Source organism: Pseudophaeobacter sp., from assembly GCF_048267565.1.
Classification (GTDB): Bacteria; Pseudomonadota; Alphaproteobacteria; order Rhodobacterales; family Rhodobacteraceae; genus Pseudophaeobacter; species Pseudophaeobacter profundi.
In genome coordinates this window covers 115,344-171,665 of sequence record NZ_JBLWXG010000008.1, presented here as the reverse complement: position 1 = coordinate 171,665, position 56,322 = coordinate 115,344, and the positions used below count along the sequence as shown (strand labels likewise).

The 56,322-nt window shown below is 59.0% G+C and carries 52 protein-coding genes and 4 pseudogenes (1 of these 56 cut by a window edge); 26 read left to right on the top strand and 30 right to left on the bottom strand.

The annotated features are described in order from the left end of the window. Positions 1–146 carry the final stretch of an autoinducer binding domain-containing protein gene (locus ACN0VH_RS16485; protein ID WP_417701331.1) on the top strand. It extends 655 nt beyond the left edge of the window, so the window shows 146 of its 801 coding nt (coding positions 656–801); the start codon falls outside the window, past its left edge; it ends in the stop codon at positions 144–146. 255 nt (positions 147–401) lie between these two features. Here the strand turns inward: ACN0VH_RS16485 and ACN0VH_RS16480 are convergent, their stop codons facing one another. Both ACN0VH_RS16480 and tnpC read right to left on the bottom strand, forming a co-directional pair. Beyond that, positions 402–920 (bottom strand): SGNH/GDSL hydrolase family protein, encoded by a 519-nt coding sequence (locus ACN0VH_RS16480; RefSeq protein ID WP_490362989.1) that lies wholly within the window; start codon positions 918–920, stop codon positions 402–404. A 581-nt stretch (positions 921–1,501) separates the two neighbouring features. After that, positions 1,502–3,172, bottom strand: a complete 1,671-nt coding sequence (gene tnpC, locus ACN0VH_RS16475) for an IS66 family transposase (protein ID WP_417701329.1) — start codon at positions 3,170–3,172, stop codon at positions 1,502–1,504. Positions 3,173–4,547: 1,375 nt separating this feature from the next. On the opposite strand from tnpC, the gene hsdR reads away from it, so the two are divergent. From hsdR to ACN0VH_RS16445, 6 genes are read left to right on the top strand one after another with little or no spacing between them, the layout of a single operon-like run. Then, positions 4,548–7,001 carry an EcoAI/FtnUII family type I restriction enzme subunit R gene (hsdR, locus tag ACN0VH_RS16470; RefSeq protein ID WP_417701327.1) on the top strand — a complete coding sequence of 818 codons (2,454 nt, stop codon included), beginning with the start codon at positions 4,548–4,550 and terminating at the stop codon, positions 6,999–7,001. A 3-nt stretch (positions 7,002–7,004) separates the two neighbouring features. After that, entirely contained in the window at positions 7,005–8,453 is a 1,449-nt protein-coding gene (locus ACN0VH_RS16465; protein ID WP_417701325.1) for a type I restriction-modification system subunit M, read from the top strand. Next, positions 8,450–10,243, top strand: a complete 1,794-nt coding sequence (locus tag ACN0VH_RS16460; protein ID WP_417701323.1) for a restriction endonuclease subunit S — start codon at positions 8,450–8,452, stop codon at positions 10,241–10,243. The genes ACN0VH_RS16465 and ACN0VH_RS16460 overlap by 4 nt, the downstream gene beginning before the upstream one ends. After that, positions 10,240–10,794, top strand: coding sequence for a DUF6998 domain-containing protein (locus ACN0VH_RS16455; protein WP_417701321.1), 555 nt, complete (start codon positions 10,240–10,242; stop codon positions 10,792–10,794). Before ACN0VH_RS16460 ends, ACN0VH_RS16455 begins: the two co-directional genes overlap by 4 nt. 53 nt (positions 10,795–10,847) lie before the next feature. Beyond that, positions 10,848–11,183 (top strand): EndoU domain-containing protein, encoded by a 336-nt coding sequence (locus tag ACN0VH_RS16450; protein WP_417701319.1) that lies wholly within the window; start codon positions 10,848–10,850, stop codon positions 11,181–11,183. After that, positions 11,180–11,602 carry a hypothetical protein gene (locus tag ACN0VH_RS16445; protein ID WP_417701317.1) on the top strand — a complete coding sequence of 141 codons (423 nt, stop codon included), beginning with the start codon at positions 11,180–11,182 and terminating at the stop codon, positions 11,600–11,602. The genes ACN0VH_RS16450 and ACN0VH_RS16445 overlap by 4 nt, the downstream gene beginning before the upstream one ends. 37 nt (positions 11,603–11,639) lie before the next feature. On the opposite strand, the pseudogene ACN0VH_RS16440 reads toward ACN0VH_RS16445, so the two are convergent. The 11 genes and pseudogenes from ACN0VH_RS16440 to ACN0VH_RS16390 all read right to left on the bottom strand — a co-directional run. Continuing rightward, positions 11,640–12,010, bottom strand: a pseudogene (locus ACN0VH_RS16440) (IS5 family transposase); the annotation flags it as partial. 359 nt (positions 12,011–12,369) lie between these two features. After that, positions 12,370–12,576: a hypothetical protein gene (locus tag ACN0VH_RS16435; RefSeq protein WP_417701315.1), complete on the bottom strand. Its 207-nt coding sequence runs from the start codon at positions 12,574–12,576 to the stop codon at positions 12,370–12,372. 928 nt (positions 12,577–13,504) lie between these two features. Beyond that, positions 13,505–14,167: an HNH endonuclease gene (locus ACN0VH_RS16430; RefSeq protein ID WP_122072284.1), complete on the bottom strand. Its 663-nt coding sequence runs from the start codon at positions 14,165–14,167 to the stop codon at positions 13,505–13,507. After that, positions 14,157–15,380, bottom strand: a complete 1,224-nt coding sequence (locus ACN0VH_RS16425) for an AAA family ATPase (RefSeq protein ID WP_122072283.1) — start codon at positions 15,378–15,380, stop codon at positions 14,157–14,159. Before ACN0VH_RS16425 ends, ACN0VH_RS16430 begins: the two co-directional genes overlap by 11 nt. 430 nt (positions 15,381–15,810) lie before the next feature. Beyond that, positions 15,811–16,020, bottom strand: a complete 210-nt coding sequence (locus ACN0VH_RS16420; protein ID WP_417701313.1) for a hypothetical protein — start codon at positions 16,018–16,020, stop codon at positions 15,811–15,813. A gap of 270 nt (positions 16,021–16,290) precedes the next feature. After that, complete coding sequence (locus ACN0VH_RS16415) at positions 16,291–17,388, bottom strand: AAA family ATPase (RefSeq protein ID WP_417701311.1); 1,098 nt, start codon at positions 17,386–17,388, stop codon at positions 16,291–16,293. Between the two features lie 121 nt (positions 17,389–17,509). Further along, complete coding sequence (gene tnpB, locus ACN0VH_RS16410) at positions 17,510–17,860, bottom strand: IS66 family insertion sequence element accessory protein TnpB (RefSeq protein ID WP_065323015.1); 351 nt, start codon at positions 17,858–17,860, stop codon at positions 17,510–17,512. Further along, on the bottom strand, positions 17,857–18,261 hold the full coding sequence (locus ACN0VH_RS16405) for a hypothetical protein (protein ID WP_417701308.1): 405 nt from the start codon (positions 18,259–18,261) through the stop codon (positions 17,857–17,859). The genes tnpB and ACN0VH_RS16405 overlap by 4 nt, the downstream gene beginning before the upstream one ends. 75 nt (positions 18,262–18,336) lie before the next feature. Next, entirely contained in the window at positions 18,337–18,531 is a 195-nt protein-coding gene (locus ACN0VH_RS16400; RefSeq protein ID WP_417701307.1) for a hypothetical protein, read from the bottom strand. Between the two features lie 441 nt (positions 18,532–18,972). Then, on the bottom strand, positions 18,973–19,650 hold the full coding sequence (locus ACN0VH_RS16395) for an MFS transporter (RefSeq protein ID WP_417701305.1): 678 nt from the start codon (positions 19,648–19,650) through the stop codon (positions 18,973–18,975). Between the two features lie 358 nt (positions 19,651–20,008). Further along, a complete protein-coding gene (locus ACN0VH_RS16390) occupies positions 20,009–20,956 on the bottom strand; it encodes an AraC-like ligand-binding domain-containing protein (RefSeq protein WP_278923873.1) in 948 nt (315 codons plus the stop codon). Between the two features lie 156 nt (positions 20,957–21,112). Between ACN0VH_RS16390 and ACN0VH_RS16385 the strand changes: the two genes are divergently transcribed. Beyond that, positions 21,113–22,138 (top strand): carbon-nitrogen hydrolase family protein, encoded by a 1,026-nt coding sequence (locus ACN0VH_RS16385; RefSeq protein ID WP_417701302.1) that lies wholly within the window; start codon positions 21,113–21,115, stop codon positions 22,136–22,138. A gap of 43 nt (positions 22,139–22,181) precedes the next feature. Here ACN0VH_RS16385 and ACN0VH_RS16380 read toward each other — a convergent pair whose 3' ends face one another. After that, the gene (locus ACN0VH_RS16380; RefSeq protein WP_278923875.1) at positions 22,182–23,096 is read right to left on the bottom strand and encodes a GlxA family transcriptional regulator; all 915 of its coding nucleotides are present in this window, start codon (positions 23,094–23,096) and stop codon (positions 22,182–22,184) included. 135 nt (positions 23,097–23,231) lie between these two features. On the opposite strand from ACN0VH_RS16380, the gene ACN0VH_RS16375 reads away from it, so the two are divergent. The 3 genes from ACN0VH_RS16375 (at position 23,232) to ACN0VH_RS16365 (ending at position 24,839) form a co-directional block, all read left to right on the top strand. Continuing rightward, positions 23,232–24,002 carry an MBL fold metallo-hydrolase gene (locus tag ACN0VH_RS16375; RefSeq protein WP_417701300.1) on the top strand — a complete coding sequence of 257 codons (771 nt, stop codon included), beginning with the start codon at positions 23,232–23,234 and terminating at the stop codon, positions 24,000–24,002. Between the two features lie 2 nt (positions 24,003–24,004). After that, positions 24,005–24,406, top strand: a complete 402-nt coding sequence (locus ACN0VH_RS16370) for an ester cyclase (RefSeq protein WP_417701298.1) — start codon at positions 24,005–24,007, stop codon at positions 24,404–24,406. A 106-nt stretch (positions 24,407–24,512) separates the two neighbouring features. Further along, entirely contained in the window at positions 24,513–24,839 is a 327-nt protein-coding gene (locus tag ACN0VH_RS16365; RefSeq protein ID WP_369011409.1) for an aspartate/glutamate racemase family protein, read from the top strand. Positions 24,840–25,167: 328 nt separating this feature from the next. Here ACN0VH_RS16365 and ACN0VH_RS16360 read toward each other — a convergent pair whose 3' ends face one another. Beyond that, positions 25,168–26,184 (bottom strand): LacI family DNA-binding transcriptional regulator, encoded by a 1,017-nt coding sequence (locus ACN0VH_RS16360; RefSeq protein WP_278923878.1) that lies wholly within the window; start codon positions 26,182–26,184, stop codon positions 25,168–25,170. Between the two features lie 150 nt (positions 26,185–26,334). On the opposite strand from ACN0VH_RS16360, the gene ACN0VH_RS16355 reads away from it, so the two are divergent. From ACN0VH_RS16355 to ACN0VH_RS16330, 6 genes are read left to right on the top strand one after another with little or no spacing between them, the layout of a single operon-like run. Next, a complete protein-coding gene (locus ACN0VH_RS16355) occupies positions 26,335–27,348 on the top strand; it encodes a TRAP transporter substrate-binding protein (protein ID WP_417701296.1) in 1,014 nt (337 codons plus the stop codon). Between the two features lie 11 nt (positions 27,349–27,359). After that, positions 27,360–27,887, top strand: a complete 528-nt coding sequence (locus tag ACN0VH_RS16350; RefSeq protein WP_278923880.1) for a TRAP transporter small permease — start codon at positions 27,360–27,362, stop codon at positions 27,885–27,887. Beyond that, on the top strand, positions 27,884–29,161 hold the full coding sequence (locus tag ACN0VH_RS16345) for a TRAP transporter large permease (RefSeq protein ID WP_278923881.1): 1,278 nt from the start codon (positions 27,884–27,886) through the stop codon (positions 29,159–29,161). The genes ACN0VH_RS16350 and ACN0VH_RS16345 overlap by 4 nt, the downstream gene beginning before the upstream one ends. Positions 29,162–29,168: 7 nt before the next feature. After that, positions 29,169–29,708 carry a VOC family protein gene (locus ACN0VH_RS16340; RefSeq protein WP_278923882.1) on the top strand — a complete coding sequence of 180 codons (540 nt, stop codon included), beginning with the start codon at positions 29,169–29,171 and terminating at the stop codon, positions 29,706–29,708. Position 29,709: 1 nt separating this feature from the next. Then, on the top strand, positions 29,710–30,972 hold the full coding sequence (locus ACN0VH_RS16335; protein ID WP_417701293.1) for a RuBisCO large subunit C-terminal-like domain-containing protein: 1,263 nt from the start codon (positions 29,710–29,712) through the stop codon (positions 30,970–30,972). Beyond that, positions 30,972–32,228 carry a four-carbon acid sugar kinase family protein gene (locus tag ACN0VH_RS16330; RefSeq protein ID WP_417701291.1) on the top strand — a complete coding sequence of 419 codons (1,257 nt, stop codon included), beginning with the start codon at positions 30,972–30,974 and terminating at the stop codon, positions 32,226–32,228. The genes ACN0VH_RS16335 and ACN0VH_RS16330 overlap by 1 nt, the downstream gene beginning before the upstream one ends. Positions 32,229–32,445: 217 nt before the next feature. On the opposite strand, the gene ACN0VH_RS16325 is transcribed toward ACN0VH_RS16330, so the two are convergent. After that, positions 32,446–32,802, bottom strand: coding sequence for a hypothetical protein (locus ACN0VH_RS16325; protein WP_417701355.1), 357 nt, complete (start codon positions 32,800–32,802; stop codon positions 32,446–32,448). On the opposite strand from ACN0VH_RS16325, the pseudogene ACN0VH_RS16320 reads away from it, so the two are divergent. Together ACN0VH_RS16320 and ACN0VH_RS16315 are read left to right on the top strand one after the other, a co-directional pair. After that, positions 32,782–32,952 (top strand): annotated as a pseudogene (locus tag ACN0VH_RS16320) (IS481 family transposase); the annotation flags it as partial. The gene ACN0VH_RS16325 and the pseudogene ACN0VH_RS16320 sit on opposite strands and share 21 nt — an antisense overlap. A 343-nt stretch (positions 32,953–33,295) precedes the next feature. Further along, entirely contained in the window at positions 33,296–33,964 is a 669-nt protein-coding gene (locus ACN0VH_RS16315) for a TetR family transcriptional regulator (protein WP_278923885.1), read from the top strand. 29 nt (positions 33,965–33,993) lie between these two features. Here ACN0VH_RS16315 and ACN0VH_RS16310 read toward each other — a convergent pair whose 3' ends face one another. The 4 genes from ACN0VH_RS16310 to ACN0VH_RS16295 form a co-directional block, all read right to left on the bottom strand. Next, on the bottom strand, positions 33,994–34,773 hold the full coding sequence (locus tag ACN0VH_RS16310; RefSeq protein ID WP_278923886.1) for an ABC transporter ATP-binding protein: 780 nt from the start codon (positions 34,771–34,773) through the stop codon (positions 33,994–33,996). Further along, positions 34,770–35,828 carry a dihydrodipicolinate synthase family protein gene (locus ACN0VH_RS16305; RefSeq protein WP_417701288.1) on the bottom strand — a complete coding sequence of 353 codons (1,059 nt, stop codon included), beginning with the start codon at positions 35,826–35,828 and terminating at the stop codon, positions 34,770–34,772. Before ACN0VH_RS16305 ends, ACN0VH_RS16310 begins: the two co-directional genes overlap by 4 nt. Before the next feature lie 62 nt (positions 35,829–35,890). Next, entirely contained in the window at positions 35,891–36,928 is a 1,038-nt protein-coding gene (locus ACN0VH_RS16300) for an NAD-dependent epimerase/dehydratase family protein (RefSeq protein ID WP_278923888.1), read from the bottom strand. Between the two features lie 104 nt (positions 36,929–37,032). Beyond that, positions 37,033–37,848, bottom strand: a complete 816-nt coding sequence (locus ACN0VH_RS16295; protein WP_417701286.1) for an ABC transporter permease — start codon at positions 37,846–37,848, stop codon at positions 37,033–37,035. Positions 37,849–38,096: 248 nt separating this feature from the next. Between ACN0VH_RS16295 and ACN0VH_RS16290 the strand changes: the two genes are divergently transcribed. From ACN0VH_RS16290 to ACN0VH_RS16275, 4 genes and pseudogenes are all read left to right on the top strand, one after another. After that, positions 38,097–39,092 carry an ABC transporter substrate-binding protein gene (locus ACN0VH_RS16290; protein WP_278923890.1) on the top strand — a complete coding sequence of 332 codons (996 nt, stop codon included), beginning with the start codon at positions 38,097–38,099 and terminating at the stop codon, positions 39,090–39,092. 509 nt (positions 39,093–39,601) lie between these two features. Beyond that, positions 39,602–39,966, top strand: a pseudogene (locus ACN0VH_RS16285) (FAD:protein FMN transferase); the annotation flags it as partial. A gap of 5 nt (positions 39,967–39,971) precedes the next feature. After that, positions 39,972–41,879 (top strand): heavy metal translocating P-type ATPase, encoded by a 1,908-nt coding sequence (locus ACN0VH_RS16280; protein ID WP_417701352.1) that lies wholly within the window; start codon positions 39,972–39,974, stop codon positions 41,877–41,879. Further along, a pseudogene (locus ACN0VH_RS16275) lies at positions 41,876–42,334 on the top strand (VIT1/CCC1 transporter family protein). Before ACN0VH_RS16280 ends, ACN0VH_RS16275 begins: the two are co-directional and overlap by 4 nt. Before the next feature lie 296 nt (positions 42,335–42,630). Here the strand turns inward: ACN0VH_RS16275 and ACN0VH_RS16270 are convergent. From ACN0VH_RS16270 to ACN0VH_RS16240, 7 genes are all read right to left on the bottom strand, one after another. Then, complete coding sequence (locus ACN0VH_RS16270; protein ID WP_417701283.1) at positions 42,631–44,103, bottom strand: aldehyde dehydrogenase family protein; 1,473 nt, start codon at positions 44,101–44,103, stop codon at positions 42,631–42,633. Continuing rightward, a complete protein-coding gene (locus ACN0VH_RS16265; RefSeq protein WP_417701281.1) occupies positions 44,096–44,566 on the bottom strand; it encodes a GNAT family N-acetyltransferase in 471 nt (156 codons plus the stop codon). The genes ACN0VH_RS16270 and ACN0VH_RS16265 overlap by 8 nt, the downstream gene beginning before the upstream one ends. Then, positions 44,566–46,158: an ABC transporter ATP-binding protein gene (locus tag ACN0VH_RS16260; RefSeq protein ID WP_417701279.1), complete on the bottom strand. Its 1,593-nt coding sequence runs from the start codon at positions 46,156–46,158 to the stop codon at positions 44,566–44,568. Before ACN0VH_RS16260 ends, ACN0VH_RS16265 begins: the two co-directional genes overlap by 1 nt. Next, positions 46,158–46,970: an ABC transporter permease gene (locus ACN0VH_RS16255; RefSeq protein WP_278923894.1), complete on the bottom strand. Its 813-nt coding sequence runs from the start codon at positions 46,968–46,970 to the stop codon at positions 46,158–46,160. Before ACN0VH_RS16255 ends, ACN0VH_RS16260 begins: the two co-directional genes overlap by 1 nt. 12 nt (positions 46,971–46,982) lie before the next feature. Next, entirely contained in the window at positions 46,983–47,930 is a 948-nt protein-coding gene (locus tag ACN0VH_RS16250) for an ABC transporter permease (protein WP_278923895.1), read from the bottom strand. Between the two features lie 5 nt (positions 47,931–47,935). After that, complete coding sequence (locus ACN0VH_RS16245) at positions 47,936–48,349, bottom strand: (R)-mandelonitrile lyase (protein WP_278923968.1); 414 nt, start codon at positions 48,347–48,349, stop codon at positions 47,936–47,938. A 110-nt stretch (positions 48,350–48,459) separates the two neighbouring features. Then, positions 48,460–49,938 (bottom strand): ABC transporter substrate-binding protein, encoded by a 1,479-nt coding sequence (locus ACN0VH_RS16240; protein WP_417701276.1) that lies wholly within the window; start codon positions 49,936–49,938, stop codon positions 48,460–48,462. 162 nt (positions 49,939–50,100) lie between these two features. On the opposite strand from ACN0VH_RS16240, the gene panB reads away from it, so the two are divergent. The 3 genes from panB (at position 50,101) to glpK (ending at position 53,370) form a co-directional block, all read left to right on the top strand. After that, a complete protein-coding gene (gene panB / locus ACN0VH_RS16235) occupies positions 50,101–50,931 on the top strand; it encodes a 3-methyl-2-oxobutanoate hydroxymethyltransferase (RefSeq protein ID WP_278923897.1) in 831 nt (276 codons plus the stop codon). 8 nt (positions 50,932–50,939) lie between these two features. After that, positions 50,940–51,791: a pantoate--beta-alanine ligase gene (panC, locus tag ACN0VH_RS16230; RefSeq protein ID WP_417701274.1), complete on the top strand. Its 852-nt coding sequence runs from the start codon at positions 50,940–50,942 to the stop codon at positions 51,789–51,791. A gap of 94 nt (positions 51,792–51,885) precedes the next feature. Further along, positions 51,886–53,370, top strand: a complete 1,485-nt coding sequence (gene glpK / locus ACN0VH_RS16225; RefSeq protein ID WP_278923899.1) for a glycerol kinase GlpK — start codon at positions 51,886–51,888, stop codon at positions 53,368–53,370. 365 nt (positions 53,371–53,735) lie between these two features. On the opposite strand, the gene ACN0VH_RS16220 is transcribed toward glpK, so the two are convergent. The 3 genes from ACN0VH_RS16220 to ACN0VH_RS16210 form a co-directional block, all read right to left on the bottom strand. Beyond that, positions 53,736–54,995, bottom strand: coding sequence for a flavin-dependent oxidoreductase (locus ACN0VH_RS16220; RefSeq protein ID WP_417701272.1), 1,260 nt, complete (start codon positions 54,993–54,995; stop codon positions 53,736–53,738). 124 nt (positions 54,996–55,119) lie between these two features. Continuing rightward, positions 55,120–55,662 carry an isopentenyl-diphosphate Delta-isomerase gene (locus ACN0VH_RS16215; protein ID WP_278923901.1) on the bottom strand — a complete coding sequence of 181 codons (543 nt, stop codon included), beginning with the start codon at positions 55,660–55,662 and terminating at the stop codon, positions 55,120–55,122. 162 nt (positions 55,663–55,824) lie between these two features. Next, positions 55,825–56,286, bottom strand: coding sequence for a c-type cytochrome (locus tag ACN0VH_RS16210; RefSeq protein ID WP_417701270.1), 462 nt, complete (start codon positions 56,284–56,286; stop codon positions 55,825–55,827). Positions 56,287–56,322: the final 36 nt, after the last annotated feature.

The window sequence follows — 56,322 nt, the reverse complement described above, 5'->3', positions numbered from 1 at the left end:
ACATGCTGCGGGTTCGCAAGGCTCTGGGCACGCGCAACGACATGGAAACTGTTCAGCGCGCGGCAAAGCTTGGGCTGCTAAAAGAGGATGGTCTACATGCGCAGGAGGTAAACCCCCAGCTGTATGACGCGCTAAGGCTTCCGTAAAATCAGACTGGAACGCTGTCGATGGAAGGGATTTCGGATCACCTGAACTGATATGGGTTTGACCGAGTGTGCCGCGCCTTTATTGCACAGCCATCATATCGTGAAAGACGCGTCAGAAACTTGGCGAACAACGGGTGTTTCGGTCTCGCGTCAGCCCATGAACAGGTTTCGTTGCTAAACAAACCAATGTCAGCTTTCGTAGCGCCGCGTTTGCAGCTACGGGCCTGAGGATGAGTGCCCGGTATGGGTCGGCTGTTACGTTTTGCCGAGCTGCTTGATATCGCGGCGGATTGCACGATAGACCTTGCGACCCCACTCTGAATAGATTTTGGGACCAGGATGAAAGCCGTCAGGGCTCATTTGTGAGACGTTAGGTTCAAAATCCATTTCAATAAACCGACATCCAGTACGATTGGTGACAAGTTTGCGAAGCGCGCGATCAAATCGTGCTGCCTGTGCACCCAATACCCACCGGAGCGGTTGTGGGAGCAGCGGGAAATGGTGGATTGGCGGAATACCCGATATGCAAATGACATCGGCCTGAAATTTCAGTTCTACCAGCTGAAGCAATATTGCAAAACGCTGCAACCATTCCGATAGAGGCACGCGTGCAGTGATATCGTTTACGCCAAGCGAAACGGACACGATATCAAATTTCTGTGGTGTGCGCTCCTGCAGACGGGCGATCGTATCGGCAGTGGTGGCGCCGGTCTTCGCATCTACAGACCAGTAGACTGTATTCGTCTGCGAAAGCCTTTTGCGCATATGCCCCAAGAGCGCTTCTTCTTGATGGTAAGCGGTGTATCTAACCCGGAAATTGCCTGATCAGCGGAATTCTTTCGAGCAGGCACACAAGTGGCCATGGTCTACATCAATATCGGGCAGAGATGATTCTCCTCACTGCATTCCCTTGAAGAGGACGTGGCGCCCGAATGGGCTTGAGATGTCTTATTGTCCGGCGCAGCGGGGTGTCTCTAGAGCACCTGCTCGACACGAAAGGCTGCCTGGGCTGGACGAGGCCAATCTGGTCCTGCATCCGTACCGGAAAATCGCTCTTTGCTGCTGGAGAAGGAAGAGGACGTGTGCGCATTCCCGATGACTTGCAAGCAAAGCGGGAAGAGAGGGCAGTATTATCCTAGGGAGAGGCCCGCGCCCTTCGACTAAAGCCTGCCGTTGAACACGTTCTAGTTTCTGTCGAAACCTAAAGAGTCGGGCGAAGCGCAACACGGACTAAGGCCTTGAGGACTTACAAGTTTCCCTTAAAGACCGTTCCGACACGCCTGTAGGCTGGAACCCCGAATGGGGCTCCAGCTGATTGAGATCATGTCACCGCTCCAGGTTAGGAGAGGTGGTCGTCAGTTATCGATCCGACCCACTGGACAGTGCCAGGGCATCAGTTGGCTGTAGTCGACCATGCCGCGGCTCCGCTCGATTTCCTGCACCAACCAGTTCAGGTAGCTACGGGGGTTAACCTTGTTCAGGCGCGCGCTTTCGATAAGCGAATAGTAGATCGCCCAGACGTCCGCCGCATCGTGGGACCCGGCGAAGAGGGAGTTTTTCTTCGTCAGTGCCACACCTCGGATGCAGCGCTCGACCCCGTTGTTGTCGATCTCCAACCGGCCATCGAACACGAACCGCTGCAGCCCGTCAAAGCCATTGAGGGTGTAGGAAATGGCCGTCTTCAGCTTTCCTGAGGCGTCGGCCTCATGTTTGGTCAGGATGGCTTTGAGTTCGGTCATGATGGGGAGAGTTTTCTGGAGGCGCAACTTCTCGCGCTCCGCAGGAGGTAGGCCCTTGGCCGCTTTTTCCACGGCATACATCTTGCGGTACATCTGCACAACCTTGGCTGCCAGCTTGCTCTCGGTGGCCAGGTGAGCCTCGAAAAACTTGCGCCGCGCATGAGCATTACAACGAGACGGCATAAGACCTTCATTTTGGCCATTGTCTTTGAAGAGGCGGTTGTAACCCGCGTAGCCGTCAGTCTGGAGGAAGCGGAGCGACGCCCAGGAAAGCAATTCCTCTGCGACCGCGCCGGCGCGGGAATGGGCATAGCGGTAAACCACAGCGGGTTGGGCCTCGGAATTCCAGTTGGCTTCATCCCGATTGATCACCCAAAAGTACCCGGTGTCACACTTTCCCTTCCCTGGTGCCTGAACTTTCACTGGGGTTTCATCCATTTGCGCGGTGTGACCGGAGAGAACATGCGCATGAAGCTCATCTTGGATAGGTCGCAGGTGTTTTGCCAAGTGAGCGACCGCCTTGTCGATCGTTTGGCGGGCGAGATTGATATTGGCGTTCCGGAGCCGCCGCTCTAGGCGGTAGGGCGGGGTATGCTCAAAGAACTTCTGACAGGCAGCTTCCGCTGCGAACTCCGGCTCCATGCCACGTCCCTTCATGATGTAGTTTCCTGACTTCGCAGCCACGGGTTTGTTCTCCTTGCAGATCTCACGGTTGCAGGCGCAGGTGTGATATGCGTCCTGCACCAAAACCAAATGCTCCGGCACGATGCGGAACTTTCCAACACGCACCTCACGCTTGATCGACTTGAGATTGTCCCCGCACGATCCGCAGCTCATATCGTCGGGGAAATGGTCCACCGTGATCACCCTGATATCCTTAGGGACTTTTCTTGCGCGCTTCCCTTTGGGTTTTTCCTTCGGTTCCTCGTCAAACTCGTCTTCCAACGCGAGGCCAAGGTCCTCTTCGAGGAGATCACCGCGGTCCTTTTCCGAGCTCTGCCCGAATTGCTCCTGACGCAGAACCGCGAGTTGCTCGGTCACGCGGCGCAGATCGCTCTTGAGCGCTGAGATCCGCCGTTTAGCAGACGAGACTTCGAACTCAGTCTCGGAAAATAGGGAGAGAATGTTGTTGATCCGTGTGCCGATCTCGACCGTGGCTTCCTCAGGATTGTTGGAAATCTGGCCGATAGCGCTGAGAATGCCGTCGCAAAGCAGGCCGATGGGGCTCAGCCCACCGGCATCCGCCTCCTGCTGGTCCGGCAGCCAACCGGGCTCTTGGATAGTCATAGTGAATTTTCCTCATGGGGTATCGACCTCCGCCCGCCTACCGGGCGCAGGGGTCATACATCGGTGCGCGCGCTAAGGCTGGCCCGGTTGAGGCGTCACTCCGTTACAACAGGCAAAGATGGTCCGTTCCACCCGGCCGTTTACGGTCAGGGCCGGTTCGTTCAGCTTTTCATTTCCGGGAATGCGCCTATGGGGTGAGGAAGCTCGTTGCCCATGCAGAATCCTTGCGACAGGTCGCAGGATGTGCTAAGTGACCAGTGATTACGCTGGTGGGTTTCGATCTGCCTCGAACGAACACGCCGGAATGCGCCAACATTCCGGTGTTTTCGTTTTTGGGGACTTCAAGTACTCATTCTTCTGCTTTCTGTATGTTGAGGAACATCGAGGTGTTTCACCCCATTCCGTGAAGATTGAATTATCAGCGCAAAATCAACTATTTGCGAGAAAATCAAACCGGTGCTTTGCTTAGTTCGGTCGAAGCCGCTGATGTCGTTCAACAGGATGTGCCACTCTGTATCTCCTCCACAATTTGCAGGCTCTTCTGTCCGCTCCTTTGCGCGCCACCAAATTTGCGAGAATGACCTCGCAAGCGTGGTCGCGTACGAAAATTTTCAAGGATCAAGGATCAAGGATCAAGGATCAAGGATCAAGGAGCTGGGATGATGGGTCGTCACGACCCGTCGCAAGATCCGCGGCAGTTACTGCAACATGTGCAAACTGTGAGAGGTCCTGCGTGGCCGAACAGCCTTCATGCAGATCCATGGCGGATCAGCGTATGAGCCCGAGGGGTATGGGCGGGATATGAGAGATTGTGTTCAGCATCATGGGCTAAGAATACCAAGTGGTTGATAGGAGGCGCAATCTTGGAAGATTGCTTCCTTTGCATGGGCAGCGAAATGCGAGGCATTTCTACACCACTTGAAGTTTATCTTTCCTCACATTCGAGTTAAGGGGTTGCAGAATCCCCTTCCTATAAAGCCCATAGGGCTATTAGGTTAGGAAGGGGCCGACGATGAATTGCCCACCTCCGGTCCGGTGAGATCGCCGACCTAGGATTTGTTTTGCCAAAAAAATTCTTCGCGCAATCGAAAATGATTGACATGACCATCTTGGTCACTGCGTGCGGACGACTCTAAGTCGGCGCTTGGCGTCAAGCACGATTTCTATGTGGTGCGCTGCACGAGCCATCTCAGCCTCCTCAGTCCTTGTCGTAGAAGAGCCCAGGGGCTTGCGACATCCCCCACTCAGCCGGGCAGAGCGAAGAAATGCTCCAGCGCCAGAACATGGCCAAACCAGCGCTCGTACTTGTCTTTCTGCATGGTAACAAAGTAGCGTCAGGCATTGATCTTTTGATTGGGCAATTCGGTGGGGCGAAATGGATAAGCGAATTTTTAGCGAGCGCGATATCTGCACAAAATTCATTACGCCCGCGCTGGTCGCCGCAGGGTGGAACATCACCACGCAGATCCGGGAAGAAGTCAGCTTCACCAAGGGACGGATCATCGTGCGCGGCAAGATGGTCAGTCGCGGCGAGGGTAAGCGCGCTGACTACATCCTCTCTGCCAAACCTAACATCCCAATCGCGATCATCGAAGCGAAGGACAACAAGCAGCCTGTTGGCGGCGGCATGCAGCAGGCCTTGGGCTATGCCGAAACGCTGGATATCCCCTTCGTGTTTTCCTCGAACGGTGATGGCTTCGTTTTCCATGACCGGACGGGCACATCATCCGAAGTCGAACGTACCTTGGGCATGGACGAGTTTCCGAGCCCCGAGGAACTTTGGCATCGCTACAGGGTCTGGAAGGGCCTGACCGATGCGGAAGAAAAGATCGCCCTGCAGGACTACCACGACGACGGATCGGGCAAGGAGCCGCGTTACTACCAGGTCAACGCGATCAACAAGACGATGGAGGCGGTTGCCAAAGGGCAGGATCGCGTATTGCTTGTCATGGCGACCGGGACAGGCAAGACCTATACGGCGTTTCAGATCATCTGGCGCTTTCGCAACGCGTTTCCGGGAAAACGGGTGCTTTTCTTGGCCGACCGGAACGTGCTGATCGACCAGACCATGGTCAACGATTTCCGGCCCTTCAGCGGTAGGATGGCGAAGCTGTCCACACAGTCGAAGACCATCGAGCGCCCGGACGGAACCAAGGAAAGCGTGACCCTCGCGATGGACAAGAAGCGGCGGATCGACTCGTCCTACGAGATTTACCTTGGACTGTATCAGGCGATCACCGGGCCGAACGAGAGCCAGAAAATCTACCGCGAATTCTCCAAGGACTTCTTCGACCTGATCATCATCGACGAATGCCATCGGGGCAGCGCGTCGGCGGATTCGGCTTGGCGCGAAATCCTCGATCATTTCTCGTCCGCAGTGCAGATCGGCCTGACCGCGACCCCGAAGGAAACGGAGTATGCCTCGAACATCGATTACTTCGGGGCTCCGGTCTACAGCTACACCTTGAAGCAAGGCATCCGAGACGGCTTCCTCGCGCCCTACAAGGTCATCAAGGTCCATATCGACCGCGACGTGCAGGGGTATCGCCCCGAGAAGGGACAGTTGGATCGTGACGGCGAAGAGATCGAGGATCGTATCTATAACGCCAAGGATTTCGACCGCACCGTGGTGTTGGACGACCGGACCAAGCTCGTTGCTAAGAAAGTGACCGAGTTCCTCCGCGAAAGCGGAGACCCCATGGCGAAGACCATCGTCTTCTGCGTCGATCAGGAGCACGCCGCGCGAATGCGGCACGCCTTGATCAACGAGAACGCCGACCTAGTCGCGAAAAACGCCCGCTATGTCATGCGTATCACTGGGAACGACAAGGAAGGGATTGACCAGCTCGGAAACTTCATCGACCCCGAGGCGTCCTATCCGGTGATCGTTACGACCTCCAAGCTGCTGTCCACCGGTGTCGATGCCCAGACCTGTCGCTTGATCGTCCTCGATCGCGAAGTCGGGTCGATGACCGAGTTCAAGCAGATCGTTGGGCGCGGCACGCGCGTACATGAGGACACTCGGAAGCTCTTCTTTACGCTGATGGATTTCCGTGGTGCGTCGAGCCATTTCGCTGATCCTGACTTCGACGGCGAACCGGTCCAGATCTATCAGCCCGGGTCGGACGATCCCGTGACCCCACCGGACGAGACGCCAACCAACAACAATGACACGTCGACCGCAGATGATATTGGCGACAACGAGACCGTCCTGATCGATCCGCGCAACGAAAACCTCACGGGCGGCACCAGCACCGGGCCGCGCCCCAAGGTCTACATCGACGGCGTCGGCGCTGACATCGTGGCCGAGCGCGTCGAATACCTCGATGAGAACGGCAAGCTCGTAACCGAGTCCCTGCGTGACTATACACGCAAGGCCATGCGCCAGCGCTTCACCAGCCTCGGCGATTTCCTGCGCCGCTGGAAGCAGACAGAGCGCAAGAACGCCCTGATCGAGGAACTCGCCGAAGAAGGACTGCCCCTCGACGTGATCGCCGACGAACTGGGGCTCGATCTCGACCCCTTCGACCTGATCTGCCATATCGCCTTTGACGCCAAGCCGCTGACCCGCAAGGAGCGGGCCGAGAACGTCAAGAAACGCGATGTCTTCACCAAATACGGCACCCAGGCCCGCGCGGTCCTCGAAGCCCTGCTTGAGAAATACTCCGACGACGGCGTCATCAGCATTGACGACCCCAAGATCCTGAAAATCAATCCCTTCTCCGGCATGGGCACCGAGGTTGAACTAATCCGGGCTTTCGGTAAAAAGCCAGACTACATCCGCGCCGTGCATGAAATGCAGGCCGCGCTCTACGAAGAAAGTGCCTGATCCATGTCCGTCCGCAACCTCGTCAAATCCATCCAGGACATCATGCGCAAGGACACCGGCGTCGACGGTGACGCGCAGCGCATGTCGCAGCTGGTCTGGATGTTCTTCCTCAAGATCATGGATGATCAGGACGAGGCGCTGGAAATCACCCAAGACGACTACACCTCGCCCATCCCTGAGGATCTGCAATGGCGGTCTTGGGCGGCCAACCCCGAGGGCATCACCGGCGACACGCTTCTGGACTTTCTGAACGACGAGCTGTTCCCCCGCCTCAAACAACTCTCCCCGCAAAAAGGCCCTCGGGCCAAGGTCGTCCGCGATGTTTTTGAGGACGCCTACAACTACATGAAATCCGGCCAGCTTCTGCGGCAAGTGATCAACAAAATCAACGAGGTCGATTTCAACAATCTCACCGAACGCCAGCACTTTGGCGACATCTACGAACAGCTGCTGAACGACCTTCAAAACGCGGGCAACGCCGGCGAATATTACACGCCCCGCGCGGTCACCGCCTTCATGGTCCAGCAGATCGACCCCACCCCGGGCGAGGTGCTTTTTGACCCCGCCTGCGGCACTGGCGGTTTCCTGACCTGCGCCATGCGCCACATGCGCGACAAGCACATCAAGCGCCCCGAGGACGAGACGCTGATGCAGGCTTCCCTGCGCGCCGTCGAAAAGAAACCGCTTCCCCACATGCTCTGCGTCACCAACATGCTGCTGCATGGGGTCGAGGAGCCGTCCTGGGTCCGCCATGACAACACGCTCGCCCGCCCGCTGGTCAGCTGGGGACAGGCGGACAAGGTCGACATCGTCCTGTCCAACCCACCCTTCGGCGGCAAGGAAGAGGACGGGATCGAGAACAACTTCCCCACCTTCCGCACCCGCGAAACCGCAGACCTCTTTCTCGCCCTCATCATCCGCCTGCTCAAGGACACGGGCCGCGCCGCGGTGGTCCTGCCCGATGGCTCGCTCTTTGGCGAGGGCATCAAGACCCGGCTCAAGGAACACCTGCTTGAGGAATGCAACCTGCACACCATCGTGCGGCTGCCGAACTCGGTCTTCAAACCCTATGCCTCCATCGGCACCAACCTGCTGTTCTTCGAAAAAGGCACGCCCACGCAGGACATCTGGTATTGGGAACACCGCGTGCCCGAGACGCAGAAGGCCTATTCCATGACCAAGCCGATCCGGCTGGAGCATCTGGACGACTGCGCCGCATGGTGGGGCGGGCCGACCCGCGAAGGGCGGCAGGAAAGTGACCGCGCCTGGAAGGTGTCCATCGACGAGATCCGCACCCGCGGCTTCAACCTTGACATCAAGAACCCGCATGTCGTCGAAGAGGACTGGGGCGACCCCGAGACCTTGTTGAACGACCTGACCAAAGCCGAGGCCTCGGTCGACAGCCTGCGGGCCGAGCTGAAGACTATCCTGACCGAGGCGCTGGCGCGATGAACGCGGAACGGTTGCTGGAAGTTTACGAGCAGATCAGCGAAGCGCCAGATGCCATCGCACGGCTGCGGCGGTTCGTGCTGGATTGGGCGGTGCGTGGGAAGCTGGTGGAGCAGGATGCCGCGGATGAGCCTGCGTCCGAGCTATTGAAAGAAATTTCGGCTGAGAGGGCCGCCCTTGCAAAAGCAGGGAAGATCCGAAAGCCGAAGCCGTTCACCCCCATCGAACACGCTCCATTCCAAATCCCCGAGGCTTGGGCATGGGGCAGAATTGGCGAATTGGGAACAACGCAAACTGGATCAACGCCACCCAAAAGTCGGCAGGACTTCTATGGAACCGACGTTCCATTCATACGGCCAGGCGATCTTTATCCAGGTCATGTCGATTACTCGGAGCAAGGTTTGTCGCATGCTGGGGCTGAAGCTTCGGGTCGGTTGGTGTCGGCTGGATCTCTATTGATGGTCTGCATTGGGACAGTCGGAAAGTGCCAAGTTGTAGACCGAGTGGTCTCCTTCAATCAGCAGATCAACACATTGTCTCCCTATTCAACCGTTGTGCCCGGCTATCTACTTTTGGCCTTCCGATCAGACTACTTTCAGGACGCAGCGTGGGCCGCATCAGCTCGAACGACCATTGCGATATTGAACAAGGGAAATTGGGAAAAACTGTCGATCCCGCTTCCCCCTCTCGCCGAGCAGCACCGGATCGTCGCCAAGGTCGATGAGCTCATGGCGCTCTGTGATCGGCTGGAGGAGGCCCGCAAGACGCGGGAGGAGCTGCGCGACAAGCTCACCGCCGCCGGCCTCGCCCGCCTGACCGCTCCGGATACCACGGCACAAGCGGAGCCAGCAAAAGTGGGAACCGGTTTTGCGTCCGGCTCCGCGACCAGCGAAGACGACTTCCCCACCCACGCCGCCTTCGCCCTCGAGGCGCTCCCCGCCCTCACCACGCGCCCTGACCAGATCAAGACCCTCCGCCAAACCATCCTCAACCTCGCCGTCCGCGGCAAACTTGTGGAGCAGGATGCAGCGGATGAACCGGCGTCCACCGCTCTAAGCCGACTCAAGGATGCGGCATCCCAGGCATTCCGTGACGAAGGATTGCGCGCCCGCAAACCTGTTTCGCCCGCCTCCCGTCAGAACCTGAAGTTTGACTTCCCAGAGCATTGGGAACTGCCGATCTTTGATGATGTATTCGTTATGGTCAGCGGCGTTACGAAGGGCGGCAAGGTCTCGCCTCAGGATGCACAAGTGCGCCCGTATCTCCGTGTGGCCAACGTGCAGCGCGGGCATCTGGACCTTGGCGTTATCAAAACGATTGAGGTAAAAGCCGCCGACGCCGATCGCTACAGGCTTAGGGACGGTGACATCCTAATGACCGAGGGCGGTGATTGGGACAAACTCGGACGTGCCGCGATCTGGCGGTGCCAAATCGACGATTGCATTCATCAGAACCACGTATTCCGAGTTCGCCCGCCTTCGGATGAGATCCTGCCAGAATGGGTGATCACGTATGTAAACAGTGAATTGGGGCGGTCGTTCTTTGAGGATGCCTCGAAGCAGACAACGAACCTGGCTTCCATCAACATGACGCAACTACGGGGATGCCCGCTTCCTCTCCCACCCATCGCCGAACAACACCGCATCGTGGCCAAGGTCGACGCCCTCATGGCCCTCTGCGACCGGCTGGAGGCCGCCCTGACCACCACCGACACCACCCGCACCCGTCTCCTCGAAGCCCTCCTCCACGAGGCGCTGGCCCCCGCCACCGACACCCTGGAAGCCGCCGAATGAGCGAAGACGTCGACTGGGCGCGCGTCGCCGCCTTGCTCGACGATCTTTACACCGCTGCCGATGGCCTCGAACGGATCTTCCCCGGTCGAAAATTCACCCTCGACGGCCATCTCGTCGGAAGCATCGGCGAGGTCGTCGCTGCCTACATGTTCGACCTCGACCTGAACCCGGCCTCCACCCAAGGTCACGACGCACGCGCCCGCGATGGCCGCCAGGTCGAGATCAAGCTGACCCGGGGCCGTGGCGTCGCCATCCGCCACGAACCCGAACACCTGACCGTCCTGCAGCGCCCCGTCGGCACCCCGGTTGGCGGAGCAAGAGCGCCTACCGGTCCTGCGCGCACCGCCCGTCTTATACCAGCGGGTGCCCGCTCATCCTCTGCACTCGTTCGAAAGGTCGGCTCTGGGCCGGTCGTTTCGGTCGAGCAGGCCGTCGGTGAGCCATGCTTTGCTGCGATCAGTGCAAACGTCAGCGAAGCGCAGATAGCGGAGTTTGCAAAGCCCGTCTTTCGGCCTGGGAACACAGCCTGCGACCGCTGCGATGCCGCGTAAAAGCGGTCATTGATGAGAGGTGCGAACGAATTTTGGGGCACCCAGATTACGCAGTGGAAGTAATTGGTCGACATGCCGATGGAAAGATTGATTTGAAACTTATGCAGCAACTGGTAAATCAAAATGGAGGTCGTCCACTACCTCGTATCAAGAGAAGCACCCTATTTCCGGAAGGTTGGAGCAATAATGATATTGTGTCATCAGTTTTACGGGTATCGAATACACCACCAATTGCAAGGCGAGCAGATGGCATGACGCTGCATGGATCTAGTGTGAATGGTGTACAAATTGATGCGATTGTTTCTTACGGGCAAGTTACATCAGATTTCCCGTCTGGTGCATTACCCACACCAATTGGCCCAACAACTGGCTTTGTGGTGATCCCATGAAGACAGGGAACTATGACAAATATGTAGAATTGCTAAATCAATCAACATTCAATGAGTGGTGGTATGAGGAAACATCAATCACGCTAACTAATTTGTCTCTCAAGTTTGAAAGAGAGGAATGGGATCTGTTGCTAAAGGAAATTCTAGACTTCCCACATGAAAAGCAAGAGATGTGCCTATATACGGTAGATGAAGCAAGTCCTGTATACGCCATAAAATTGGCTGCTTTGATGATACGATCTCATAGCCAGGATGTAGTAACCCAAGCATTAAGTACGATAAATGAGTGTTTAGATCACGCAGTAATGCAAGAAGATGATATTGATTTTTTACGTCGGATGGAAAAAAATCTGCCCAATACAATTATTGCAAATGCGATATACTCTAAGGTTCGAGAAAAAATCGATGCTTCGCGGTGACAGTGTAAGTTGTGCCAAACCTTAGGCTCAGGACACACAACCAGAATATGACGGTTTCTGCGAGTGCGATTGCAGACAGGATTACCTTTGGACACCTGTCGCACCGGTTTGCTACGCGCTGCCAGTCTTTCAACCGACCAAACATGATCTCAGTCCGGTTACGCCTTTTATAGCGGCGCTTGTCATATTTTATTGCTTTGTCTCGTGATTTTCGGCCTGGGATGCAGGCGTGATACCCATACCCACAAGGGCTTCACGGAACCAATCCGCATCATAGCCACGATCCCCAAGCAACCAATCGGCTGCTGGCAAGCTACTCACAAGTGCTCTGGCTCCGGTATAATCGCTCACCTGACCAGCGGTCATGAAGAACCGGATTGGTCGCCCCGTCGTGTCAGTCACAGGGTGCTTCAATGACTGCTTTTGGGAGACTGGCCCGCAGATTTCGCACCTGCAGTATTGATGGCGTGGCAATCATCTATCGATGACCGCTTCGGGCTGCTGGCGTCATCCGGCGGCGCGGGGCAAGGCGCAAAATCGTTGCTTCCTTGACGCGACGCTGCCGCACGGCAGCTTGGACCCACTGTGACCAATGCTGCGCGGTGTAGGAACGTCCGCTCTTGAGAGGTGGTTAAGCCTATGGCCGTTTTGCCTAGGGTTTGTGGCACAAGACGGCTCAACGTTTCATGTGGTTATCACACGACTGACAAGAACGGCCGTTTCGGGCAGGGAGCTATTGGCCAACTCGAGCGATCTGGTCTTGGTTGCTAGTAAACAATGACCGTATCGCCGCCGAAAAGAATTTCGTTCTGTTGCCGCTGCCGTTCAGCTCTTATCTGTTCAACTTGAAAGCAGGCTTGCGTGTCGCCATTTTGGCAGGCCTGTTGCAGTGCGATGAACTCTGGTGTCTGTGGGTCTTGGACGTCACAACCCGCCACTAGCATCAAAACCGAAACCATCAAAATGCGTTTCATAGTGTGTAAGTACCTCATTTTTAGAGAAGCCATCTGAGACCCGATCACGACTGTCTTTGCAGTTTATGACGTTAAAAGTTGTATCGCGTCAACTTTGCAACTGAAAACGATGAATTGTAAGTGACATCTTTGATTGAAGCCTGAGCTAGTCTGCGAATGGCCACAAACGATGTTTTCTGCCCGGCCAAATTCCTCGAGAGCCGACTTTGGCGCAGCCGAAACGAAACGGCACTTCTCCCGCATTGCAGCCCTCTGGCCAAGAAAAATGCTGCATAATGTGTCGAACGGCTGCTTCGGAGAAGCTGCGCCGCAGCGCTTGGACATCTGACCAACAGCAGGTGTGGGCCGTTCTCGTCGATGAGGCCGACCTGGACAAAGGGCGGGGATCTAGCTTTGGTCGAACCAGCGGCGGATGTCGGCACAGCGCAGATTGCGACCTTTGCAAAGTCGAGCTCACCCGGCCTTCCGGGTGAACCTGAACGCCCCAGAGCTGCCGTTCGCCAAAAGCCGCCAAGTCGCAGCGGAGAATCCCCTAAGCGGACTATTGCGGCCGCCCGCAGCGTTCTGGGTATCCGAAGAGCGTCCACACAAAGCTACGCCGCGTGCTGGCACCTAATCGTGGGCCGAGTAGCGCCAAGTTGATAGTCCACGGAAACTAATCCTCCGCCTCTCTCGTCGGCTTTCGCTTCTCCCGCCACCGATAAAATTGCCTTTCGGCATCCGGACCTGCGCTGAATCCCCATACGGCACCGCCAATCGCGAACACGGTCATTCCTGCTACAGCACCAAATGGCCCTCCCACAATTCCAGTGCCAGCTCCGATCATTGCACCTGCTGATCCTCCTGCAAGAACACCAGCGACTCTAGCTTTCATGATATTTCTCCCCAGATTTTATGGGCGTATAGCCCCTTTGGTCAAAGTCGAAATCTACTGTCCAAAGCGCTCCGCCAAGGCACGAGCTTCAATGGCACCCTCGCCTAATATCTCTTCTTTCTCAATCGCGCCTTGCGCCTCGTCAAAGCCGTCGACCTCAAGCCCTCGAAGATTGAAGAACTCGTAAGTGTACTCTGCTTTCTCGCTGCCTGCATGCCTAGTAAATTTTTGCACAATCGTACCATCAGCTTGCGTCATGCTGTGGCTGATATGCTCTACGTAGTTGTCGAAATTGGGATGGATCAGGCGATAATTGTCACTTTTCTGGAACGCTTCTTCGTCAGCTCCGTCGATCACGAAGTCGACGCGTTCCTTTTTATATTCCATGTTGCACCGCTTACAAGAGATGCCCAGATTCCAAATTGTAAAAGTGAGAGGCCGGTAAGCAGGGACGCTTTTAGGTAAGACGTGCTCGCGGTCGATCATGAAGTGACCAGCTCCACCCAAGAACCGCCGACAGTAGCAGCATTGGTTATTGTGTCTGTTTAGATGAAACCCCTCAATTTTTTTCTTTATTGCCTGTACATCTGTGTAGTGCGGATGATTTGTTTTCACATCCCACGGTTTCGCAGTCGCGAGCACCAATGTGATCACGGTAATTTCGTCAGCAGTTAATTCAAATTCGACTAACGCAGGGGTGTAAGCATCATCCATCATCGACTGGCCCCTCTGCCAGTTTGGCTTCAATCTTGCTCACCAAATCGCGAACCGCCCTGAAGAAGCTCTTCTGGCGTTCGTCGAAGCTTTCCCTTTCCATTCTCTCGACAAGCGACAGAACTTGGTATTTTGAAATTTCACCTTTTTCAAATAATGATATTTCATCGACAATACGCTCACTGACAAAATGGTTGGCAGGTGTAATCACATCGAAAGCCTGCCAAAGTACAGCTTCAATGCTGTTGGGAAGGATACGCGTTGCATCCAAGTTGAGAGGCTTTGGGTATCCGTGTCGCACTTCAATTATGGAAACAAGACCAGGATAGCTGGCCAACCCGCCGGTAACAACGAGCGGCGCGTGCGTTGCTATAACCACGGCAGCATTACGAAAATTCATAGCAACCAAAATTTTCTCGATATAGTCCCGCTGCCAACTGGGATGGAGGCTGTTTTCAGGTTCGTCGATTATGATCAGCGGCTGGTCCCCAACATTAGTGATCAAGAACAACATAGTTGATATTAGCGCAAGTTGGCCAGAACTGGCGTGCTCCATCTCAATTTCAACGCCACCTTCTTTGCGTTTGAGAAGCACATGAATTCTACGGATCACACCCAAGCGGCGTAGAACTGTTTCCAACTCGAGGACATAGGCAAACTCACGGGTGCGGCTGAATTCATAGGCAGAGCCTCCTGCATCCATCCATATTTTTTCTCCGCGCTCATATCGGTGTAGAAAGGAGACTGCCATCTCAACGACATGGCCTTCGTCAGGCTGGTTGAGGCTTTGTGTAGAGCGATTACGATGAATATAGTCGAGGATCGCTGCGTGCCATTCGTCAGGCATTATCTTGGACTTTTTGGCGAATTCGATCTCGAAGCCAAACCTAGCCTCGTAACCGCAATGGTCTAAAATTGCGCTAATCTGATAATAGGTAGAGCCAGTTTCCCTCAGCGAATCTGCAACTGCACGCTTTACAATCTGCGGCGGCGATTGATTGCTCCTGCCTGCTGATACCCGTTTCACGTTGCGCAAGCCTGCGAACCGGTCATGGGGTGTGTTGCAAACAATTGTAACGTCACGAACTTTGCGACTGTGCTTAGCAAGGTCAAGAAGCAAAGAGCTTTTTCCAGAACCGTTAGGTCCGACTAGAATGGAAACCGACTCTTTTGAAGTAACAAGGTCTCTGATGCCGCGCTTATGAATGACTACCATGTAGAAGAGTAACCTTTCACCTGATCAGAAAGCATTTTTTTGGCCGCCCTCATGTAGCGCATGCCGGTGTCGATTCTGTGTTCATTTTCAGTCTCGCAAGAGTTTCGCTTGCGATCATAAGTTGAAGTGGTTTCAATTGAAACACTCAAGCGGCGCAAGCCGAGGAAAGGGCGCTTGAGTTGCCTATTTCTGCCCTTTCTGTGTCGCCATGTGTGGGGCTCATGCGCGTTTATGCGAACAATCACAAACTGCCACTTGCTCTGCTTTGACTTGTGTCGATTGATCAAACACTTAATATTCTTGATACTGAAGGTCCGCTTTGGCAGTCTGTACGATTTCCAGCCGCGCCGCCGTCAATGGCTCCTCTCCGTCCGACCTGCTTGAGCAACCTTCATGCCAGGATGACAGATAGCAGGTCTGCTTAGGGCTGTTAGCAGGCTTTGATCGAAAGTTTTTCACCTCCACAAAATGAGCAGCGCTGCTTGGCTCTAGAGAAACCAGAAAACTCGGCTAGTTCCCTGGTTTTGTGGTTCGCATGTTGGCGCACTGAGAGCTCAAGCTTTTGAGCGATGCAATCATCACAAATACAACTTGGTGAGACGGCTTCCACGAGATCTCTTACGGTGTCGAGCACGGTCATAGGCTTCCCCTTCTTAGAGGCTAGACTGTACCTATCCAAACGGCCTCCGCAAGGTCCGCATTGGGCTGGGGGTAGCCATCTGCGGTCCTGGCACGAAGAGCCAAGTCTGCCAAAAATGGCATCTCTTTGGCTCAACTACAAAAGGTATGCTTGCCACGCTTCGTCGATCTTCGAAGAAGACGTAGGATTAACCTGGGAGCCGGACGAAAGGTTGCTCCCCGGCAATTTCGCGTTCTCCTGACTTCAAAAAAGCCGATGCAGCCAGCCCACTCAGTGAAGCGTCCCCGCCGCCTCCAGTACCTGTCCCCTTTCCAGCATCCTGGTCACGTGTCGCAAGTTCAGCTGGTCGGTGCGGCTGGCGGTTTCCAGCGCCTCGGCCAAGGCGTCAACAGAGGGCTGGCTCAGTCCGCGTTTGTAGCCCTCCCGACGGGCAAACTCGCTCAATTGGGCAGATGAGACCTGCGAGAGGCGAAGAACATCAAGGCGGCTGAGAAACGGCGCTGACAAAGTGGCCAAGGAGTTGGAGGTCAGGATCCAACTGATCCAGGACATGTCGAAGTTGATCTGAAAGTATGGGCACTTCCAGGTGGCCGCCGAAGATCGTTCCAAAAGAGGCAGTAACCCGTCCTGCAATCCGTAGGTCTGCCCGTTCGTGGAAGTCGGTTTGCCCGCCTTCTCTATTTCGTCGATGACGATGATTGGGTTCGCGCAGAGGCTTTGGAGGATGGTTTGAATGGGACGTCCCGGGAAGGTGGTACCCCAACCTTTTTGCGATCCATTGATCACGAAGGATGCCTGCTCCGCCGTTCCCTCGATCGTGCCACGCGGCACGCCCAGATGCCGACCAAGCTGGCGGGACCACATGCTTTTGCCGATCCCCGGCGGCCCGTCGAGGAGAACAGGTGGCAGGCGGAACCCGGGCTCACCGACCTGAACGGACCGACGCATCGCCTTCCAGAGGAAGTCGGTCGCGGGCGCCATCCAGGGCATATCCGCGTGTATCGCGGCGGCGATCTCATCGGCGCGGTGTTCGCTTTTGATCTCGACAAGATCCACCCCATTGCGGAGCACCGCCAACTTGCGCTTGTCATCACTGGAAAGATGGCTGGTGCCGGACAAAGCGTTTCGGCGCTGCACAAGGTACTGCGCCCTGCGAAGGATCTTATTTCGGTCATTGCTAGAAATCTGCACCTCGCTCAAATCACCTTCCCAACGGAGGGCGTCCGCGAAGTCTCCCGGTGCCTGTGGCGTCACCCCGTCACGCACAGCTCTGAGCTTTCGAAGATGTGCCTCGAAGCGGCGCTTGATACCCATCTCGTCAAGGTCTCCATCGGGGAAGCTGGCATCGATAAACTTGATTTTGGTCATTTTTGATTTTCCAGATGTAGCACGCGGAGTACTTCGAAGATCGAACTCTCGCGCGTCTGGATCTCACGGAGCCGACGACTGGTCGCACTCCGGTCATCCCGTCGTTGGAATGTCTGTTGAATTACAGAAACACGGGTTTATGGCTGGGGGAGGCCGCCACCTTGGTCCAATCGATGCCGTCGAAAAGGGCGTCGAACTGAACTTTGGTCAATGTAACGGGGCCGGTTTGCGGCTTTGGCCAGGTGAACCGCTTGCCCTGCAGCCGTTTCATGATCAGGACTAGACCGGAGCCATCCCAGACAAGGATCTTTAGACGATCAGCGCGCCGAGACCGAAACACGTAAATTGCGCCGGAATAGGGATCGAGCTGGAAATTGTTCGCGACACAAGCGGCGAGCCCATCCAATCCTTTTCTAAAATCTACAGGCTGCGAGGCTAGGTAAATTTTGAAATTGCTGGCTGGAGAAATCATTGCGCTGCCCTCACAGCCCGCAAAATCTCCACAAGGTGACCGGCGGGATAGCCTTGGGGTATCTCGATCGTTGCGGAGCCGACGCTGATCTTGCAGGAGGCGCCATTCTCCCGCGAGGCAGCGACAGGCATCGATGGCTGGTTTGTCGGTAAGGTCCTAGGAGTGACGACTTCGACAAAGGCGGGACCGTCCGACAGACGTTCCGCGTTCTTGACCCAGAGCGCCACCAGGGATTTGTTGGCGCCGATCTCCTCGGCCGTCTCCCGGATCCCGGCCCCCGCCAGGATTTTCTGCACGGCCATCGAGCGCAGTTCATCAGGCCATTTACGCCGCCCGGACGAGGACACGGGGACCCTGATCCCCCAAACTTTCGCCTCTTCCGGAGCCATTCCATCCAGCATTGCCACCTCCTTGCATTAGGTGGCGCCAGTATCGCAAACCCCTTATTTTATTGAAACATGGGGTGTTTACACCGCTTACTCTTGATGCGAGGTGCCGACCCCGACAGCAGAACTGTCGCCGATGATCAATAGACGGAGGTCAGGGCCCTGCCCGCTGACACCATCGCGGCGACCGGAAGGATCAGCCAGGTGCAACGCTGAACGGCGCACAAATGCGCCTTGAGCGACCAGAACTGGAAACAACAGAATTCGTACTGCATGGTCTAACATGTCAGGCTCCAAAACGAGACGCGTTACGGCGAGAGTGACACGGAGAGAGATCATACCGAGCTTCCGTATCGTCCAGAAACTCGTCCGCAAAGCTCGAGAAAATATTTGTTGGTTCTATTGTATATGCTATCGCGTCATGCGGAATTGACGGTAATCAATCGCATGCGCTCGTACCCAGAATTGGCAGTCGTCTGTGCAGGTTGCAGCACCGATAAGTTCAGGCTCCTGACCAGCCATTCGCTGCGGTCTGATCGAATGCGCGCAAAGGGCCGACCAGGCTCGTACATAGTGTTTTTTGGCCAAGAGGACTGGCGTGCTATACTGTTACAAGTGGGCCAATCGGCTATTTTTCTGGGAGGATATCGTCAGACAAAGGCAGTTGCGTTCTGCCTCTGGGCTGACTAGCCTGGCAAGATAATCGCTCGTCGGGTTTGGGTCAGGCTACATTCGGAGGGCTGAGAAAACTTGACAATGCCCATCGGCTCTTTGTCTCTGCGCATCAACATAATGAAAACCCGGTATAATAGAAGTTGCGACGCGACCAGCACTGCTGCAAAGACTAGTGGCGCGGGTTGCCACCCGGTCAGTTATTGCATCCAGCCAGCAATCGGCGGCATGAAGGTCGTCCCGAAATAAAGCCAAGTCTGAAAAATTCCCATTCCGATGGCTCGGCTTTCGGGCCGCAGTGCCACGGCTGGCAAAACTAGGATGACCGCTACCGGCAATCCCATCAACAGCCCAGACCCCAACAGCGCTGCAACCGCCAGACCCGGATGGTCCAGCAAGGGCAGACAACTCGCCCACCCACGACAACAACCGGCCGACCATGAGCCCCGTGACGTCCGGGGAAAGAGCGGCGACGGTAGCGCCCAGTGTCATCGCGAGCAGGCTTAGAACGATCACACGTTTGTCGCTGAACCGCTCTCCCAGCATGCCTGACGGGAAAGCCAAGAAAATTCCCGGCGCGTAGTAAAGCCCAATCAGCATGCCGATTTCGCCAAGGGACAGACCGACTTCCATTTCTAGGCTCGGCCCGATAGCAGCAATTGATTGCACCTGAAATCCAAGGCTCAATCGTGCGACGGTCAGAATCAGAAGCGCCCGCCATCTTTTCGGCATTCAAATAACCACTCGGTGAGAGGGATTTAACGGCGTATGTTGAAGCCAATGCGGTTTCAAGGGGCAGGCTATGTGCGCTTTCAAGACGCCTTCGACCGGCGCCAATCCGCAGCGGTTCACGGGAATTGAATACGAAAGGCAGAAATCGCGCAAAGGAAGACTTTTGTTTTGCGTGGTGTGACTTAGGCCTTCGCTGCAAAAGCGCACCTTGCGAGTTGTTCGAAATCCGATGCCGCTGAGTGAAGTGCGGCCTAGCAAGTCAATCGCGGAAAACAAGTCACGAAATTTGGCAGTCTCTGCCGCCAAATTTTGGCGCAATCGGTTTGCTATCAGGACAGGCTAAACCGCGTAAAGTTCGTCAAGTGTGCCGTGCAGCGCGTGGCGATTGCCCGAACCGAGCTTTGAAGGCACGACTGAAATGTGCCATGTCGTTAAAACCCCAAGAAAACGCAATGCTCGTCAAGGTGCGGCTCGATTGCCCGGGGTCAATCAGATCGCGCCGCGCATTCTCCAGCCGCTGCCCCCAAATCCAACGACTGACCGTTTCGCCCTCTGTGTCAAAGGCACGGTGGACCGTGCTGACATCGACCCCTTGCGCAGCCGCTATCATACCGACACAAAGCTCCGGGTCGCACAGGTTTTGCAGGACATAGGCCTTGATCGCGGCGCGGCGCGCCCCTGACGCGGTTTCCTCCGGTCGGGCCTCGGCGCCGGGCAGCGACAGCAACCCGGCGGTCAGCAGCCCGCGCAGCGCCTCTTCCATCGGGCGTGCGGTCGCGCCGTCCGAAACACTCTGTGCATTGGCCACGGTTTCAACGGCGTGTAGCACGGCGCGGCCGATGCTGGACCCACCCGGAATGCGCCGGGCGGTCAACCGATCCGGCGACGTCAGTTGCGGGCGCAGGACATGGCCTGGTAGAGCAACGACATACTGAGAGAAATCCTCGTCGAAAGTCAGGTCGTAGGGCCTCTTGGTGTCATACAGCACGAAATCCCCAGGCGCGAGCGTCGCCACACGCCCGTCCTGCACAACGGTGCAACGCCCGCGTTTCTGGATGCTGAACAGCAGCTTGTCCTCTTCGTGGCGGGCGATGCTGCCCAGCGTGCGGCGGACCTTTTGCGCGGCGGCGCGCACCTGCGTCACACCGATTTCACCGACTATGCCCGACTCGATCTGGCCATAGAACGGTGCCTCTTGGTTGCGGTGTTCGCAGTCGAGCGAGGTGTATGTTCGGCAGACCGCCTCGATCCAATAAGACAGGCTTTCCCTTGGTGCGACCGAGGATGTGGTCCAAAGCGTTTCCATGACAAAAGTCTATCCGAGCCGCGTTTCCTGTCCAGCAATTTGCAGTGGGCTGCAACTCTCAGTCAAGTTTTGCGCGGCGGGTAGACAAGCTGGGGCGACGGCTCTCCGATTAAGATGGTCGCGGAACATAAAGATATGTCCGACAAGGAGACCCAAATGACCAAGCAAAACCCCAAGTTTCGCGCCGCCGCGGTTCAAGCCGCGCCGGTCTTTCTCGACCTCGAAGCGACGGTGGACAAAGCCATCGGCCTGATTGAACAGGCCGCGCAGAACGGCGCCGAGCTGATCGCCTTTCCCGAAACCTTCATCCCCGGCTACCCGTGGTATATCTGGCTCGACAGCGTCGCGTGGCAGATGCAGTTCGCGCAGCGCTACTTCGACAACTCTCTAGAATACGGCTCACCACAGGCCGAACGCCTTGCCCGCGCTGCGCGCGACAACAAGATCATGGTGGCCCTTGGGCACTCCGAACGCGACGGCGGCAGCCTGTATATGGGCCAGTGGATCATAGGTCCCGATGGCCGCACCGTCTCCAAACGCCGCAAGCTGAAACCCACCCATGTGGAACGCACGGTGTTCGGCGAGGGCGACGGGCGTGACCTGTCGGTGCATGACAGCGAACTGGGCAAAGTCGGCGCGCTGTGCTGCTGGGAGCATCTCCAGCCGTTGACGAAATACGCCATGTTCGCTCAGAATGAGCAGGTCCATATTGCCGCGTGGCCGAGTTTTTCGATTTTCCCGGGCGGGGCGTACCAGCTTGGACCCGAGGTCAACACCGGAGCCAGCCGCGCCTATGCGGTCGAGGGTGGCTGCTTTGTCATCGCGCCGACCGCCATCGTCTCTCCCGAGATGTCCGAGATCATGTGCGACACCGACACAAAGAAGGCACTTTTGGCCGTTGGGGGCGGCTATGCGCAGATCTATGCGCCGGACGGTCAGATGATCAGCAATACCCTGGCGCCCGAGGAAGAAGGGCTTGTCTACGCCGATATCGACCTTGGCATGATCTCTTTGGCCAAAGGCCCAGCGGACCCGGCAGGGCATTATTCGCGCCCCGATGTCACGCGCCTTGTGCTTGATCGCAGGCCGCGCGACGCGATGTCGGTCCTGAGTTCGGACAGTCCGGCGCGTGACGCCACTAACGAGTTGCCCGAGGAAGAACCTGACCTGAAGGCAGTCTGACAAATGCGTGCATAACCGGCGCATGGGATTTCTCATGCGCCGGTTATGCATGAAATCGGCGGCGATAGTCGCCCGGCGTCAGTCCAACGATTCGGTGAAACACCTTTCGGAAAGAGCCGGTGTCGGAATAGCCGACCTCCCACGCGATGCGCTCGATAGGCTGGCGGCCGAATTGCAGCAGTTCCTGCGCCTTGGCGATCCGAAGGCGTTGGGCGTATTCGGTGGTCGTCAGGCCGGTGGCCTTCTGGAAACGCCGCAGGAAGGTGCGCTCTCCGAGACTGGCCAGATCGGCCAGCTTTGCCAGGCGCGCGTCGCGCCCTTCGTTCGCCTGAAGGAAATGCTGCGCCTTCAGGACCTCGGCATCGCCATGGGTCATGCGGGGCACGAAGCCGCTGTAATAGCTTTGCTCGCGCCCCGGCGGGTCCACCAACATCATCCGTGCGGTCTGCGCCATGACCACCGGGCCGAGGAAGCGGTCCACTAGTTTGAGGCCCAGATCGGTCCAGGACATCAGCCCGCCCGCCGAGATGATATCGCCCCCGTCAATGATCAGGCGGTCTGGGTCCAGCGGCACATCCGGAAAGCGGTCGCGAAAGGCATCGGCATAGGCCCAGTGGGTCGTCACGGCCCGCCCATGCAGCAGCCCGGTTTCCGCCAGCAAAAAGGCCCCGCCACAGACCGAAGCCAGCACTGTACCCTCGGCATGGCACGCGCGCAGCCAGTCGGCCAACGGCGCGGCGGTTTCGGGTGCGATTGGTGCTTCGAGTGATGGGGGCAGGATCAGCACGTGACAGGGTTCGTCACCCGGCCTGTCGGGCGGCGCGTCCAGCGTTCGGACCAAAAGCCGGTCCTTCTGGCTGACCATTCGGCCAGCCACGTGGAACAAGTCCGCCAGCCCCATCGCCGCCGACGTCTGCACCCCCGGATACAGAAGGATGCCGATTCTGAGCTGCTCCATTTGTCGATATCACCCCGCTTTATGTCGATTGCGCCAATAGCGAAAACCGTGACCTTTGGCCAGATTGGCGTCAAGAGACGCGCGAACGGCCCGAAACGGTCACGCGCGCTCATTCGGCACAAAAGGAGACAGCCCATGAAAATCCACCAGATCCGCAATGCCACCCTGATCGTGACCTATGCCAAAAAACGCTTCCTCGTCGATCCCTACCTGGCCGACAAGGACGCCTATCCCGGCTTCGAAGGCACGTTGAATAGCGAGATCCGCAACCCGCGCGTGGCGCTCAGCACGCCGATGGAGAAGATCCTCGACTTCGACGCGCTTATCCTGACACACCTGCACCCCGACCATTTCGACGAAGCCGCGATCAAGCTGCTGCCACGTGACAAGCCGGCCTTCGTACAGGACTATTCGGACGCAGAACTGATCAAGGCCCTTGGCTTCACCGATGTGCGCCCGCTGGGCATCGAGACCACCTTTGAGGGTGTCACCCTGTCGCGCACCCGTGGTCAGCACGGCTCGGAACAGGCCTATGTCTACGCCGCCGAACTGCTGGGCAACGTGATGGGCGTGGTGTTCCGTGCCGAGGGCGAAAACACGCTGTATCTTGCCGGTGACACCGTCTGGAACCAGATGGTCGCGACCAACCTCGAAATGTTCAAGCCGGATGTGATCGTGCTGGCCGCCGGTGACGCGCAGGTGCCGGGCCTTGGCTCGATCATCATGGGCACGGACGACGTCAAGACGGTGCATGATGCGGCGCCGACCGCGCAGATCGTCGCCAGCCACATGGAAACCGTGAACCATTGCGCACTGAGCCGGGCCGACCTGCAGGCCTTTGCCGAGGTCAATGGCATGACCGACCACCTGTGGATCCCCGCGGACAATGACGTTCTGGAGTTCTGAGCATGACCGAAGCGAACAAAGCGACCGTCCGTGCCTTCTACGAGGCCATCAACGAGCAGCGTTTCGACGATCTGGCGCAGTATTGTCATCCCGACTTCGTGTTCTACCACCAGGTGGACACGCCGCACCCCGGCGTCGCAGGCTTCCGGGCGTCCGAAGAAAAGAACTTCGCGGCCTTCGATGACTGGCAGATGCCGATTGTCGAGCTGATCGCCGAAGGGGATCAGGTTGCCTCCTACATGATTTTTGAGGGGATCCACGCACGCGACTGGGCGGGAATTCCCGCGTCGGGGCGAAAGCTGAGGTTTTCGCTCTTCATGAAGTTGACCCTCAGGGATGGCATGATTGTGGAAAAGCGCTCCCATTTCGACCGAGCCGATATCCGGCAACAACTCGCCGGATGACAGCGGCATCCGACACGAAGCGGTCTCGATTCCGCCGCCCGAGCCCCGTATCCGCGCAGTGACGGCTCCGTTTGGTCCTACCGGGATCTAGACGCCCAAGGACGCGGTGATCGCCGCCAAGGCCACTTGCGCGGCGATCACCGAGGCGCTGGTCCCTGATGCGGCCACCATCGCATGTCTCAGCGATCCAGGCCTTCTCCGTATCCGGCAAGGGGGGATCTTCCCCGTTGTTGGCATCGCAGCGGTCGCAATGAGCAGGGCTGTAGAACTTGGTCCCCGATACTCGATCCTGACAGTCGCCCCGACGACAGTCCCCGGCATACGGGCACTTGCCGAAGCCTGCGGAATGGCGAAACATCTAACAGGCGTACACGCCTTGCCGACCGGGGTCTCCAGAGCCAACACACCGGTGACCAAACCCCTCGTGACATGACCGAGTTGGCCCGGAAGGTCCTTGTCTCGAACCAGCCCGACGTGATTGTCCTGGGCGGCGCGATTACGGCAGGTATATCACACCATCTTGCGCCGGAGCTTTCGATTCCCGTGCTGGATGGCCTGTCCTGCATCATTCGACTGGCTGGAAGCCTGGCGACGCACGAGCAGCGGCTTCGGATATGACCCAAGGGTCAAGACGTACCCCCCCTGAAAAGCTCACAGTTTGAAGGCGCACCAGGCCGGGATGGGATGGAAGCCAAGGGACTGTGCCGCTCAGCATGAAGGTACCAAACCCCTGCCTCGAAAAGAGAGCACTTATGGGAACCTCAGGGCAGGTTTTCCTTGAAATAGATATCGAACTTCAGAGGATCGGGCGGCACTTCAGGTGCAGCCAAGGTTCTGATCGCTCGGTCTATCAATGCATCCGGGTCCTGATCGAAAACCGCATCCATCGTCCCGTCTAAGAGCGCTCGCCGTGTGTCGGTAGTCAGCCCATGGCCCACGAAAACCACGTCGTCTCGCCCAAGTTCACGCAGCGCCCGAGTGATCCCGCTGGACGACCCACCGACATTGTAGATCCCAACTAGTTCCGGCTCCTGCTCAATCAAAGACTGCGTATGACGGTAGTTTTCGCCCGCATCGTCATGACCTTCACGCAGACCGACCAGCCTGAGCCCCGGAAACATCTCTTCGATCACACTCAGAAAGCCTGCCTCGCGATCACTGTGCGCACGGTAATTTCGACTACCCGCCACCAGCGCAACGGCACCGTTGCCGCGTCCGGAAAGCCGCCCGACGAGCAATCCCCCAGTGCGGCCAACGGCATAGTTATCCAGCCCAACATGAGCGACACCGGTTCGTTCACCTAGGTTTGATACGATGGTGACAAGATTTACACCCTGGCCTGCGATTTCGGCCGCCGCCGCCCGGACCTCAGGATGTTCGATGGCGAAAAACGCGATGCCATCGGCCCATCCTGCGCTCTTGCGCAGTGCAGTTGCAAGCGCACCGGCATCGAAACTGTCGATGAAGTAGCAGCGCAAGAACGGATCGGTCGTACCGGAGCGCCCGATACGGTCGCGCACCCGGTCGCCCAGAAGCCGCAGATAGGGATTGGTCCCAGCGGGCAGCAGAACAGTCACGTTCATCGGCCTCGCCGCTCCGATGTGCGCGACCTCGTCCTCACCAAGATAGCCGACCGCGCGCGCCGCATCCAACACCCGGCGACGAGTGCGCTCCGCCACGCCCTTCCGCCGGTTTATAACCCGGTCCACCGTTGCCATGGAGACACCTGCGCGTGCAGCAATGTCTACAAGAAGCGGCTTTTCCCCAGTGTCAGGCATACCAACCCCTCAAAATCCATCATTTCAATTTTCTGGACCAATCATGCCCCAGATCACTAAACTCGTCAAAGCCGTCGTATTTTGGGAGGAGGCGCGTCAGTTTCCGAATGACACCCCTCAAAATACATCACATACTCTGGGAGGAGAGAGATGACACATTCATTCAATCTGAACCGCCGGTCCATGCTCGCCTTGGGCGGTGCGGCCCTTGCCGCCCCCCTGGTCGCTTGCCCCGCACTAGCCGCCACAACCCTGCGCTACGGTCACAACAATGAAGTCGCCTCGGTCGCTGGCGCTCAGGCCGACTGGTTCGCAGATGCTTTAGGCCAGACTTCGGGCGGCGATATTGAAGTGCAGGTATTCCCGAACTCGCAGCTGGGTAAACTGCAGGAACTGGCAGAGGCGGTGTCGCTTGGCACCATCGCATTTTCCCACAATACCGCAGGCGCGCTCGGCTCGCTTTACCAGCCCTTTGCCGCGCTCGACACGCCGTATCTTTATCGTGACATCGACCACCTGATGGCAGTGACGGACGTGGAAAGCCCAGTGATGCAGGAGCTGAACAAGGGACTGATCGAAGCTGCAAATGTACGTGTGATCTACGCCCACTATTTCGGACGCCGGAACCTGACGTGCAACAAAGCGATCATGAGCCCTGCAGACCTTCAAGGCACAAAGATCCGCGCTGTGCCCTTCCCAATCTACACCACCGCCGTCGAAGGCATGGGCGCCGTGGCCGTGCCTGTCGACTGGTCCGAAGTTCCCACCGCGCTGGCCACCGGGGTCGTGCAGGGGCAGGAAAATCCTGTCAACGTGGTCCTGAACGTGAAACTCTATGAGGTGCAGAGCCATCTCATGCTGACTGGCCACATGTCCAACGCCGAAGTCGTCGTGATGAACGAAGATGTCTGGCAGGGTTTGTCTGCCGCCGAACAGGACGCCGTCCGGGAAGCAGCAAGCCAGACCCGCGAGAAGGCGACCAAGGCCATTCTCGACAACGAAGCCGGCGAAACCCAACAGCTGCGCGATCTCGGCATGACCGTAATCGGCGAAGAGGACGGTCTCGACATCGCGGGCTTCCGCGACGGCGTGTCCAAGCTGGTCGACGCGCGTTTTGGAGCGGAATACGGTGACCTTTACGCCAAGATCGCAGCGGTCGGCTGATGACACGGAAGATGCCCACTCTTCGCATCGCGCTCGGGCGGGTTGCGGGGATCGGGGTGGGGCTTGGCCTCACCCTGCTTGCCCTCATGGCCAGTCTCGTGGTCCTGCAGGTCGCGGCGCGCAATTTCTTCGATCTCGGACTTCCATGGGCCGACGAACTGGCGCGATTTTGCGGAATTGGACTGGTATTTCTGTCCGTTCCTGCACTCGCTGGCCGCCAGGCGTTGGTGTCGGTGACACTGCTGCCCGACCTGCTGAGCAAGCGTCCGGCCCGCTGGCTGGCGCTCCTGTCCGACATCGCCACCCTCGCTTTCGGTGTGCTGCTCCTGTGGAGCTTTGCCGAATTCTTGCCTCGCGCCGGTAAGTTTCTGACCCCTGCAATGCGTGTGCCGAACTGGTTCTATTATTCGCTTGCTCTGACCGGATCGCTCTTCATGACACTTGTCGCCCTGGAACGCACAGTCGCCACCCTGCGCGGCAGGTGCCCGTCGGCACCCTATGGCGAACCCTCTGCCGAAGAGGCGCTGGAGACCACATGACCGCCCTGCTACTGACCCTCTTCGTTGTCTTGCTCGTTGCAGGCGCGCCAATCGCGGTTTGCCTAGGCCTCTCTTCGGCGATTGTGATCGTCACACAAGGTCTACCGGTTTCGGTGCTGGCACAACGCAGTCTGAACGCACTCGACAGTTCGCCATTGCTGGCCGTACCACTCTTTATCTTCGCCGCTTCGCTTCTGAACGCGACCGGCGTAACCACTCATCTTTTTGACCTCGTGCGCATGGTTCTGGGCCGTATCCGCGGCGCTGTGGCCCAGGTATCGATCCTCGTATCACTGATTTTCTCAGGCGTCTCCGGTGCCGCGCTTGCCGATATCGGCGCATTGGGCAAGATCCAGATCGACCAGATGACGCGCCAGGGCTACAAACCCGAATTCGCCTCTGGCCTTACCGTTGCCGCCGCCACCATCGGTCCGATTTTTCCGCCTTCAATCCCGATCATCATCTACGCCAGCGTCGCCAATGTCTCGGCCGTGCAGTTGCTGCTCGCCGGAATCGTACCGGCGCTGCTGCTGACCGTGTTCCTGATGATCCAGGTCGCCATTGTTGCCCGTACCAAATCCCTGCCGCGCGACGACATCGCCGCGCGCCCTGCAGATATAGCAAAAAAAGCCGTCATCTCGTTCCCGGCGCTTCTCGCCCCCATACTGCTTATTACGGGCCTGATGTCGGGCTATTTCGGTCCAACCGAGGTGGCAGGCGTCACTGTCGCCTATGCCACTCTGATCGGAATCTTCATCTATCGCAGCCTGACACTGCGCGGTTTCATAACCGCCCTACGGGAAACCACCACAGCCACCGCGAACATCCTCTTCGTCGTGGCAACTGCAGCCCTCTTCGCCTGGGTTCTCACGCTTGATCAGGTCCCGATGAAGGTCTCTGGCCTTCTCCTTGGCCTGTCCGATAACCCACTCGTGCTGCTGCTTTTGGTGAACGTGCTCCTGCTGGTCGTCGGTATGATCCTCGAATCGATTGCAGCGATCCTCATCATCGCCCCCATCGTGGCTCCGGCCCTGACCATGGTCGGCGTCGACCCATTACAGCTCGGGATCGTGTTCGTCCTGAACCTGATGATCGGGCTGCTGACCCCGCCGGTGGGAATGTCGCTCTATATGATCACCATCATTACGAAAATGCCGATCACCCGCGTCATCGCCGGCGTGATCCCCTTCTTCCTCCCACTACTCCTGAGCCTCCTGGTTGTCACTGCCATTCCGGCACTGTCCACATGGCTCCCTAACACACTGATGAAATGAGGCGCGCATGAGCAATCTACTCGGCCCGATCCGCCAACTTGGTATCGTCGTGGACGATATCGAACAGGGAATGAAGCACTGGTCTGACGTCATGGGCGTTGGCCCGTGGTTCTATAACCCGCAGGTTCCGATCGTGGATTATACATATGATGGGCAAAGCTACGAACCGCACAACTCGGTCGCGCTGGCCAACTCCGGCGACATGCAGGTTGAGCTGATCCAGACACGCAACGACGTACCTTCGATGTATCGCGACTACATGCAAAAGGGGCTGCGCGGACTGCAACACGTCGCTTTTTGGACCAAGGATTTTGATGCCGACCTGGCCATGATGAAGGAGCGAGGCTTCACCGTGAAGATGTCAGGCTGCGTCGGCGAAAACGGGCGCTTCGTTTATTTCGCCGAGGAACATCACCCCGGCACCTGTATCGAACTATCTGAGGTGATGGGCCCCAAAGGGCGTCTGTTTGACTTGATCCGAGCAGCGTCTGTCGATTGGGATGGTACCGATCCAATCCGCCCGTTCCCGGACTTCTCGGCTATCTGACATGAATTGCATCGTCGCAGAGTATCTTTTGGAAACCCCGTTCCCCCTGGCCGATGTCGCCGCAATGATGGCTGGCGAACAATCTTCCGGCACCTTCGTGCGCGTGGCGGGCGAAACCGACGAATTGCGTGCGCGATCAGCCGCCGAGGTTCTTAGCATCGAAGAATTGGGCGAGCTGCCCGCCCCGACGCTTGCCTCCGCCTATATCGACCGCAAGGGCGCGCCAGGTCCGGCGAAGCGGGCCCGCGTACGTATCGCCTTCCCTACAAGAAATATTGGGCGCAACTTGCCCACGCTAGCGGCGACCGTCTCGGGAAATCTTTATGACATCGGCGAGATCACCGGGTTGAAACTCCTGGATATTTCAGTTCCGGCGGAGTATCGCGCGCGCTTCCCCATACCCGTGCAAGGGATCTCGGGTACCCGGGCGAGTCTCGGTGTGACCGGGCGGCCCGTTTTTGGCACCATCATCAAACCCAACGTCGGCATGCACCCGGATGCCATTGCGGCGCTGGTCGGCGACCTCTGCGCTGCAGGCGTGGATTTCATCAAAGATGACGAGGTCTGTGCCAACCCTGACATCGCACCGCTGTCCAAACGCGTCCCCCTGGTCATGGAGGCAATCAAACGGGCAGAGGACGCCTCGGGCCGCCGTGTAATGATGGCCTTCAACATTACCGACGAAGTGGACGCAATGCGCCGTCACGCGGACCTCGTGGCCGCACATGGCGGCACCTGCGTCATGGCTTCGCTCAACTGGTGCGGTCTTTCGGGAATCGAGAGTCTGCGCAACCATACTGACCTCGCCATTCACGCTCACCGGAATGGCTTTGGTGCCATGAGCCGTCACCCAGCGCTCGGAATCGCGTTTCCGGCATATCAGGCTCTGTTCCGGCTCGCCGGTGTCGATCATATGCACGTGCATGGGATCGGTGGCAAATTCGTGGATAGCAGGGACGAGGTGACCGAGGCCGCACGCGCCTGTCTCGCCCCGCTGACCCCAGGTGCCGACGACCGGGTCATGCCCGCGTTTTCCTCTGGCCAATGGGCCGGCACGCTGCCTTCTGCAATGGAAGCCTCGCAGAACGAGGATTTCATGTTCATGTGTGGCGGAGGCATCCTCGCCCATCCCGGCGGCCCGTCCGCCGGCATCGCCTCGCTTCGTGAAGCCTATGCGGCGCTTGCAGCCGGCGAGGACCTCGCGACTGCGGCAAAGGACCATGCAGCTCTTGCCAGCGCTCTAGATTTCTTTGGGGCAAGCTGATGGGCGCGCGCATCGTTTTCATCGGTGACGATTTCACCGGGGCCTCGGACAGTCTCGCATCCTACGCACGACGTGGGCTGCGGACACGGCTTGTCACGGGTCATACCACACCGCAGGGAAACCTCGATGTATTGGGCGTTGCGACGGACCTCAGATCGCTCTCTCCGGTACGCGCGCTGGACACCTTGCGCACGCTCTGGCCGATGATCGAAGCTGAAAAGCCCGAGGTTATCCATCTCAAGGTCTGTTCGACCTTTGACAGCGCGCCTGGGGTTGGCTCCATCGGGGCCATCGCGCGTGAGATCCAGCATCTTTTCGAGCCTGAAACGTTTGCCGTCATCGGCGGACAGCCGAGCTTGGCGCGATACTGCGCTTTTGGCAATCTCTTCGCCCACGGCCCGGGTGGCGCGGTGCATCGCATTGATCGCCATCCCGTCATGGCCCGCCATCCCGTAACACCAATGAACGAAGCCGACCTGGGGCTCCACCTCGCGGCACAGGGACTGGATCTGCCGGTGCGGATCCTTGTATCCGACCTTGATGAGTCTGCAACAGTGGCTGAACGCTTGGGCGATGGTCCTGCGCTGGTCGACAACACTTGCGCACTTGATCAGCTTCACATTCGGGCTGCACTGGACCGAATACCAGGTCGTAAGCTGCTCGTTGGCGCCAGTTCAGTAGCGGAGATCCTCGGCGATCAGATCACTGAACTGTCTCCCGTCACGCTGCCCCCGCGCGACGGGAGCACCCTAATCTTCGCCGGGTCTCGCTCTTCGGTGACAGCGGCACAGGTTGCAGCGGCCACCGAGTTCGAGTGCGTGGCTCTGTCCCCAGATCTTCTGTCCGAAGATGGCGCAGCGCAAAGGATTGCCAGGAGCTACCCCAAGAACAAGGATTTGCTCCTCCACCTTGTTCCGGACGCCGATTATTGCTGTGAACCGGCAGTGCTTGCTGACGCCTGCGCAGCTTTTGTGCAGGATTTCGTGGCAGCCCGTCCTGTGCGTGCGCTCGGGCTTGCTGGGGGCGACACTTCGAGCCGTATCGTGACTCGGCTCGGGTTCGACGCACTCGATTTCCACCGGGATCTTGGTCAGGGCGCTTGCGTTTGCATTGGACGCCACGGGGATCCCTCACAAGATGGCTTGCCCGTGATGCTTAAAGGCGGACAAATGGGGGCAGTTGGCTTGTTCAATGATTTTACGGCCCAAAGCAAGGCAGACCTAAAGGATGTGTCTGCGAAGGCCGACAAGGGTTGATCCCTGCTGCCGCACCTGCAGTTAGGCATCGCTGCACCTTGCGCGAATGTCGCGAAGAGCTGTCAGCGGACATATGCCGCCCCCAGGGAACTCGACGACAATACTGGGTGCTCAGAGCAATAAGAGCTGCGCCCAAAGCCCATGCGTGGAAACCCCAGGCAGTGTTCCGCCTGGGGGGGCGGTCTACCCGTACATCTGCAGAGCGCAGTTGGTGAAATCAAACGAACTCGAAGTATTCCCAGATCTGCCCATGCAACACAGTTTGGTCGAAACTGATGGTGATGGCATCACCGGTTGTGCCAAAGCCGATTTCGAAATTGCCGCTACTGGAATCCCGGGTGACATGAATACCTTGGGTGGCCATTGCTGCTTCTACTTCCTCGGCGCTTGCCGTCGCGGTATCAACATCGACACCAAATCCCTGCAGGCGTAGGATATCGCCGCCGAAACGCTGCATGGTGATCCGATAGGCGTGCGGCACAATGACCGTCACTTCTTCGATCTCGATATTCGCGGTGCTCTCGACCCAAGTGACGTTCTCGCCAAGTTGAGACATGATCAGCTGCGCACGCATCTTGCCGACTTCATGGACGCATACAACTTCGCACGCAGTTTAAAGACCCTGAACGGCCTCACACGCTGCGAATACATCTGCAAAATCTGGACTTCAGAGCCAGATCGTTTCATCCTAAATCCGATCCACCAGATGCCGGGACTGAACACCTATGAAGCAACAAGGGCGCTTTGGCGCGGAACCGGACTTGCGGCGGTGCGGCACGCAAATCTTGACCTTGCAGGCTTCGGCGCGACTACCCGGATGACCGGTTCCAGCCCCAAAGCGGACGCGGCAGCTACCACCGCTCGCTCTCGACAGCTCCAGCAGGGAGGGCGGTTGGACTAAGCCGCTCTGCGGCAGGGGCGCTTCTGGCTGATGGCGTGCAAGCCCGTAGCGGGGGGTATGCGACCTTTCTGACCTGCCTGATGATTGGGGCCTTCTCATGACCCTAGAAATAGACAGTACGATCAGGTAGATATCTAGAAGCTCTATTCATCAGTTGGCGCATCCTATGTCAAAGCCGAGACCACCGCGAAAGCCACGTTCTGATGCGTCAGAAACCACGCGTTACAATTTGCTGTTAGCTGCGCGGGAAGCCTTTGCCGAGGCGGGGCTGGAAGGGGCGCGGGTGGATGATATCGGGCGGCGCGCCGGATCCAACAAGCAGCTTGTGTATCATTATTTCGGCAACAAGGATGGGCTTTATACTGCCGTTCTTGAACAGGTTTATTCCGAGATTCGCGAACGGGAGGCCGCACTTGACCTAAGTGCCTTTCCTCCCGAAGAAGCGATGCGGCGGCTGATTGATTTTTCGTTCGAACATCTGCGCGACAATCGTGATTTCGTGCGGTTGCTGGCTGACGAAAACACCCATGGCGGGCGGCATTTGATCGGGCTGGACACGGTGCGGGACGCCAACTCAACGATCATCGAACTGATTGGTGAAACCCTTGAACGCGGCGTGCGCGATGGCGTCTTTCGGCGGGGTCTTGATCCGCTGCATGTGTATCTGTCAATTGCCGGGATGTCGTTTTTCAACTTTGCGAACGTTCACACACTGAGCCGGATTTTCGACCGGGTTCACGACACGCCGGCTGCCCACGCCGAACGGTGCGCCCATATTGTGGATTTTACCCTGAACGCGATCAGGGTGCGTACCGATCCCGGCCTTACCGGCTGAGGGGTCGTTTTGCCGGTAAGGCCACGGGTTCAATCGGCCACGCTTTCCAGATCAAGAAGTTTGTAAATCCGTTGGGTATAGACGCCAAAGGAATCCTGCGTTTTCATCGCAAGTTTGCGCGGGTAAGGCAGGTCTATGGGAAAATTATCGGCCATGCGCGCAGGGCCAGCCGTCAACACCGCGCAGCGAGAGCCCAATAACACCGCTTCCTGAATGGAATGGGTTACAAACAGGATCGTCTTGTTCGATGCTTCCCAAATGCGGAGGATTTCGAGGTTCATCTTTTCTCTGGTCAGCGCATCCAATGCGCCAAATGGTTCGTCCATCAGCACCATTTTTGGGTCGTGAACCAAGGACCGTGCAATTGCGGCGCGTTGTTGCATGCCGCCCGACAATTCGTAGGGGTAGCGGTCTTCGAATCCGCCAAGGCCGACCATCTGCAGCAGATCGCGGGCGCGTTCGCGGCTTTCTTTTACGGGCAGGCCTATGATTTCGGCCGGAAGCATCACGTTGTCGATGATCCGCCGCCATTTCAGCAAAAGCGCTTGTTGAAAGACCATGCCGATGTCACGACTGGGGTCGAAGGGAGCACCGGGAGTTCCGATTTGAACGGTCCCGACATCAGGCTTTATCAGGTCGGCAAGGATTTTCAGCACGGTCGATTTACCACAGCCGGAGGGGCCAACCAGCGATACAAACTCGCCCTCGTTCACATCGAGCGTGACATCGGACACTGCCAGAACGTCGCGATCGCGTGTGTGGTAGACTTTGCGGACGTTTTCCATCCGGATGATCGGAGTGCCGGTCATGTCAGCCACCTTTCGAGGTTTTCCGCGACAAAGGCATCGTCGGTTAAATGCGGGTGATCCCGGGCGACTCGGGCGATTTCATCAGCCTGGCCAGAGCTTAGCACCTCATTGGGGCTGAGGCATCGGGTGTGGGTCAACAGACCTTGTTTGCGCAACACTTCGTGGCATCCGGCGATGGCGCCGCGAAACCCGTTGGCCACGTCAAAGAGCGCGGCGTTGCAATCGGTGACTTCGCTGTCGAGCGCGAGCAAATCTGCGGGTATCATGCCGGTTTGGGTGGCGTCGCGGCAACGGGCGTAAAGGTCGACAGCCGCTTTGGTCCATACCGACCAATGGCCAAGAAGCCCGCCGCGTATGTGCAAGGTCAGCGGCGCGCCATCGCGGGCAAGGGTAAATGGGGTGAGCAGGTCGCCAACGATGTGATCGTCGTTGCCCGTATAGAGCGTTACGCGGTCTTCGGCGCGCGCCGCTGCGACACCGCGTATCACGTCCAAGGTTGCGTAGCGATCAAAGGGTGCCATCTTGATGCCGATTACATTTTCGATTTCGGCAAACCGGCGCCAGAATTCATAAGGTAACTTCATGCCGCCCACCGCGGGTTGCAGGTAGAACCCAAACAGCGGAATTTCCTCTGCGACGGCCTGACAATGGGCGATGATGTCATCAATGCTTGCGCCTTTGAAGGCGGCAAGGCTGATGAGCCCAGTATGATAACCAAGCCCGCGCGCGATTTGTGCTTCGCGCTTGGCCTGGTCTGTGCGCCCGACAATGCCGGCAACGCGCACAAGGGGTTTGTCAGTCCATTCATCTGCGGCTTTGGCACAGGCGTCCAGCACCGCCTCATAAAGTCCGTGTTCGCGGATTTCAAACTGGGTTGTATGTACGCCAACAGCAAGCCCGCCTGCGCCTGCGTCGAGATAGTAGCGGGTCAATGCCCGCTGTCGAAGGTGATCAAGTTTGTTGCCCTCATCCAGCGCCAGAGGGTGGGCGGGAATAACCGTGCCCTTGCGCAGCAAATCTAGTACGGGAGGGGGGATGTCTGTCCAATGTGTCATGTGGAACTGCCTTGTCGGGAATGGGGTTTAAGCATCAATTCTTGTGATGCCGTTTTGATCGGTTAGTAGCGCCCATCGCGGGCCTCGAATTTGGTGGGTTTTCCAAGGCTTGGCATGTCACGCGCTGTCCAGTCCGCCACCCAATCCAGCAGCCGTGCCAGCGGGACAGTCGGATAGCCGAAAAGATCAAATGCAGCGGCGGAATTGTTCAGCCACGCGGTGGGCGATGGGGTGCCTGCAATAATGGCCTCGCGCCCCATGCGCCGGGCCAATTCATTTGCCAACCAAGCCACAGGCAGGGTTTCCGGCCCGCTGACGTTCAGCGGAGTTGTCGGCGTGGTGGCATGTGCCAGTGCGCGCAAAGCATAGCGGTTTGCATCGCCTTGCCAGATCAGGTTGACGTGGCCAGTGCCGACATTGACAGGTTGGCCCGCGCGAATGGCATCAGCGATATCGCACAGCACACCGTAGCGCAGGTCGATTGCGTAATTGAGACGAATGATCCGCCCGGGGGAGCCGTGCACCTTTGAGAAATGTTCAAACATCCGCTCGCGTGCCACGCAGGATTGCGCATATTCGCCCGGTGGGTTGGGGGCCAGACTTTCGTCGGCACCGATGTCTTGGATCGGGACAAAGGGATAAACGCACCCTGTGGAAAAGGCAGAAATGCAAGCGTCAGGGAATGTTTCGGCGACCATGCCGGGCAGATAGCTGTTCATCGCCCATGTCAGGCCCTGGTTGCCGGAGGAACCGAATTTGTGACCCGCCATGAACACAATATTCCTAACGCGCGGCAGGCGGGTCAATGCGTCCCGGTCCAGCAGATCAGATTTGATCGTTTCGACCCCCCAGGCATCCAATTTCTGGCGTGTCTGCGCGTCAGAAAATCGGGCGACACCAATCACGCGCCGGTCGGGCAGGGCGCGTGCGGCCATACGTGCCAGGCTGGGGCCAATTTTTCCGCCGACACCCAGCACCATGACGTCACCGTCGAGCGTTTCCAGATCGCGGATTGTCGCAGCGTCCGGCCGGGAGAGGAGTTCCTCCAATGTTTCCAGGTCAGGTATCGTTGCGGGGAGGTGTTCAGTGATGGTTTCCATAAGGAATTTCCTTCTTGGTCAGGCGGCGTGATCGGGGCGGCGTGGCACCCAACAGTGGAGGATTTCAGATATTTGGAGTGATTTCGGGGTGGATCGTCGCGCGGTTATGTCGGAGCACCGTCAAGGCGCGCGTCCTTGACCACGAAAATCCGTTCCAACAGCATGACAAAGCCAAAGAGCGCGACGCCAAGTAGGCTTAGCAGGATCACGGCCATGAACATTGCTGCGGTATCCAGCGTCGATTGGACCTGTATCATCAGATAGCCAAGCCCCTGACTGGAGGCCACGAATTCACCCACGATGGCACCGGCAACAGCAAGGATTGCGCCGACTTTCATGGATGAAAAGATATAGGGCAGCGCGCTTGGAAACTGAATTTTGCGAAAGATCTGCCAGCGCGTGCCGTTAAGGGCGCGCACCAGATCCAGAAGATCGGGTTCAACTTCGCGCAGGCCGCGGGCGGTGGTGATCAAGATGGGGAAAATCGAAATCAGGAAGGCAAAAAAGATATTGGTGGTGATGCCATAGCCAAACCAGACAATGAGCAGGGGCCCCAAAGCAACCTTGGGTATCATGGAAATTGTGATGAACAAAGGGAACAGCGCCGCCCGTAACAGCCGAAACCATGAAAAGAGCATGGCCATCAACACACCCGTCGCGATGGCCAGTCCGTAACCGACAAAAATTTCCGTCGCGGTGACCAGCGTGTTGCTGCCCCATTGATAGACAGGGTTGGTCAAGGTGGACAGGGTTGCGCCGGGCGAAGGCAGGATGAATGCCGGCACAGCGCCTGATGCCGTCACTGCCCACCAAAGCGCAAAGACCGCAATATGTGCCGCTGCCCCCAGCGCCCAATTTGACCACCCTTCCGGCAGAAACGGCTGACGACGTTTTGGCGTCAATTTACTAGCGTCGGTCATCGGCTGATCCTTTTATCAAACGTTTGGTTGACAATGTAGAGAATAATTTTGCCTGTCAATATTGTATTATATCGAATATCCGCTCTGTTAAGTGGGGTCGCAAAGGGATCTGTGGGAATCATATCAACCATTTGGTTGAAGTTTGTTGACAGGTTCATATTTGCGCGTCTAGCGTCGGTAGAGACAGCGCGGGCTAAGTTCTGAAGCGGCCCGCGCAGTCGATGAAATCGCAACCGGGAGATTGCAAAATGAAGCGCATGTATTTGAAATTGGTAGGGGCCTGTGCATTTGTGCTCGCGCCGATGACCGCTGAGGCCAAGCCTGTAAGCCTGATCCTCAATTGGCAGGCAGGTGCGGACCACGGGCCGATTTATTATGCGCTTGCGCAGGGCTGGTATGAAGAGGCCGGGATTGAGTTGGAAGTCGAGCCAGGAAAAGGATCGGGCATGTCTGCGCAGAATGTTGGGGTCGGTGCCAACGATCTGGGCATTGCAGAGCTTGGCACCGCCTTTCTGGCGAAATCCAAAGGCGCGGAAATCACCGCGATTATGGCCCTTTATGCGAATTCGCCGTTTGCTTTTTACTGGAAAAATTCCAGCGGTATCGCAGGCCCCGAGGATTTTGCGGGGCGGACCTTGGGCAACCCATCAGGTGATGCGGCACGGGTGATGTGGCCCGCATTCGCCAAGGCGGCAGGGGTTCCCGAAGACGGGCCAGAGTTTGTGAATATCGCGCCTGCGGCTAAAATCCCGACCTTGGCGGCGGATCGCGTGGACATCATAAGCGATTTTTACAATGCGCATGACCTAAAGCTGAAAGAGTTCGGCGACGATCTGGGTTTCTTGCGCTGGAGTGAGATCGGCCTGAACCCATACGGCAACTCTTTTATCGCCAACAACGAATTTCTTGCGGAAAACGAAGACCTTGTGCGCGCCTTTACCGAGATTACGCAAAAGGCCTATCGCGCCTGCGTCGAAGACCCATCGCCGTGCATGGATGCCTTGCTGGAAAATGCCAGCGGCTTGCAGCGTATAGATTTGGAAAATACCTGGGGCCGCGTTACGGAATTGATGACCACAGAGGCCACGGTGAACGAGGCGCTTGGCTGGTTCGATCCTGAGCGGATCTCCGAGACTTATGAGCTTGTTGATACTTATTTTGGCGTCGACACCCCGTTTGATATCGAAACCGCCTACACCAACGATTTTCTGTCCAAAGAGATCAAGATGACCGCAGCAAAGTAGGGCGCAGGCGCAGCCCTAGTGCTGCGTTATTGCGGCTTTGTTTTTGTATTGGCAGAACTTTCAGGCGGTACCGTTGCTGACTGAGCTACCCCCGAAATTCGGGCACTGACGTAAGCTGCAATTTGCTGTCTGTTGATCTTCCACACGAAGGAGATCGACGATGTCGAAACGGAAACAATATCACCCAGAGTTTAAGGCCAAGATCGGGGAATGAACCATGTCGCGCCACTGGTCCGAGCGACAATGGCGAATGCCGTCGCCAATAATTTCTTGGCCAGAAAGCTCAAATCCTGGACCGGCAAGTGAGGCGCAAGATGATCGAGCCGAACCTGCCGGGCTTGTCTGTCGGCAAGCAATGCGCGTTGCTGTCGATCGCGCGGTCGTCGTTTTACTATGAACCGAAAGGCGAAAGTGAGAAGAGGGTTGCCGTGGGCTGGTCAGCATCGATGGCTATCACGGCAAGATTGGATGCCGTATTTGGGAACCCCAGGGGGCCGGTCACCTGTCCGGCCGAGACACTGCGCGACCACGGAATCGCCGAGGCCCTTGTCGGGATCGATGGCGAGATGCGCGCGATGGGCCTCCGACCCGATGGGAAGGCCTGGACCATCGCGGTCGAGGCGCCGGACCCGGAGCGCCATTGATCGCGTCGCTGGGCTCCGTAACTGTTGTCGCCCGCACCTGTGCCGAAACCGATGCCTGGGCGACGGCCCTCATGGTGCTTGGGCCGGACAAAGGCGCGACGCTCGCAAGACAAACCGGGCTCGACGCCCTGTTCCTCCTGCGCGATGATGATGCCAGCCTAAGGGGCGTGGGAGTCGGAGGACTTTTCTCCGAAGAGCCAGCGGCAATCGCCTCCGCAGGAGAAAGATGAGCAGCATGGAAACCACCCGCACCGATCACCTCAAGACCGCCATTCTGCTGCTGGCCGCGGCCGGGTTGACGTTGGGACTTGCCTTCTACTTCGCGGGCCGGACCGACATCGCCGACCTGGTCTGGATCGTCGGCGTCGTTCCCGCACTCGCCGCGCTCGTGGTCGAAATTCTGCGCAGCCTGCGTTCCGGCGAGGTGGGCCTCGATATCGTCGCCGCGCTGTCGATGTCGGCGGCGCTTCTCTTCGGCGAAACGCTTGCGGCGGCCGTCGTCGCGGTGATGTATTCCGGGGGCACATTCCTCGAGGCCTTCGCCGAGGGCCGCGCCCGGCGCGAGATGCATGACCTCCTTTCCCGCGTGCCGCGGAGCGCGACCCGGCACCGCAACGGTGGGCTGGAGGAGGTGCCGCTCGGCGAGATCGCCCCGGGCGACCGCCTGCTGATCCGGCAGGGCGACGTGGTGCCGGTGGACGGCACGGTGGTCTCCGACACGGCATTCCTCGACACCTCGGCACTGACCGGGGAGTCCCTGCCGGTGCGGCTGGCGCGCCGGGCCGAGGCCATGAGCGGTGCGACAAACGCGGGCGAGGCCTTCGACCTGATGGCGACCCGAGAAGCGAAGGACAGCACCTATGCCGGGATCGTCCGGCTGGTGGAAGAGGCGCAGGCGTCGAAGGCGCCGATGTCGCGGCTGGCCGACCGCTGGTCGCTGGGCTTTCTCGCGGTCACGCTCGGCATCGCCTTCGCAGCGTGGTGGCTCACCGGGGATCCGATCCGGGCCGTTGCCGTGCTGGTCGTCGCCACGCCCTGTCCGTTGATCCTGGCCGTGCCTGTGGCGCTGGTCGCCGGTCTTTCGCGCGCGGCGCATTTCGGTGTGCTGATCAAGGGCGCCGGGCCGCTTGAGACGATGGCGCGCATCCGCACGCTGATCCTCGACAAGACGGGGACCTTGACGGATGGCCGTCCTCAGATCGTCTCGATCGACAGCCACGATGGCATGAGCGAAGACAACATCCTGCGCCTCGCGGCTTCGCTCGACCAGGCGTCGAAGCACCCTGTAGCGCAGGCCATCGTAGCCGCCGCGAAGGCACGGGGCTTCACGCTGCCGGTTCCGTCAGACGTGGCCGAGATACCGGGCGAAGGCGTCGTGGGCCATGTCAAGGGCCGGAAGGTCATCGTCGGTGGAGATGCCTTCGTCGCGTCCCGCGTCGGACGGCGGCCGGACGATCATTCGGCAATCGCAGCCGGTTCGGTCCTCGTCGCCGTCGCCGTGGACGGGCACATGGCAGGGTACCTCGTGATGTCCGATCCGCTGCGCGAAGGCGCGGGCCAGATGCTCGACGGTCTGCGCCGCGAGGGGATTGCGCGCATCTTGCTGGCCACCGGCGATCGCGCCGATGTGGCCGAGCGCGTGACCGAGGGGCTGGGCCTCGACGGTCTGCGCGCGGGTCTCACGCCCGATCAGAAGGTTCTGCTGGTGCTGAGCGAGCGCAAGAACGGGCCCGTCATGATGGTGGGCGACGGCGTGAACGACGCGCCAGCACTCGCGGCGGCAGATGTGGGCGTTGCGATGGGCGCACGTGGGGCAGCGGCCTCGGCCGAGGCGGCGGACGTCGTGCTCCTCGTGGACCGCATTGACCGGCTGGGCCCGGGCATCGAGATCGCGCGAGGTGCGCACCGCATCGCCGTGGAAAGCGTCGTGGCCGGGATCGGCCTGTCGGTCATGGGCATGATCGCGGCCGCTTTGGGCTATCTCACCCCGGTTCAGGGCGCATTCCTGCAGGAGGCAATCGACGTGGCGGTGATCCTCAATGCCCTGCGCGCGCTGCGCATCGCACCCCATGAACCCACCATTCCGAAACCAAAGGCTGTCTCCGCCGGGCAGGCCGAGATCGCGCAAGGAGCCAAGCCATGAGCCGCCTCTCACATTCCGAGATTCATATGGCGCATCGCATCGGCTGGCTGCGGGCGGGCGTGCTGGGCGCCAATGACGGACTCGTGTCGACTGCGAGCCTGGTTGTCTGCGTCGCCGCGGCAGGATCTGGAAAACCCGAGGTATTGATCACGGGCCTCGCCGGGCTCGTCTCCGGGGCGATGTCCATGGCGGCAGGCGAATACGTCTCGGTCAGCTCGTAGACCGACGCCGAACAAGCCGACCTTGCGCGCGAGACCCGTGAACTCGCAGAAACGCCCGAGGCCGAGATCGAGGAGTTGACGCAGATCTATGTCGACGGGGGACACGACCGCGACCTTGCGGAAGAGGTGGCCGTCCAGTTTACCAAACGCGACGCGCTCGGATCGCATGGGCGCGACGAACTCGGCGTCTCCGAGGGCAGCTTTGTCCCGCCCTGCTGCCCTCAAACCCAATAAATTCGCCGTAACTCTCATCAATGGCAGCTTCTCACGCGGCATCGCAGCGGTCACATGCTGTGTTCCCAGGTCGTGAGGCGGACTTTGCAAATTCCGCTATTGCACAGATTGCTGCCATTTATGCGTACGGCAACATTCACCACTTTGCGCTCAAACGTTCGTTTGCCGCAATCGCAGTATTTGCCGAAACGGGCAGGCCGCGCCATAGGCGCGGCCTGCCACTCGCGACGAGCTTGCGCGGCGCAAACCCTCTGATACAGCCCGTTCATCACGACCTGTGGGTTGGTCAAGCGTCTCTAGCCGTGATGGGCGGCCACGGTCTTGAGCTGGGAAAACCCGTAGAGCGCCTCAAAGCCCTTTTCGCGGCCATGGCCGGATTTGCCAACGCCGCCAAAGGGCAGCTCAACCCCGCCGCCAGCGCCATAGTTGTTGAGGAACACCTGACCCGCATGCAGCTTCTTGGCCAAGCGCATCTGGCGGGCGCCATCGCGGCTCCAGACGCTGGCAACCAGGCCGAACTCGGTGGAATTGGCAATGTTGAGCGCCTCTTCCTCGGTATCAAAGGGGATGAGTACCTGCACCGGGCCAAAGATTTCTTGCTGGGCCAGTGCGTGATCGGCTGGCACATCGGCAAACAGGGTGGGACGTACATAGGCACCGGTGTCCGGTGCGCCGTCAACGATGCGTCCCTGGGCTGCCAGTTGCAGATCTGCGCCCTTGGCAAGGAAGCCCTCGACGATCTCTTTCTGGCGGTTTGAAATCAGTGGCCCAAGGCGCAGATCATCGCCGGCCGGGCCAACAGTCAACTCGTCATAGGCTGCAGCCATGCGGGCCTTGACCGTTTCATAGACGCCGCGCTGCACCAGAATGCGCGAAGAGGCAGAGCAGGTCTGCCCGGCGTTCTGAATGCCGGCATTGACCAAAAACGGCAGCGCCGCGTCCAGATCGGCGTCGGCAAACACCAGCTGGGGGGATTTGCCGCCCAGCTCCAGCGTCACAGGTACCACATTCTTGCCCGCAGATTGCTGCACCAGCGCGCCGGTGGCTACCGACCCGGTGAAAGAGATGTGATGTACGCTTGGATGCGCGGTCAGCGCCGCGCCTGCCTCGGCACCGATACCGGGCACCACGTTCAGCGCCCCGGCGGGCAGCCCGGCTTCCTGGGCGATATGGGCAAAGGCCAGCGCGGTCAGGCAGGCCTCTTCTGCTGGTTTCAGCACACAGGCATTGCCCATGGTCAGCGCCGCCCCGACCGAGCGCCCGATGATCTGCATCGGATAGTTCCAGGGAACGATATGGCCGGTGACACCGTGCGGTTCACGCAGGGTATAGACGGTATAGCCGTCCAGATAGGGAATGGTCTCGCCATGTACCTTGTCCGCCGCACCGCCGTAAAATTCGCAGTAGCGCGCCAGGGCGACGGCATCGGCGCGGGCCTGGGTCAGGGGTTTGCCCACATCCATGGCCTCAAGCGCGGCCAACTCATCCACCCGTTCCAGCACCAGCTGGCCAATCCGGGTCAGGATGCGGCCACGTTCCAGTGCGCTCATCCTGCCCCAGTCACCTTCCAGCGCTGCTTTGGCGGCCTGGACGGCGGCATCGATATCGGCGCTGGTGCCACGGGCGATCTGGCACAGGGCGCTGCCATCGGAGGGGTTGACCAGCGGCAGGGTTTCACCGTTGGTGGCGGGTTGCCAGTTGGCGCCAATAAGGCACAGGCTGGGGTCGAACCAGAGAGGGCTTGCGTCAGGGGTCTGTGGGTTAGGCATGTTCGGGTCCTGCAATGTCAAATGTGTAGCTTTTGGTTTGATGTTCGGTAAAGGGCGCGCCAGTCTTCAGATCGCTGAGACCGGGCACCAGGCTGAGACAGGTGCCCCAGAAGGCGGCGGCCTGCGGTGAGCGCTCGGATATGCCCATGCGCCAGCGGCCAGGGAATTCCTGCAAGATCAGGCTGGCGGCCGCCCGGCCCAGCCCCTGCCGCCGCAGCTGCGGCGAGATCCGGAATTCCGATAGCTCTCGGCGGTCGTCGGGCAGGTTCAGCACCAGCGCAAACCCGATGCGGGCCGCGCCCTGGTGGATCCAGAATGCGGTCACGTCGCGCCGATTGAGCATCTGCTCGGCGCGTTTCACCGGATCAATCTTTGCCTCTGGGCTGACCTCGTGGAAGTAGGGTGCCAACACCGAGGCAAAGACCGCCTGTTGGCGGGGTAGTATCAGCGACAGCGTTACCATCAGGCAGCGCCCTGGTTCAGATCCGGCAGTTGCGGTGCTGCTGCAATCAGCGCGCGGGTATAGGGATGCTGGGGGGCGGCAAAGATCTCTTCCGTTGGGGCCGCCTCGACGATTTCGCCCTTTTGCATCACCAGACAGCGGTCGGTGATGGTCCGTACCACGCTGAGGTCGTGACTGATGAACAGGTAGCTCAGCCCGTAGGCCTCGCAGAGTTCGGCCAGCAGATCGAGGATCTGCGCGCGCACCGAAACATCCAGCGCTGAGACCGCTTCGTCAAACAGGATCAGTTCAGGCCGGGTGATCAGGGCGCGGGCAATGGCGATACGCTGGCGCTGGCCGCCGGAAAACTGGTGAATGTATTTCTGCGCGTCGTCGGACTTCAAGCCCACGGCGCGCAGGGTTTCAGTGATCAGATCGCTGCGGGCCATGCCCTTGGGCGGGTCGGTCAGGGTGTGAAAGGGTTCGGTGATCAGCCGGTCCACCCGGTGACGTGGGTTGAAGCTGCCAAACGGGTCCTGGAACACCACCTGCATACGGCGGCGGATTTCCGGGTTCTGTTCAGTGGTGATGGGCAACCCATCCAAGCGAATATCCCCGCCCTGCAGCGGCTCCAACCCCAGAATAGCCCGTGTCAGGGTCGATTTTCCGCAACCGGATTCCCCTACCAGCCCCAGGCGCTCGCCCCGGTACAGGGTGAAGGACACCTCCTTGACGGCGCGAAAATGCTTGGGCTTTGCAAACAGCCCGTCGCGCGGCAGTGGGTAGTCACGGATGGCGCCAGACACCTCTAGCAGTGGCTTGGGGGCGGGGGCTTGCGGCAGTGTCACCTGGTGGTTGGAGGCGGCAAAGAGCATCTTTGTGTAGGGGTGCTGCATATTGTGCAACAGCTCTTGGGTAGAGCCTGTTTCGACCAGTTCGCCGTGGCGCATCACCACGATGCGATCGGCGAGGTCCGCCACCACCGCCAGATCATGGGTGATGATCATCAGCCCCATATCGAATTCGCGCACCAGATCGCGCAGCAGATCAAGGATCTGCGCCTGGGTTGTCACATCCAGCGCCGTGGTGGGTTCATCGGCGATCAACAGCTTGGGACGCAGGGCGATGGCCATGGCGATGACCACCCGCTGACGTTGCCCACCGGACAGTTCATGCGGGAACCGGCCCAGTGGAAAGCGGTCTTCCGGCAGGCCGACCCGGTCCAACAGGGCGCGGGCGCGGTCGCGGGCCTGATCAGGGGACATCGCCTTGTGGATCAGGATGGTTTCCATCACCTGATCGCCAATGGTTTTCACCGGGTTCAGCGCGGTCATCGGTTCCTGGAACACCATGCCAATGTTCTTGCCGCGCATGCCGCACATCTGCGCCTCACTGAGGTCCAGCAGGTTCTGGTCTTCCAGATAAAGCGCGCCGCTGGCCTCGGCGGTGTCGGGCAGCAGGCCCATGACGGAAAAGGCTGTCATCGATTTGCCGGATCCGCTCTCACCGGTAACGGCGACGATTTCACCAGGGGCGACGGAAAAAGAGACATCCTTGAGGATCTCAAAAGTACCGATGCGCAGGGATAGGTTGGAAATGTTCAGCAATGTCATCAGCGTGCCAGTCTCAGTTTGGGGTCAAGCCAGTCACGCAGACCGTCGCCCATCAGGTTCAGCCCCAGCACCGTTACCACAATGGCAGAGCCGGGAATAAGGGCGAGATGCGGCGCAAAGCTCACCATGGTTTGGGCATCGGCCAGCATCCGGCCCCAGCTGGGGGTGGGTGGCTGCGCACCTAGTCCGACATAGGACAGGCCTGCCTCGGCCAGGATGCCAAGGGAAAACTGAATGGTGCCCTGTACGATCAGCAGATTGGCCACATTTGGCAGGATATGTTCGGCCGATATGCGCGCCGCGCCCTTGCCGGAAACCTGAGCTGCCAGAATGAATTCGCGTTCCCACAGGGACAGCGCCGCACCGCGGGTGATGCGGGCAAAGACCGGTATGTTGAAGATGCCGATGGCGATGATGGCATTTATGGCACCAGCGCCAAAGATGGCTGTGATCAGGATGGCGATCACCAGGGACGGAAAGGCAAAGACCAGATCATTGGCCCGCATGATGCCTTCGTCCAGCAAGCTGCCTTTCTTGGCGGCTGCTGCCAGGCCCAGCGGCACCCCCAGCCCCATGCCGATGCCGACGGCCACCAGGGCCACGGCGATAGAGGTCCGCGCACCTACCATGATCATGGAAAAGATATCGCGGCCAAAGTGATCGGTGCCCAGCCAGTGGGTGCCATTGGGCGTTTGCAGCTTGGCGGGAATATTCATCGCCGTGTGGTCAAAGGGGGTCCAGACAAAGGAAATCAGCGCCGCCAGAACGACCACGCAGGACAGTCCCAGCCCGAAGATAAGATTGCGGTTCATCGGCAGGCTCCTTTACGTGCGGCTGCGCAGGCGGGGGTCAACCAGCGCATAGGCAAGATCGACCAGAAAATTGACGCTGATCACGGCAAAGACCAAAAGCATCACAACGGATTCAACCACGATCAGGTCGCGGGCGGAAATGGCCTGGAACACCAACCGGCCCAGACCGGGCAGGAAAAACACCTGTTCGATGATGATGGCCCCGGCCAGCAGAAATGAAAACTGCAGGCCGATGATGGTCAGCACCGGAATCATCGCATTGCGCAGCCCATGCCGCCACAGCGCCTGACGTCGTGTCAGCCCCTTGGCGCGGGCGGTGCGCATGAAATCTTCGCCAAGAATATCGAGCAAAGCCGAGCGCATGACCCGTGCCAGAATGGCAGCCTGGGGCAGGGCCAGGGCAATGGCAGGCAGGGTCAGCGACTTCATCGCCGGGCCAAAGCCTTCGTCCCAACCGGCAAAGCCGCCGGCCCCAAACCAGCGCAGGTTGATGGCAAAGATCAGCACCAGGATCATCGCAAACCAGAAATTTGGCACCGCGACGCCCAGCTGGGTGGCCCCCATCACTGCCATGTCGCCAGGCTTGCCGCGGCGTGCGGCGGCGTAGATCCCGGCGGGAAAGGCGATCAGCGTCGACAGGGTCAGCGCATAGATTGCCAGCGGCAGGGACACCCACATGCGATCAGTGATCATTTCTGCCACCGGGGTGCGATAGGTATAGGACATGCCAAAATCGCCGGTCAGCATACCGCCAACCCAACCGAGGTAGCGCTGAAGCTTGCTTTGATCCAGCCCCAGTTCGGTGCGCAGGGCGGCAACGGTATCTGGCTCGGCATTGATGCCCAGCATGAAGGAAGCCGGATCTCCCGGCGCGATCTCGATGACAAAAAAGATGACAAGCGAGGCAACGGCGAGGCTTATCGTCAGTGACAGCCCCCGTTTCAGTGCATAGCGTAGCATGGGTATTAGTCGCTCTTTGTGGGGCGTAGATAGTCGGTGTCGCTGACGTGCTCTAGCCATTCAGCGGCAGAGCCATCAAGGCCTTCCTGGATGGCCAGATGAACCATGGCAGTGTCCGGTGCGGCACCATGCCAGTGTTCGACGCCGGGTGGAATCCAGATGGTATCGCCCGGGCGCATCTGGCGGGGGGCTTCATCGCGCAGGGCAATCAGGCCCAGGCCGCTGATCACCTGTAGGGTCTGTCCCAGGGGATGGCTGTGCCAGGCGGTGCGTGCGCTTGGCGCAAAACTCACCCGCAGGGCAGAAACACGGGCAGGGGCAGGGGCGTCGATGATAGGATCAAGCCAGACATCGCCGGTGAACCACTGCGGCGGGGCTTTGCGGCTGGGGCGGCTGCCGGCCGGGTAGAGATCAATCATCATGTCTGTCCTGCAAGATTAAGGCTGCCGGGCGAGAGATGTCGCGCCCGGCAGAAGGCATTGTCCAGTTGCAGCACAGAGCCTTGTCAGGCTCTCTGCGCATAGGGGGTCTAGTCAGCCCAGCTGACGGCGGTCAGGTCAATGGCTTGGGTCGGCGCATTGGCCCAAAGTCCCTGTAGATCGGCCTTGGCTACGCTGAGAGAGGCCATCTGGAACAGGTATCCGTTCACATAGTCATTTGCGATGGTTTCCTGCGCCTGCTTGAGCATTGCCATGCGCTGATCTGGATCCGTGGTTGCGTTCAGGCTGGTCATCAGCTCTTGGAATTCAGGATTGTCATACTGAAAGTAGTAGTCCGGGCGCGCATAGATGCCGATGTCCATTGGCTCGGTATGGCTGACGATGGTGAGGCCAAAATCCTTGCCGCGGAACACGGTTTCCAGCCACTGGGCCCATTCCACATTGATGATTTCAGCCTCGATGCCAACCTGTGCCAGCTGGGCGGCGACGATTTCGCCACCACGACGGGCATAGGAGGGCGGCGGCAGGTGCAGGGTGGTCTTGAAGCCATCCGCCAGGCCAGCCTCGGCCAGCAGCGCCTTGGCCTGTTCCGGGTCATAGGCGGATTGGCCGGTCAGATCGACATAGGCGGGATGATGCGGAGCAAAATGGCTGCCGATTGGGGTGCCATAGCCAAACATGGCACCGTCGATGATGGCCTGGCGATCAATCGCATGCGCCAGCGCTTGGCGCACCCGCAGATCATCAAAAGGCGCCTGCTTGTTGTTGGTCGACAGGATGGTTTCCCCCTCGGTCGAACCAACCAGCACCTGGAAACGCGGATCGGCGTCAAACTGCGGCAGGTTTTCCGGCGCCGGGAAGCTTGCGAAGGCGTCCACATCCTCGGCCATCACTGCAGCAAAGGCGGCGGTAGGGTCCGAGATGAACTTGAAGGTGGCGTTGTCGAGCACAGCAGGGGTGCCCCAGTAGTCGGCGTTCTTTTCCAAGGTGATGCTGTCGCCCTGCACCCAGCCCGAGAATTTGAAGGCACCAGTGCCAACAGGGGTGGTCTTGATGTCATCGATGCTCTCGGGGGCAACGATGACGGCATCGCCCCAGGCCAGGTTGAACAGCATGTTGCCATTGGGTTCGCTCAGGGTGATCTTGACTGTTTCGGGGTCAACCACATCGACGCTGGCGATATCGGCAAACAGGGCCTTTTGCGCATTGGTGCTGTCTTCGGCGCGGGCGCGATCCAGCGAGAATTTCACATCTTCGGCGTCCATGCTGCTGCCATCATGGAATGTGACACCACTGTTCAGATGAAAGGTATAGCTCAGCCCGTCTTCCGAGATTTCCCAGCTATTGGCGAGGCCTGGCACAACCGATCCATCGCCCATAAACCGGGTCAGCCCTTCAAAAACATTGGAATAAAGTACCTGGTCAATCGCCCCGGCGGCAGCGCTGGTCGGGTCAAGGTGAGGCGGCTCCAGCTGCAGTCCGATGATCACGGACTCCTTGGCCGATGCTGCGCCTGCTATCAGTGCCAGTGTAGAGCTAGCGGCAAAAACGATTGATCTGAATGTCATTTCCAGTTCCCTTGTTGCGATGGGTCCCCTGTTGCCGGGGGCTTTGCGCTAAGGTTTCCTCTTTTCCGTGGGGTAATCAAGGGGTGAGAGACAATTCGTCGCCTAGAAGCGCAGGGCTTTAGTTGATAGCCGTGCGCAACCCGTACAAACCCAGGGAAATTCATGAGCGCGAACTCAAAAAAACCCGCCGTTACCGCAGGAGATATCCTTGCGAAAAAGGGCAAAACGCCAATTGTCAGCCTGACAGCTTATACCACGCCGATGGCGCAGATGATGGATCAACATTGTGATTTTATTTTGGTCGGTGACAGCGTCGGCATGGTGCTGCATGGCCTTCCATCGACGCTGGGGGTCACGATGGAGATGATGATTCTTCACGGCGCGGCGGTTGCGCGCGGCCTGTCGCATGCGATGCTGGTGATTGACATGCCGTTTGGGTCCTATGAAGAAAGCCCGGCGCAGGCCTTTCGTAATGCCGCCCGGCTGATGCGCGAAACCGGGGCGGCTGCGGTCAAGCTGGAGGGCGGTGTCGAGATGGCCGCGACCATCCGCTTTCTGGTAGAGCGGGGCATTCCGGTCATGGCGCATCTGGGGCTTACGCCACAATCAATCAACACCCTTGGCGGGTATAAGGTGCAGGGGCGCGATGCCGCCGGCGCTGCGGTGATCGCGGGTGCCCATGCGGTGGCCGAGGCCGGTGCCTTTGCCGTGGTGCTGGAAAAAGTGCCGCAAACACTGGCGGATGAGATTACCGCCGCCGTGGCGATCCCGACCATTGGCATTGGCGCCTCGGTCGGCTGTGATGGCCAGATCCTGGTGGTGGATGACATGCTAGGGCTGTTCACCGCCTTCAAACCAAAATTTGTCAAACGCTATGGCAACCTGGGCGCTGATGCCGAGGCCGCGATTGCGGCCTATGCCGCCGATGTCCGCGCGCGCAGCTTTCCGGCCGCCGAACATGTTTTTGCCGATCAAACAGCCGCCAAAGGGTGAATACGTTCATGACCGTTCCGATTATTCGCCGCCTCGCCGCGCTGCGCGCCAAACAGAGTGACTGGACCCGTGCCGGCGAGAAGGTCGGTGTTGTGCCCACTATGGGGGCCCTGCATGCAGGGCATCTGTCGCTGGTCGAGGCCGCCAAAGCCGCCTGTGACCGGGTTGTCGTGACGATTTTTGTCAATCCAAAACAGTTCAACAATCCCGAAGATCTGGCCAATTATCCGCGCACCGAACATGAGGATGCCATCAAACTGGCCCCCTATGGTGTCGATGCTATCTATGTGCCGGACCCGGACCAGATCTACCCCGATGGCTTTGCCTCCAATGTTGCGGTGGCCGGGGTGGCGGATCAGATGGAGGGCGCCTGTCGCCCCGGTCATTTTGACGGGGTTGCGACGGTGGTGGCCAAGCTGTTCTTGCAAACCGGGGCGCATCAGGCGTTTTTTGGCGAAAAAGACTATCAGCAGCTTCTGGTGGTGCGGCGCATGGCGCGGGATCTGGATATCCCGATAGAGGTGGTGGGCTGCCCAACGGTGCGCGAGGCCTCTGGCCTGGCAATGTCCTCGCGCAATTTGCGACTGTCTGCGGCTGGTGTGAAACAGGCGGGGATGATGCATCCCATTCTGACCGGTCTGGCCGCAGAGCTGGCCGCAGGCGGGTCTTTCGCGCCGCTGGGCAAGCAGGCCGAGGCTGATATCCTTGCTGCCGGGTTCGACGAAGTGGAGTACCTCTCGCTCTGCTCGGCTGTGGATCTGCGCGCCCTGGAGACCACGGGTGGCCCGGATCACCCTGCGCGCCTGTTTGTGGCGGCCTGGCTGGAAGGTGTGCGGCTGATCGATAATGTTGCGGTCTAGCCGATTTCGTGAACTAACTATTTAGTAAGCACTGGCAGCGGTAACATCTTGCCGTTAAAGTCTCGCCCTGAGGAGATCCATCAAGGGGCGGGACATGAGTTACATTCTGGCAATCGACCAGGGCACCACGTCAACACGGGCTGTATTGTTTGATGCGGAAATGCAGGCCGTGGGTACGGCGCAGCAGGAATTTCCGCAGTATTTTCCCAAGGCAGGTTGGGTAGAGCACGATCTGGAAGAGATCTGGCAAAGCACGGTTGCCACCTGCAGCCAGGTGCTGGCCGATTGCGGTATCAGCGCCTCTGATCTGGCGGGTATCGGCATTACCAATCAGCGCGAAACCACAGCGGTTTGGCACAGGGACAGCGGCAAACCGGTACATAGGGCGATCGTCTGGCAGGACCGGCGTACCGCCGAATTCTGCGATAGCCTGCGCGCGGCGGGCCATGAAGATCTGATCCGCCAGCAGACGGGGCTGCTGCTGGATCCCTATTTTTCAGGAAGCAAGGTTCGCTGGATCCTGGATCAGCAGCCCGATGCACGGGACCAGGCAGAACGCGGTGCTCTGCTCTTTGGTACCATCGACAGCTTTCTGATCTGGCGGTTGACCGGCGGCAAAGCGCATGTGACCGATGCCACCAACGCTTCGCGCACCATGCTGTATGACATTCATACAGGCAGCTGGAGCAGCGAGATCTGTGCCTTGATGCAGGTGCCAATGGCGATGCTGCCCGAGGTCAAGGATTGTGCCGCTGATTTTGGGGTTGTCCAGGCCGATATTCTGGGGGCAGAGGTGCCTATTCTGGGCGTCGCGGGCGATCAGCAGGCGGCCACCATCGGCCAGGCCTGTTTTCAGCCGGGGATGATGAAATCCACCTATGGTACGGGATGTTTTGCCCTGCTGAACACCGGCGCAACGCCGGTTTTGTCCAATAACCGGATGCTGACCACCGTGGCCTATCAGCTGGATGGGCAGCCAACCTATGCGCTGGAAGGGTCGATCTTTATTGCCGGTGCCGCAGTACAGTGGCTGCGCGATGGGTTGGGCATTATCGATGATGCCGCACAGACGGGGGCGCTGGCCGCGCAGGCTGATCCGGAACAGGATGTTCTTTTGGTGCCCGCTTTTACCGGGCTGGGCGCGCCCTATTGGCAACCCGAGTGCCGGGGGGCCATCTTTGGGCTGACCCGTGGCTCTGGCCCGGCAGAGCTCGCCCGTGCGGCGTTGCAAAGTGTCGCCTATCAGACCCGCGACCTGTGGGAGGCAATGCGGGCCGACTGGCCGGAAGAGGCCCAGGTGAGCCTGCGGGTTGATGGCGGCATGAGCGCAAGCGACTGGACCATGCAGAGTCTCTCGGATTTGTTGGGCGCAGCAGTGGATCGGCCCAGGATGCAGGAGACCACGGCGCTGGGGGCAGGGTGGCTCGCGGGTATGCAAGCCGGGCTTTACCCTGACAAGGCAGGGTTTGCGGCCACCTGGGCGCTGGACCGCGAATTCACCCCGCAATTGGACCCGGCGCGTCGCGACGCCGCCTATGCCCGCTGGCAGCGCGCGGTGCAGGCCGTGATTGGCATCTAGAGGTCTGCGTCGGCCCTGGCAGGTCGGCGCAACCTTGGTAAAGTCGACTGTGGTGCGGTTGACTGGTTGACTGCGTGCACCCGGATATCGAGAGGCAAGGGGGGGGCTCCCGCGCCCGCAGGTCATCGGCTGGCGCCGAAAGACCTTGGCGGCCTTGGGCCTGGCGCCGCGCTGACGCGCGGCGCGGTTGCGTCTGGATCAAAGGGGGGTGGGGAGGCCCACGCCGGGCTCCGGCCCGGCGCCCGGCCCAACGGAAAGAGGGCCCCTTGGGCCTGATGACGGGCGGGAGCCCTCCCTTGCTGGGGGCTCACCGTTGCCTGTGCCCCCGTGCTGCTCCCGTGCTGCCCCTTTGGCCCCCCGTGTTTCTAACCCGCCATCCGTGCGCCGGGTGCGATGGTGGCAGGGCGGGCGTTCAGGTCCTCGATCGAAAAGCCGGAGATGGATTTATAGCGCGCCGCATGGGCGGCCAGGTCGGCGCGGGGGATCACCTCGTCAATGGTGGTGAAATCACCGCCGCAGAGGTCTTCGACCTGTTGCAACACCGCATCCGGCCCCTTGCCTGCCCGGTTCGTCTGGCCGATGCCTGTTGCAAGCGGGCGTACCTCTGCCTCATAGGCGGCGAGGGCGGCCGGGGTGACGCCCTGCGCCAGCAGTTTCGCCCCGATCACCCGGGCGTCCAGGATCGCCTGGCTGGCACCATTGGATCCCACCGGATAGGTCGGGTGGGCGGCATCCCCCATGAGAGAGACCGCGCCAAAGCTCCACTGTGGCAGCGGGTCGCGATCCACCATGGGGTATTCATACACCACGTCCGCGCCGCGGATCAGCCCTGGCACATCAATCCAGTCGAACTGCCAATCTGCAAAATCCGAAATGAAATCATTGATATCGGCGGCGCGGTTCCAGTCTTCCTTTTTCCAGGGGCTGGCGGGGTCAAAGCTCTTTTCGGCAATCCAGTTCAGCGTCACCTGGCCCGCGGCATCGGGGCGCGAGATCGGATAGGCTACCAGGCGCAGGCTGTCGTGGCCGATCATGACCATGGCGGCCTCCCCTTTCCAGGGTTGCCCTTGCGTCGTGGCGCGCCACAGGATGCGCCCGTTCCAGATGGGCGCGCCTTCTTCTGGATACATCTGAGCGCGCAGCGCCGAATGAATGCCATCCGCAGCCACCAGCAGGCTACCGTGTTTACGGCTGCCATCGGCGAGCAGAAGTTCCGCGCCGTTGTCACTGTGTTCAAAGCCACAGGCCCGCGCCCCAGTGGTAATGCAGCCTTCCCCGGCCCGCGCGATCAGCGCCCGGTAGAGCATCATCTGCAATTCACCGCGATGCACCGAATATTGTGGCCAGGCATAGCCCGCCTGCATTCCGCGCGGCTCTTCCCAGATGGTTTTGCCCAGCTTGGAATAGAACCCCAGCTGCTGGGTGCGAATGCCGATGCTGTCCAGCTCTGCCTCAAGCCCGAGATCAAAGAGTTCTCGCACAGCATTGGGCTGCAGGTTGATGCCAACCCCAAGCGGGCGCAGTTGCGCCGTCGATTCGTAGATGTGAAAGGGCACACCAATCTGATGCAGCGTCAGGCCGAGGCTTAGCCCGGCAATGCCACCACCTGCGATGAGAATGGACATAGTAAGTATACCTCCTATTATTTGACGGCACAGAACCACATGGCCTGCCCACATGGCAAGGAAAAAGCGCTGAAGGCCGCGCCAGAGACATTTCGTTGGCAGGTAGATCCGGGATTTGGCGGGATCAATCTTTGGAGGCGATGATCAGATCAGGGCCAAAGATGATGTCTGCATAGTGACGCAGATAGATCTTGAGCCAGGGGGTAAAGCGCTCTGGGTGGCGCTGCACCTCTGCGAGGAGATCGTGATAATCCATCCAGCAGGTTTCCATCACCTCCGCCGGGTTGGCCTTGGGCACGAGCGGGCGATGGGCATGGGCCAGAAAGACATCTACGACTTCGTGCTCGATCAGACCATGGCCCACATCGGCGCGATACTCCAGCTGATGGCGGAATTCAGGATAAAGCCCGCTGATGCCCAGCTCCTCCTGCATGCGCCGCACCGCACAGGCCGAGGAGGCTTCTTCCCACATCGGATGGGTGCAGCAGGTATTCGCCCAGAGCCCCGGCGTGTGATATTTGCCCAGGGCCCGGCGCTGCATCAGGATCTTGACGCCCTTGACCACAAAGACCGACACGGCCTTGTGTTTCAGCCCCTGTTCATGCGCCAGGAGCTTTTCTACCGGTGTCAGTTCGCCGTTAACCCAGGCCGGGATCATATGGGGCATTCAAGGTCCAGGATGAGTGCCGTCAAGGCCAAGCCCACATTGGCTAGCGCGGCGCGCGGCGCAAAGCAACTGTACGAAAGGCCGCGCCCCTGGGGACACGGCCTTTGATGCCCAAGTTTCGAGCAGATTTACCGGCTGACGCAGGGTCAGCCAGTAAGCGCCTTATTCCGAGGCCGCTTCCTCGGCTGTGGCCTCTGGCGCGGGGCCATACTGCGCCAGAAAGGCATAGAGATCCTCGGCGCCCTTCTTCAGCTTGAAGGTCATTTTCGATTTTGCCTTGCTGTCGTCCAGATGGCTGCGCAGAAATCCGCGGGGGTCAGCGGTAAAGGCGGTGAAGTTTTCCAGATCCCAGACCAGACCACCGGCGCCGGCAGCGGCCAGGTCATCGCCGTATTTGAAGCCTTCATAGGTGCCGGCGGTACGACCGGCGATGCCCCAGAGGTTTGGACCGGTGCGGCCACCCTTGACGATGTTTTCGCCGCTATCCGACACAATAGTATGGCAAGATTTGCAGCGGTTGAAAACTTTCTCACCCTTGGCCGGATCGCCTTCGGCAAAGGCGGGGGCTGTGAAGGCCGGTGCGGCCAGCAGGCCAAGAAGGGTGGCTGTCAGGATGTGTTTCATTTGCTTGCTCCAATTGTTGAGTTGGCGAGAGGATAC

Excerpts from the sequence above, each read along its gene's own strand:
- ACN0VH_RS16445 (WP_417701317.1), top strand. The coding sequence starts at position 11,180 with ATGAAGACAGGGAACTATGACAAATATGTAGAATTGCTAAATCAATCA.
- ACN0VH_RS16325 (WP_417701355.1), bottom strand. The coding sequence starts at position 32,802 with ATGCGTGCGCAGCTGATCATGTCTCAACTTGGCGAGAACGTCACTTGG.
- tnpB (WP_065323015.1), bottom strand. The coding sequence starts at position 17,860 with ATGATTTCTCCAGCCAGCAATTTCAAAATTTACCTAGCCTCGCAGCCT.
- ACN0VH_RS16425 (WP_122072283.1), bottom strand. The coding sequence starts at position 15,380 with ATGGTAGTCATTCATAAGCGCGGCATCAGAGACCTTGTTACTTCAAAA.
- ACN0VH_RS16420 (WP_417701313.1), bottom strand. The coding sequence starts at position 16,020 with ATGACCGTGCTCGACACCGTAAGAGATCTCGTGGAAGCCGTCTCACCA.
- ACN0VH_RS16250 (WP_278923895.1), bottom strand. The coding sequence starts at position 47,930 with ATGCTACGCTATGCACTGAAACGGGGGCTGTCACTGACGATAAGCCTC.
- ACN0VH_RS16400 (WP_417701307.1), bottom strand. The coding sequence starts at position 18,531 with ATGTTAGACCATGCAGTACGAATTCTGTTGTTTCCAGTTCTGGTCGCT.
- hsdR (WP_417701327.1), top strand. The coding sequence starts at position 4,548 with ATGGATAAGCGAATTTTTAGCGAGCGCGATATCTGCACAAAATTCATT.
- ACN0VH_RS16375 (WP_417701300.1), top strand. The coding sequence starts at position 23,232 with ATGAAAATCCACCAGATCCGCAATGCCACCCTGATCGTGACCTATGCC.
- ACN0VH_RS16310 (WP_278923886.1), bottom strand. The coding sequence starts at position 34,773 with ATGACCGGCACTCCGATCATCCGGATGGAAAACGTCCGCAAAGTCTAC.
- ACN0VH_RS16355 (WP_417701296.1), top strand. The coding sequence starts at position 26,335 with ATGACACATTCATTCAATCTGAACCGCCGGTCCATGCTCGCCTTGGGC.
- ACN0VH_RS16305 (WP_417701288.1), bottom strand. The coding sequence starts at position 35,828 with ATGACACATTGGACAGACATCCCCCCTCCCGTACTAGATTTGCTGCGC.
- ACN0VH_RS16350 (WP_278923880.1), top strand. The coding sequence starts at position 27,360 with ATGCCCACTCTTCGCATCGCGCTCGGGCGGGTTGCGGGGATCGGGGTG.
- ACN0VH_RS16385 (WP_417701302.1), top strand. The coding sequence starts at position 21,113 with ATGACCAAGCAAAACCCCAAGTTTCGCGCCGCCGCGGTTCAAGCCGCG.
- ACN0VH_RS16380 (WP_278923875.1), bottom strand. The coding sequence starts at position 23,096 with ATGGAGCAGCTCAGAATCGGCATCCTTCTGTATCCGGGGGTGCAGACG.
- ACN0VH_RS16260 (WP_417701279.1), bottom strand. The coding sequence starts at position 46,158 with ATGACATTGCTGAACATTTCCAACCTATCCCTGCGCATCGGTACTTTT.
- tnpC (WP_417701329.1), bottom strand. The coding sequence starts at position 3,172 with ATGACTATCCAAGAGCCCGGTTGGCTGCCGGACCAGCAGGAGGCGGAT.
- ACN0VH_RS16360 (WP_278923878.1), bottom strand. The coding sequence starts at position 26,184 with ATGCCTGACACTGGGGAAAAGCCGCTTCTTGTAGACATTGCTGCACGC.
- ACN0VH_RS16455 (WP_417701321.1), top strand. The coding sequence starts at position 10,240 with ATGAGCGAAGACGTCGACTGGGCGCGCGTCGCCGCCTTGCTCGACGAT.
- panC (WP_417701274.1), top strand. The coding sequence starts at position 50,940 with ATGACCGTTCCGATTATTCGCCGCCTCGCCGCGCTGCGCGCCAAACAG.
- ACN0VH_RS16295 (WP_417701286.1), bottom strand. The coding sequence starts at position 37,848 with ATGACCGACGCTAGTAAATTGACGCCAAAACGTCGTCAGCCGTTTCTG.
- glpK (WP_278923899.1), top strand. The coding sequence starts at position 51,886 with ATGAGTTACATTCTGGCAATCGACCAGGGCACCACGTCAACACGGGCT.
- ACN0VH_RS16415 (WP_417701311.1), bottom strand. The coding sequence starts at position 17,388 with ATGACCAAAATCAAGTTTATCGATGCCAGCTTCCCCGATGGAGACCTT.
- ACN0VH_RS16315 (WP_278923885.1), top strand. The coding sequence starts at position 33,296 with ATGTCAAAGCCGAGACCACCGCGAAAGCCACGTTCTGATGCGTCAGAA.
- ACN0VH_RS16335 (WP_417701293.1), top strand. The coding sequence starts at position 29,710 with ATGAATTGCATCGTCGCAGAGTATCTTTTGGAAACCCCGTTCCCCCTG.
- ACN0VH_RS16430 (WP_122072284.1), bottom strand. The coding sequence starts at position 14,167 with ATGATGGATGATGCTTACACCCCTGCGTTAGTCGAATTTGAATTAACT.
- ACN0VH_RS16460 (WP_417701323.1), top strand. The coding sequence starts at position 8,450 with ATGAACGCGGAACGGTTGCTGGAAGTTTACGAGCAGATCAGCGAAGCG.
- ACN0VH_RS16290 (WP_278923890.1), top strand. The coding sequence starts at position 38,097 with ATGAAGCGCATGTATTTGAAATTGGTAGGGGCCTGTGCATTTGTGCTC.
- ACN0VH_RS16245 (WP_278923968.1), bottom strand. The coding sequence starts at position 48,349 with ATGATTGATCTCTACCCGGCCGGCAGCCGCCCCAGCCGCAAAGCCCCG.
- ACN0VH_RS16370 (WP_417701298.1), top strand. The coding sequence starts at position 24,005 with ATGACCGAAGCGAACAAAGCGACCGTCCGTGCCTTCTACGAGGCCATC.
- ACN0VH_RS16265 (WP_417701281.1), bottom strand. The coding sequence starts at position 44,566 with ATGGTAACGCTGTCGCTGATACTACCCCGCCAACAGGCGGTCTTTGCC.
- ACN0VH_RS16280 (WP_417701352.1), top strand. The coding sequence starts at position 39,972 with ATGGAAACCACCCGCACCGATCACCTCAAGACCGCCATTCTGCTGCTG.
- ACN0VH_RS16345 (WP_278923881.1), top strand. The coding sequence starts at position 27,884 with ATGACCGCCCTGCTACTGACCCTCTTCGTTGTCTTGCTCGTTGCAGGC.
- ACN0VH_RS16395 (WP_417701305.1), bottom strand. The coding sequence starts at position 19,650 with ATGCCGAAAAGATGGCGGGCGCTTCTGATTCTGACCGTCGCACGATTG.
- ACN0VH_RS16215 (WP_278923901.1), bottom strand. The coding sequence starts at position 55,662 with ATGCCCCATATGATCCCGGCCTGGGTTAACGGCGAACTGACACCGGTA.
- ACN0VH_RS16220 (WP_417701272.1), bottom strand. The coding sequence starts at position 54,995 with ATGTCCATTCTCATCGCAGGTGGTGGCATTGCCGGGCTAAGCCTCGGC.
- ACN0VH_RS16330 (WP_417701291.1), top strand. The coding sequence starts at position 30,972 with ATGGGCGCGCGCATCGTTTTCATCGGTGACGATTTCACCGGGGCCTCG.
- ACN0VH_RS16390 (WP_278923873.1), bottom strand. The coding sequence starts at position 20,956 with ATGGAAACGCTTTGGACCACATCCTCGGTCGCACCAAGGGAAAGCCTG.
- ACN0VH_RS16340 (WP_278923882.1), top strand. The coding sequence starts at position 29,169 with ATGAGCAATCTACTCGGCCCGATCCGCCAACTTGGTATCGTCGTGGAC.
- ACN0VH_RS16270 (WP_417701283.1), bottom strand. The coding sequence starts at position 44,103 with ATGCCTAACCCACAGACCCCTGACGCAAGCCCTCTCTGGTTCGACCCC.
- ACN0VH_RS16465 (WP_417701325.1), top strand. The coding sequence starts at position 7,005 with ATGTCCGTCCGCAACCTCGTCAAATCCATCCAGGACATCATGCGCAAG.
- ACN0VH_RS16435 (WP_417701315.1), bottom strand. The coding sequence starts at position 12,576 with ATGAAACGCATTTTGATGGTTTCGGTTTTGATGCTAGTGGCGGGTTGT.
- ACN0VH_RS16300 (WP_278923888.1), bottom strand. The coding sequence starts at position 36,928 with ATGGAAACCATCACTGAACACCTCCCCGCAACGATACCTGACCTGGAA.
- ACN0VH_RS16210 (WP_417701270.1), bottom strand. The coding sequence starts at position 56,286 with ATGAAACACATCCTGACAGCCACCCTTCTTGGCCTGCTGGCCGCACCG.
- ACN0VH_RS16405 (WP_417701308.1), bottom strand. The coding sequence starts at position 18,261 with ATGCTGGATGGAATGGCTCCGGAAGAGGCGAAAGTTTGGGGGATCAGG.
- panB (WP_278923897.1), top strand. The coding sequence starts at position 50,101 with ATGAGCGCGAACTCAAAAAAACCCGCCGTTACCGCAGGAGATATCCTT.
- ACN0VH_RS16255 (WP_278923894.1), bottom strand. The coding sequence starts at position 46,970 with ATGAACCGCAATCTTATCTTCGGGCTGGGACTGTCCTGCGTGGTCGTT.
- ACN0VH_RS16240 (WP_417701276.1), bottom strand. The coding sequence starts at position 49,938 with ATGACATTCAGATCAATCGTTTTTGCCGCTAGCTCTACACTGGCACTG.